The 56309-nt window shown below is 70.6% G+C and carries 52 protein-coding genes, 1 tRNA gene and 1 pseudogene (2 of these 54 cut by a window edge); 26 read left to right on the top strand and 28 right to left on the bottom strand.

Features of this window, described 5'->3' with window-relative positions:
- The 4 genes from IEY95_RS26620 to sp36 all read right to left on the bottom strand — a co-directional run.
- Nucleotides 1-304 carry the start of an MBL fold metallo-hydrolase gene (locus IEY95_RS26620; protein ID WP_189188656.1) on the bottom strand. Its footprint begins 527 nt before the window's first position, so the window shows 304 of its 831 coding nt (coding positions 1-304); its start codon is at nt 302-304; the stop codon falls past the left edge of the window.
- Nucleotides 301-1170 carry an NUDIX hydrolase gene (locus IEY95_RS26625; RefSeq protein WP_189188657.1) on the bottom strand — a complete coding sequence of 290 codons (870 nt, stop codon included), beginning with the start codon at nt 1168-1170 and terminating at the stop codon, nt 301-303. The genes IEY95_RS26620 and IEY95_RS26625 overlap by 4 nt, the downstream gene beginning before the upstream one ends.
- 242 nt (nt 1171-1412) lie before the next feature.
- Nucleotides 1413-1883 (bottom strand): RidA family protein, encoded by a 471-nt coding sequence (locus IEY95_RS26630; RefSeq protein WP_189188658.1) that lies wholly within the window; start codon nt 1881-1883, stop codon nt 1413-1415.
- Nucleotides 1880-2041: a Sp36 family protein gene (gene sp36 / locus IEY95_RS26635; RefSeq protein WP_075033571.1), complete on the bottom strand. Its 162-nt coding sequence runs from the start codon at nt 2039-2041 to the stop codon at nt 1880-1882. Before sp36 ends, IEY95_RS26630 begins: the two co-directional genes overlap by 4 nt.
- Nucleotides 2042-2136: 95 nt before the next feature.
- On the opposite strand from sp36, the gene bagA reads away from it, so the two are divergent.
- Both bagA and bagB read left to right on the top strand, forming a co-directional pair.
- Nucleotides 2137-3114: an ATPase BagA gene (bagA, locus tag IEY95_RS26640; RefSeq protein ID WP_189188659.1), complete on the top strand. Its 978-nt coding sequence runs from the start codon at nt 2137-2139 to the stop codon at nt 3112-3114.
- Nucleotides 3111-4514, top strand: coding sequence for an ATPase BagB (gene bagB / locus IEY95_RS26645; protein ID WP_189188660.1), 1404 nt, complete (start codon nt 3111-3113; stop codon nt 4512-4514). Before bagA ends, bagB begins: the two co-directional genes overlap by 4 nt.
- Nucleotides 4515-4525: 11 nt before the next feature.
- On the opposite strand, the gene wblA is transcribed toward bagB, so the two are convergent.
- Nucleotides 4526-4864 carry a transcriptional regulator WblA gene (wblA, locus tag IEY95_RS26650; RefSeq protein ID WP_028799159.1) on the bottom strand — a complete coding sequence of 113 codons (339 nt, stop codon included), beginning with the start codon at nt 4862-4864 and terminating at the stop codon, nt 4526-4528.
- A 418-nt stretch (nt 4865-5282) separates the two neighbouring features.
- On the opposite strand from wblA, the gene IEY95_RS26655 reads away from it, so the two are divergent.
- The 3 genes from IEY95_RS26655 (at nt 5283) to IEY95_RS26665 (ending at nt 8606) form a co-directional block, all read left to right on the top strand.
- Nucleotides 5283-7553, top strand: coding sequence for a transglycosylase domain-containing protein (locus IEY95_RS26655; RefSeq protein WP_189188661.1), 2271 nt, complete (start codon nt 5283-5285; stop codon nt 7551-7553).
- A 128-nt stretch (nt 7554-7681) separates the two neighbouring features.
- Complete coding sequence (locus IEY95_RS26660) at nt 7682-8182, top strand: hypothetical protein (RefSeq protein ID WP_189188662.1); 501 nt, start codon at nt 7682-7684, stop codon at nt 8180-8182.
- Between the two features lie 181 nt (nt 8183-8363).
- A complete protein-coding gene (locus tag IEY95_RS26665; RefSeq protein ID WP_268240510.1) occupies nt 8364-8606 on the top strand; it encodes a LuxR C-terminal-related transcriptional regulator in 243 nt (80 codons plus the stop codon).
- Nucleotides 8607-8799: 193 nt separating this feature from the next.
- On the opposite strand, the gene IEY95_RS26670 is transcribed toward IEY95_RS26665, so the two are convergent.
- On the bottom strand, nt 8800-9276 hold the full coding sequence (locus IEY95_RS26670; RefSeq protein ID WP_189188663.1) for a DUF2690 domain-containing protein: 477 nt from the start codon (nt 9274-9276) through the stop codon (nt 8800-8802).
- Nucleotides 9277-9679: 403 nt separating this feature from the next.
- Nucleotides 9680-10144 (bottom strand): GatB/YqeY domain-containing protein, encoded by a 465-nt coding sequence (locus tag IEY95_RS26675; RefSeq protein WP_189188664.1) that lies wholly within the window; start codon nt 10142-10144, stop codon nt 9680-9682.
- Between the two features lie 122 nt (nt 10145-10266).
- Between IEY95_RS26675 and IEY95_RS26680 the strand changes: the two genes are divergently transcribed.
- The 3 genes from IEY95_RS26680 to IEY95_RS26690 all read left to right on the top strand — a co-directional run bounded on the left by IEY95_RS26680 (nt 10267) and on the right by IEY95_RS26690 (nt 12341).
- Nucleotides 10267-11193, top strand: a complete 927-nt coding sequence (locus tag IEY95_RS26680) for a metallophosphoesterase (protein WP_189188665.1) — start codon at nt 10267-10269, stop codon at nt 11191-11193.
- A gap of 244 nt (nt 11194-11437) precedes the next feature.
- A complete protein-coding gene (locus IEY95_RS26685; protein ID WP_189188666.1) occupies nt 11438-12238 on the top strand; it encodes a Pr6Pr family membrane protein in 801 nt (266 codons plus the stop codon).
- Nucleotides 12239-12267: 29 nt separating this feature from the next.
- Nucleotides 12268-12341: transfer RNA gene (locus IEY95_RS26690), tRNA-Pro, on the top strand.
- 117 nt (nt 12342-12458) lie between these two features.
- On the opposite strand, the gene IEY95_RS26695 is transcribed toward IEY95_RS26690, so the two are convergent.
- A complete protein-coding gene (locus tag IEY95_RS26695; RefSeq protein WP_189188667.1) occupies nt 12459-13970 on the bottom strand; it encodes a LacI family DNA-binding transcriptional regulator in 1512 nt (503 codons plus the stop codon).
- 438 nt (nt 13971-14408) lie between these two features.
- On the opposite strand from IEY95_RS26695, the gene IEY95_RS26700 reads away from it, so the two are divergent.
- From IEY95_RS26700 to IEY95_RS26710, 3 genes are all read left to right on the top strand, one after another.
- A protein-coding gene (locus tag IEY95_RS26700; protein WP_229703395.1) for an IS3 family transposase occupies nt 14409-15661 on the top strand; the annotation gives its coding sequence in 2 pieces (ribosomal slippage) (nt 14409-14691 and nt 14691-15661; 1254 coding nt in all).
- 116 nt (nt 15662-15777) lie between these two features.
- Nucleotides 15778-16302 (top strand): SMI1/KNR4 family protein, encoded by a 525-nt coding sequence (locus IEY95_RS26705; protein ID WP_189188668.1) that lies wholly within the window; start codon nt 15778-15780, stop codon nt 16300-16302.
- A 319-nt stretch (nt 16303-16621) separates the two neighbouring features.
- On the top strand, nt 16622-17197 hold the full coding sequence (locus tag IEY95_RS26710; RefSeq protein WP_189188669.1) for a hypothetical protein: 576 nt from the start codon (nt 16622-16624) through the stop codon (nt 17195-17197).
- A gap of 420 nt (nt 17198-17617) precedes the next feature.
- Here IEY95_RS26710 and IEY95_RS26715 read toward each other — a convergent pair whose 3' ends face one another.
- Together IEY95_RS26715 and IEY95_RS49240 are read right to left on the bottom strand one after the other, a co-directional pair.
- Entirely contained in the window at nt 17618-19621 is a 2004-nt protein-coding gene (locus IEY95_RS26715; protein WP_308429342.1) for a YncE family protein, read from the bottom strand.
- 139 nt (nt 19622-19760) lie between these two features.
- A pseudogene (locus IEY95_RS49240) lies at nt 19761-19847 on the bottom strand (SAM-dependent methyltransferase); the annotation flags it as partial.
- Nucleotides 19848-20157: 310 nt separating this feature from the next.
- Here IEY95_RS49240 and IEY95_RS26720 point away from each other — a divergent pair.
- The 3 genes from IEY95_RS26720 (at nt 20158) to IEY95_RS26730 (ending at nt 21780) form a co-directional block, all read left to right on the top strand.
- On the top strand, nt 20158-20406 hold the full coding sequence (locus IEY95_RS26720; protein WP_229703396.1) for an Imm32 family immunity protein: 249 nt from the start codon (nt 20158-20160) through the stop codon (nt 20404-20406).
- Between the two features lie 194 nt (nt 20407-20600).
- Nucleotides 20601-20753 (top strand): hypothetical protein, encoded by a 153-nt coding sequence (locus tag IEY95_RS26725; RefSeq protein ID WP_189188672.1) that lies wholly within the window; start codon nt 20601-20603, stop codon nt 20751-20753.
- 421 nt (nt 20754-21174) lie between these two features.
- Entirely contained in the window at nt 21175-21780 is a 606-nt protein-coding gene (locus tag IEY95_RS26730; RefSeq protein WP_189188673.1) for a response regulator transcription factor, read from the top strand.
- On the opposite strand, the gene IEY95_RS26735 is transcribed toward IEY95_RS26730, so the two are convergent.
- The 11 genes from IEY95_RS26735 to IEY95_RS26785 all read right to left on the bottom strand — a co-directional run bounded on the left by IEY95_RS26735 (nt 21758) and on the right by IEY95_RS26785 (nt 35053).
- Nucleotides 21758-22963, bottom strand: a complete 1206-nt coding sequence (locus IEY95_RS26735; protein WP_189188674.1) for a sensor histidine kinase — start codon at nt 22961-22963, stop codon at nt 21758-21760. The two genes, IEY95_RS26730 and IEY95_RS26735, sit on opposite strands and share 23 nt — an antisense overlap.
- A gap of 94 nt (nt 22964-23057) precedes the next feature.
- Nucleotides 23058-24533, bottom strand: coding sequence for a SagB family peptide dehydrogenase (locus tag IEY95_RS26740; RefSeq protein ID WP_189188675.1), 1476 nt, complete (start codon nt 24531-24533; stop codon nt 23058-23060).
- A gap of 52 nt (nt 24534-24585) precedes the next feature.
- The gene (locus IEY95_RS26745) at nt 24586-26862 is read right to left on the bottom strand and encodes a TOMM precursor leader peptide-binding protein (RefSeq protein WP_189188676.1); all 2277 of its coding nucleotides are present in this window, start codon (nt 26860-26862) and stop codon (nt 24586-24588) included.
- Nucleotides 26863-26918: 56 nt separating this feature from the next.
- A complete protein-coding gene (locus tag IEY95_RS26750; RefSeq protein ID WP_189188677.1) occupies nt 26919-27068 on the bottom strand; it encodes a hypothetical protein in 150 nt (49 codons plus the stop codon).
- Between the two features lie 172 nt (nt 27069-27240).
- On the bottom strand, nt 27241-28566 hold the full coding sequence (locus IEY95_RS26755) for a sulfate adenylyltransferase subunit 1 (protein WP_189188678.1): 1326 nt from the start codon (nt 28564-28566) through the stop codon (nt 27241-27243).
- A gap of 2 nt (nt 28567-28568) precedes the next feature.
- Nucleotides 28569-29510, bottom strand: coding sequence for a sulfate adenylyltransferase subunit CysD (cysD, locus tag IEY95_RS26760; protein WP_189188679.1), 942 nt, complete (start codon nt 29508-29510; stop codon nt 28569-28571).
- Complete coding sequence (cysC, locus tag IEY95_RS26765; protein ID WP_189188680.1) at nt 29507-30127, bottom strand: adenylyl-sulfate kinase; 621 nt, start codon at nt 30125-30127, stop codon at nt 29507-29509. Before cysC ends, cysD begins: the two co-directional genes overlap by 4 nt.
- Nucleotides 30112-31983 carry a M20/M25/M40 family metallo-hydrolase gene (locus IEY95_RS26770; RefSeq protein WP_189188681.1) on the bottom strand — a complete coding sequence of 624 codons (1872 nt, stop codon included), beginning with the start codon at nt 31981-31983 and terminating at the stop codon, nt 30112-30114. Before IEY95_RS26770 ends, cysC begins: the two co-directional genes overlap by 16 nt.
- A gap of 300 nt (nt 31984-32283) precedes the next feature.
- Nucleotides 32284-33054, bottom strand: coding sequence for an SDR family NAD(P)-dependent oxidoreductase (locus tag IEY95_RS26775; RefSeq protein WP_189188682.1), 771 nt, complete (start codon nt 33052-33054; stop codon nt 32284-32286).
- The gene (locus tag IEY95_RS26780; protein WP_189188683.1) at nt 33051-34124 is read right to left on the bottom strand and encodes a sulfotransferase; all 1074 of its coding nucleotides are present in this window, start codon (nt 34122-34124) and stop codon (nt 33051-33053) included. The genes IEY95_RS26775 and IEY95_RS26780 overlap by 4 nt, the downstream gene beginning before the upstream one ends.
- A gap of 38 nt (nt 34125-34162) precedes the next feature.
- Complete coding sequence (locus IEY95_RS26785) at nt 34163-35053, bottom strand: family 3 encapsulin nanocompartment shell protein (protein WP_189188684.1); 891 nt, start codon at nt 35051-35053, stop codon at nt 34163-34165.
- A gap of 282 nt (nt 35054-35335) precedes the next feature.
- Here IEY95_RS26785 and IEY95_RS26790 point away from each other — a divergent pair, with 282 nt between their 5' ends.
- The 8 genes from IEY95_RS26790 to IEY95_RS26825 all read left to right on the top strand — a co-directional run bounded on the left by IEY95_RS26790 (nt 35336) and on the right by IEY95_RS26825 (nt 43358).
- A complete protein-coding gene (locus IEY95_RS26790; RefSeq protein ID WP_189188685.1) occupies nt 35336-36259 on the top strand; it encodes a LysR substrate-binding domain-containing protein in 924 nt (307 codons plus the stop codon).
- A gap of 120 nt (nt 36260-36379) precedes the next feature.
- Nucleotides 36380-36562, top strand: a complete 183-nt coding sequence (locus tag IEY95_RS26795; RefSeq protein ID WP_229703398.1) for a lysine biosynthesis protein LysW — start codon at nt 36380-36382, stop codon at nt 36560-36562.
- A 63-nt stretch (nt 36563-36625) separates the two neighbouring features.
- Nucleotides 36626-37489, top strand: coding sequence for a RimK family alpha-L-glutamate ligase (locus tag IEY95_RS26800; RefSeq protein WP_189188686.1), 864 nt, complete (start codon nt 36626-36628; stop codon nt 37487-37489).
- Entirely contained in the window at nt 37486-38511 is a 1026-nt protein-coding gene (gene argC, locus IEY95_RS26805) for an N-acetyl-gamma-glutamyl-phosphate reductase (protein WP_189188687.1), read from the top strand. The genes IEY95_RS26800 and argC overlap by 4 nt, the downstream gene beginning before the upstream one ends.
- Nucleotides 38512-38592: 81 nt before the next feature.
- Nucleotides 38593-39507 carry a transketolase gene (locus IEY95_RS26810; RefSeq protein ID WP_189188688.1) on the top strand — a complete coding sequence of 305 codons (915 nt, stop codon included), beginning with the start codon at nt 38593-38595 and terminating at the stop codon, nt 39505-39507.
- On the top strand, nt 39504-40490 hold the full coding sequence (locus IEY95_RS26815; protein ID WP_189188689.1) for a transketolase family protein: 987 nt from the start codon (nt 39504-39506) through the stop codon (nt 40488-40490). The genes IEY95_RS26810 and IEY95_RS26815 overlap by 4 nt, the downstream gene beginning before the upstream one ends.
- Nucleotides 40487-42184: an AMP-binding protein gene (locus IEY95_RS26820; protein ID WP_189188690.1), complete on the top strand. Its 1698-nt coding sequence runs from the start codon at nt 40487-40489 to the stop codon at nt 42182-42184. The genes IEY95_RS26815 and IEY95_RS26820 overlap by 4 nt, the downstream gene beginning before the upstream one ends.
- 28 nt (nt 42185-42212) lie before the next feature.
- Complete coding sequence (locus IEY95_RS26825; RefSeq protein WP_189188691.1) at nt 42213-43358, top strand: acyl-CoA dehydrogenase family protein; 1146 nt, start codon at nt 42213-42215, stop codon at nt 43356-43358.
- A gap of 17 nt (nt 43359-43375) precedes the next feature.
- Here IEY95_RS26825 and IEY95_RS26830 read toward each other — a convergent pair whose 3' ends face one another.
- Nucleotides 43376-44005 (bottom strand): CGNR zinc finger domain-containing protein, encoded by a 630-nt coding sequence (locus IEY95_RS26830; RefSeq protein ID WP_229703399.1) that lies wholly within the window; start codon nt 44003-44005, stop codon nt 43376-43378.
- 89 nt (nt 44006-44094) lie between these two features.
- On the opposite strand from IEY95_RS26830, the gene IEY95_RS26835 reads away from it, so the two are divergent.
- The 4 genes from IEY95_RS26835 to IEY95_RS26850 all read left to right on the top strand — a co-directional run bounded on the left by IEY95_RS26835 (nt 44095) and on the right by IEY95_RS26850 (nt 48307).
- Nucleotides 44095-45555, top strand: a complete 1461-nt coding sequence (locus IEY95_RS26835) for an MFS transporter (protein WP_229703400.1) — start codon at nt 44095-44097, stop codon at nt 45553-45555.
- 111 nt (nt 45556-45666) lie between these two features.
- Nucleotides 45667-46845: a 3-hydroxybenzoate 6-monooxygenase gene (locus IEY95_RS26840; RefSeq protein WP_189188692.1), complete on the top strand. Its 1179-nt coding sequence runs from the start codon at nt 45667-45669 to the stop codon at nt 46843-46845.
- Nucleotides 46846-46869: 24 nt separating this feature from the next.
- The gene (locus IEY95_RS26845; RefSeq protein ID WP_189188693.1) at nt 46870-47445 is read left to right on the top strand and encodes a YdeI/OmpD-associated family protein; all 576 of its coding nucleotides are present in this window, start codon (nt 46870-46872) and stop codon (nt 47443-47445) included.
- Nucleotides 47446-47575: 130 nt separating this feature from the next.
- Nucleotides 47576-48307, top strand: coding sequence for an alpha/beta fold hydrolase (locus IEY95_RS26850; protein ID WP_189188694.1), 732 nt, complete (start codon nt 47576-47578; stop codon nt 48305-48307).
- 80 nt (nt 48308-48387) lie between these two features.
- Here the strand turns inward: IEY95_RS26850 and IEY95_RS26855 are convergent, their stop codons facing one another.
- From IEY95_RS26855 to IEY95_RS26880, 6 genes are all read right to left on the bottom strand, one after another.
- Nucleotides 48388-50739 carry a non-ribosomal peptide synthetase gene (locus IEY95_RS26855; protein ID WP_189188695.1) on the bottom strand — a complete coding sequence of 784 codons (2352 nt, stop codon included), beginning with the start codon at nt 50737-50739 and terminating at the stop codon, nt 48388-48390.
- 50 nt (nt 50740-50789) lie between these two features.
- A complete protein-coding gene (locus IEY95_RS26860; RefSeq protein WP_189188696.1) occupies nt 50790-51881 on the bottom strand; it encodes a 3-deoxy-7-phosphoheptulonate synthase in 1092 nt (363 codons plus the stop codon).
- Nucleotides 51882-51980: 99 nt separating this feature from the next.
- Nucleotides 51981-53003, bottom strand: coding sequence for a ketoacyl-ACP synthase III family protein (locus tag IEY95_RS26865; protein ID WP_189188697.1), 1023 nt, complete (start codon nt 53001-53003; stop codon nt 51981-51983).
- A gap of 141 nt (nt 53004-53144) precedes the next feature.
- On the bottom strand, nt 53145-55103 hold the full coding sequence (locus IEY95_RS26870) for an anthranilate synthase family protein (protein WP_189188698.1): 1959 nt from the start codon (nt 55101-55103) through the stop codon (nt 53145-53147).
- The gene (locus IEY95_RS26875) at nt 55100-55795 is read right to left on the bottom strand and encodes an isochorismatase family protein (RefSeq protein ID WP_189188699.1); all 696 of its coding nucleotides are present in this window, start codon (nt 55793-55795) and stop codon (nt 55100-55102) included. Before IEY95_RS26875 ends, IEY95_RS26870 begins: the two co-directional genes overlap by 4 nt.
- Nucleotides 55796-55857: 62 nt before the next feature.
- Nucleotides 55858-56309 carry the 3' portion of a 2,3-dihydro-2,3-dihydroxybenzoate dehydrogenase gene (locus IEY95_RS26880; RefSeq protein WP_189188700.1) on the bottom strand. 346 nt of this gene lie beyond the right edge of the window, so 452 of the gene's 798 nt are visible here — the last part of the coding sequence; its start codon lies beyond the right edge, outside the window; the stop codon is at nt 55858-55860.

Below are 56309 nucleotides of genomic sequence, written 5' to 3' on the forward strand. Positions count from 1 at the left end.
GCCCGGCGAACCGAGCTGCCCCCTCGGCGTGATCGGGGTGCCCGTGCGTGAGCAGCGTCAGGGCGACCCGCTTCCCCGCCTTCTCCGCCGTATCCACGACATTCCGCAGATGTACGTCGTCCAGGGGCCCCGGGTCGATCACCACCGCGAGCTCGGAGTCCGGCTCGGAGACGATCCAGGTGTTGGTGCCGTCCAGGGTCATCGCGGACGCGTTGGGGGCGAGCACGTTGACCGCGCGCGAAGTGGCGGGGCCGGAGAGGACTCCGCCGCGTGGCTGGCCCGGGAGGGCGGTGGCGTCGGTCATGCCGGGGCTCCACCGGTCGGGATGTGCTTGGTGAACTCGTCGTGGCCGGGCCAGGCGAGGACCACTTCGCCGTTCTCCAGGCGGGCCCTGGCCAGGACGGGGGTGAGGTCGCGGGCGGGCGCGGCTGCGAGGACGTCGGCGGCGCTGTCGTACTGGATGAGCTGGCGCAGGGTGGCGATGGTGGGCGGCATCATCAGGAGCTCGCCCTTGTCGTATCCGTCGGCCGCGTCCGCGGGGCGGATCCACACGGTGCGGTCGGCCTCCGTGGAGGCGTTGCGGGTGCGCTGGCCCTCCGGGAGGGTGGCCACGAAGAACCAGGTGTCGTAACGGCGGGTTTCGAACTCCGGGGTGATCCAGCGGGTCCAGACACCCAGCAGGTCGGACCTGAGCACGAGCCCTCTGCGGTCGAGGAACTCGGCGAAGGAGAGATCGCGGGCGACCAGGGCCGCGCGGTCCGCCTCCCAGTCCTCGCCCGTGGTGTCACCGACCACGGTGTCCGGGGTGGGCCCGGCGAGCAGGACGCCCGCCTCCTCGTACGTCTCCCGAACCGCCGCGCAAACGATGGCCTGGGCGGAGGTCTCGTCCACGCCGAGCCTGTTCGCCCACCACGCGCGCGTGGGGCCCGCCCAGCGGATCTGGTGCTCGTCGTCGCGGGGGTCCACCCCACCGCCCGGATACGCGTACGCGCCTCCGGCGAAGGCCATGGAGGCACGTCTGCGCAGCATGTGCACCACGGGGGTGACGTCGGTGTCCTTGAGCAGCATGACGGTGGCCGCCCGCTTGGGGGCCACCGGTGTCAGGGTGCCCTCCGCGAGCGCGCGGATCCTCTCGGGCCACTCCGGTGGGTACCACTGCCCATTCGCCATGGGCGGAGCCTATGCCGTACCGGGCGGATGTTCGAGAGGCGGTCGACGATCACGGCGGCCGGTGCCGGGGGTGCGGGTGGGGTTTTGTTCGCCCCCCGCCCCTGCCCGTCCCGTACCAGCCTTGCGGCTGCGGGCCGGTGGGGGTTGTTCGCGCAGTTCCCCGCGCCGCTTCCAGGGGCGCGGGGAACTGCGCGATCCTTCAAGCGGGGCTCTGGTCGGAGCCCCCGCCCGCGGCGCACGCCCTACGCCTCCGTCAGCTCCACCTGGATCTCGACCTCCACGGGGGCGTCCAGCGGGAGAACCGCCACGCCGACCGCGCTGCGGGCGTGGACGCCCTTGTCACCGAGGACCGCGCCCAGGAGCTCGCTCGCGCCGTTCAGGACGCCGGGCTGACCCGTGAAGTCCGAGGCGGAAGCGACGAAGCCGACGACCTTCACGACACGCGCGACGCGGTCGAGGTCGCCCGCGACGGACTTGACCGCGGCCAGGGCGTTCAGCGCGCAGATGCGGGCCAGGTCCTTGGCCTCCTCGGCAGTGACCTCGGCGCCCACCTTGCCGGTGAGCGGAAGCTTGCCGTCCACCATCGGCAGCTGGCCCGCGGTGTAGACGTACACACCGGACTGCACGGCGGGCTGGTACGCGGCCAGCGGCGGCACGACGTCCGGCAGGCTCAGCCCGAGTTCCGCCAGCTTCGACTCGACGGCGCCCCTCATGCCGACTTCTCCCGCTTCAGGTAGGCCACCAGCTGCTCGGGGTTGTTCGGCCCGGGTACGACCTGGACGAGCTCCCAGCCGTCCTCGCCCCAGGTGTCCAGAATCTGCTTCGTGGCATGGACGAGCAGCGGCACGGTTGCGTATTCCCACTTGGTCATGCGGCCGACTTTAGCCGTTGCCGTCCGGGGCCTCGCGCACACGTTGTCCACAGCCTCCTGCGTAGTACGGCGGCGGACTGGTTAGGCTCGAATACGTGAGCAGGCTCCAGGTCGTCAGCGGCAAGGGCGGTACCGGCAAGACCACGGTGGCCGCGGCCCTCGCGCTTGCCCTCGCGACCGAGGGCAAGCGCACCCTCCTCGTCGAGGTCGAGGGCAGACAGGGCATCGCGCAGCTCTTCGAGACAGAAGCGCTGCCCTATGAAGAGCGGAAGATCGCCGTCGCTCCCGGGGGCGGGGAGGTGTACGCGCTCGCCATCGACCCCGAACTTGCCCTTCTGGACTACCTCCAGATGTTCTACAAGCTGGGCGGCGCCGGACGTGCCCTGAAGAAGCTGGGCGCCATCGACTTCGCGACCACCGTCGCGCCCGGTCTACGAGATGTGCTCCTGACCGGCAAGGCCTGTGAGGCCGTGCGCCGCAAGGACAAGAGTGGGCGATTCGCGTACGACTACGTGGTGATGGACGCGCCGCCCACCGGACGCATCACGCGTTTCCTGAACGTCAACGACGAGGTCGCCGGACTCGCGAAGATCGGGCCGATACACAATCAGGCACAGGCCGTCATGCGCGTCCTCAAGTCCCCGGAGACCGCGGTGCACTTGGTGACGCTTCTCGAGGAGATGCCCGTCCAGGAGACCGCGGACGGCATCGCCGAGCTGCGGGCGGCGAAGCTGCCGGTCGGGCGGATCATCGTGAACATGGTGCGGCCCGCGCTCCTGGACGACACCGACCTGGAGCTCACGACCGCCGTTCCCCGTACGGCCATCGCCAAGTCGCTCTCCGCGGCCGGACTCGGCGGTGCCCGCCGCGGCGGACTCGCCGAGCGGCTCGTGGACCCGCTGCTCCAGCAGGCGGAGGAGTACGCCGAGCGCCACACCCTGGAGCGCGAGCAGCGGGCCGTCCTCACCGAGCAGGACCTGCCCCTGCACGAACTCCCCCTGCTCGCCGACGGAATGGACCTGGCGGGCCTGTACGAGCTCGCCGCCGAACTGCGCACGCAAGGGATCTCATGAGTCTGAACCGGGCCCGCGTACTCGACGTCGACCCGCTGCTCGACGACCCGAAGACGCGCATCGTGGTGTGCTGCGGCTCCGGCGGCGTCGGCAAGACGACCACGGCGGCGGCCCTGGGGCTGCGCGCCGCCGAGCGCGGCCGCAAGGTGGTCGTGCTCACCATCGACCCGGCGCGCAGGCTCGCCCAGTCCATGGGCATCGACTCGCTGGACAACACCCCGAGGCGCGTGAAGGGCATCGAGGGGGACGGCGAGCTGCACGCCATGATGCTCGACATGAAGCGCACCTTCGACGAGATCGTCGAGGCGCACGCGGACCCCGAGCGGGCCGCCACGATTCTCAACAACCCCTTCTACCAGTCGCTTTCGGCGGGCTTCGCGGGCACGCAGGAGTACATGGCGATGGAGAAGCTGGGGCAGCTGCGGGCGCGGGACGAATGGGACCTCATCGTCGTCGACACACCGCCCTCCCGCTCGGCGCTGGACTTCCTGGACGCCCCCAAGCGGCTGGGCTCGTTCCTGGACGGGAGGCTGATCCGGCTGCTCACGGCGCCGGCGAAGCTGGGCGGCCGGGCGGGGATGAAGTTCCTGAATGTGGGGATGTCGATGATGACCGGCACCCTGGGCAAGCTCCTGGGTGGCCAACTTCTCAAGGACGTCCAGACGTTCGTGGCCGCGATGGACACGACGTTCGGGGGATTTCGTACGCGCGCGGACGCCACGTACAAGCTGCTCCAGGCGCCCGGCACGTCGTTCCTGGTGGTGGCGGCCCCGGAGCGGGACGCGCTGCGCGAGGCCGCGTACTTCGTGGAGCGGCTGGCCGCGGAGGACATGCCCTTCGCCGGCCTCGTACTCAACCGGGTGCACGGCAGCGGCGCCGCTCAGCTGTCCGCCGAGCGGGCACTCGCCGCCGCGGAAGATCTTGATTCCGCGGCTGCAGAAAATCTTGACGAGGCCCGCATTGTGGATCAGGGGGACGGGAAAGCTGGACTTCGTAACTCTCCCGACACGTACGACAGTTCAGAATCTCCCGCTTCCGAAACACCAGCTCCTGACGGTTCCGACGAAGGCTCCCCCGCCGCCACGGACAGGATCGCCGTCACGGACGAGCATCAGACCGCCACCACGGACGAGGACCGGACCGCCGCCACGGACACCGACCGGACCGTTGAGCAGCTCACCTCAGGCCTGCTGAGGCTGCATGCCGAGCGCATGCAGCTGCTCTCCCGCGAGCAGCGCACGCGTGACCGCTTCGCCGCGCTCCACCCGGAGGTGGCGGTGGCCGAAGTGGCCGCCCTGCCGGGCGACGTGCACGATCTCGCAGGGCTGCGGGACATCGGGGACCGGCTCGCGGCCAATCGGCCGGAGCTGCCCGAGACAACCCTCGAACCGGGGGCCTGAGAGGAACGCCCTCAGCCCACCGCCGCGTAGCGCTCGTACACCTCTTCCTCGTCGAGGGGCAGCAGGCCCGCGCCGCGCTCGTACTCCGTACGCGCGGTCTCCAGCAGGCGACGCCACGAGGTGACAGTCGGCCGGCGGCGCAGCAGTGCGCGGCGCTCCCGCTCCGTCATGCCACCCCACACGCCGAATTCGACGCGGTTGTCGAGCGCATCGGCCAGGCACTCCGTGCGTACCGGACATCCGGTGCACACTGCCTTCGCCCTGTTCTGCGCTGCTCCTTGAACGAACAGTTCATCCGGATCGGTAGTGCGGCAGGCCGCCTGCGCACTCCAGTCGGTTACCCAGCCCATACCGGCGCCGTCCTCTCCCGAATCGAGGCTCCCCCACGGCGGCAGCGGCATATTCACCGCCGCCAGTTGAGGACGTTACGGAAGGTGGGCACAGCGCAACACCCCCTTCGGGCCCAATCTTGAATGGCCCGAACGGACTATGCGTAAGCGGCAGATCACCCGGGGGAGTGACCTGAGGACATGCGTGAGTATTCCGGCAAACCGGGACAGTTCAGTTGAGTCACAACGGACGCCTGGTGACGCATGAGGCTGATTCGGACACGCCCTCAACGAACCCCCGACAAAAAGTTGGGGATCCTCCGGAACGATTCGGGGTCGCCGGACGTATTGATACGTGGCCGCACTGCTGTGACAGTTGAGACCAGCTTAGGCCAAGGCATATACGCGTGTCCGGCGAATGAGAACGTAGGCTGCCCTCATGCCAAAGAAGCGCTCGGGTGGTGGTCTGTCGGCCACGCAGCAGGCCGCCAAGTTCCTCGGTGTCAGCGTGCTCGCAGGCGCCGTCATGGCCGGAATCGCGCTGCCCGCCGCGGGCGCGCTCGGCCTGGCGGCCAAGGGATCCGTGCAGGGATTCGACGACATTCCCGACAACCTGAAGAGTCCGTCACTGAGTCAGCGGACCACCATCCTGGACAACCAGGGCGGTCAGATCGCGACGGTCTACTCGCGCGACCGCACGGTGGTCGACCTCAAGGACATCTCGCCGTACATGCAGAAGGCGATCGTCGCGATCGAGGACTCGCGCTTCTACCAGCACGGCGCGGTCGACCTGAAGGGCGTCCTGCGCGCCCTGAACCAGAACGCGCAGAACGGCGGAGTGGCCCAGGGCGCCTCCACGCTCACCCAGCAGCTGGTGAAGAACTACTTCGTCGAAGAGGCCGGCGACGACCCGACGAAGGTCGCCCAGGCCACCCAGCAGACCCTCGGCCGCAAGATCCGCGAGCTCAAGTACGCGATCCAGCTCGAGGAGAAGCTCGGCAAGAAGAAGATCCTCGAGAACTACCTGAACATCACGTTCTTCGGCGAGCAGGCCTACGGCATCGAGGCCGCCGCCCAGCGCTACTTCTCCAAGCCCGCCAAGGACCTGAACCTCCAGGAGTCGGCGCTGCTCGCGGGCATCGTCCAGTCGCCCAGCCGGTACGACCCGGCCAACGACGAGGCGGAGGCCACCAAGCGCCGCAACACCGTGCTGCAGCGCATGGCCGAGGTGCACGACATCTCCCAGCAGGAAGCGGACGCGGCCAAGGAGAAGAAGCTCGGCCTGCACGTGAGCCGGCCCAAGAACGGCTGCATCACGGCCGTCAAGGGCGCCAGCTTCTTCTGCAAGTACGTGGAGCACGTCTTCCTGAGCGACCCGGTCTTCGGCAAGACCAAGGAGGCACGGGCGAAGGTCTGGAACCAGGGCGGCCTGACGATCCGTACAACGCTCGACCCGCAGTCCCAGGAGTCGGTGCAGACGTCGATAAAGGATCACGTCTACAAGTCGGACAAGGTCGCCGCGGCGGCCACCCTGGTCGAGCCCGGCACCGGCAAGATCCTCGGCATGGGGCAGTCGAAGCCCTACGGCTACGGGAAGAACGAGACCGAGTACAACTTCTCGGTCAACTACGACATGGGCGGCTCGAACTACGGCTTCCCGACCGGCTCCACCTTCAAGCCGTTCGTGGCAGCGGCGGCGCTGGAGCAGGGCGTGCCGGCGACGAAGGAATACTCGTCGCCGAACAAGATGCCCTACCCCAGCCCCGTGCAGACGTGCGGCAGCAAGCCCTGGACCAACCAGGCCAACGAGCAAGTGCCGAACGAGAGCCTGTCCGAGGTCGGTCCGTACCGGCTGAAGGAGGCGATGGCCAAGTCGGTCAACACCTACTTCGTGCAGATGATCTCGGACATCGGCCTCTGCCCGGTGATGAACCAGATCGAGAAGCTCGGCGTGGTCCAGGGCAACGGCGACAAGCTCCCCCAGGTGCCCTCCATCGCCCTCGGCGCCAAGGGCATCTCCCCGCTGACGATGGCCACCGCGTACGCCACCTTCGCCTCCCGCGGCATGTACTGCACCCCGATCGCCATCGAGTCGATCACGCAGAAGATCGACGGCAAGCAGAAGTCCCTCGCGGTGCCGAAGTCGACGTGCGCGCGGGCGATGTCCGAGAAGACGGCGGACACCATCAACACCCTGCTGAGCGGCGTGATCGACTCCGGTACGGGCCAGCAGGCCGGCCTCACCGACCGCGCCAACGCCGGTAAGACCGGCACGACGGACGAGCGCAGGAACGCCTGGTTCGTCGGCTACACGCCGAACCTGTCCGGCGCGGTCTGGGTCGGCAGCGCCACCCAGAAGGTCAAGATGGTGAGGATCAACATCGGCGGCGTCTACCGCGACAAGGTCTACGGCGGTCAGGTCCCCGGGCCCATCTGGCGGGACTTGATGACCGGCGCCCTCACCGGCAAGGACTCCCCGTCCTTCAACCTGGTCGACATTCCCGACGGCGACAAGGGCAAGGACGACGAGGACAACGACGGCCACAACGGCAATGGGAACGGAAACGGCAACGGCAACACCACCGACGGGAACACCATCGTCGGTCAGACCGACGGCGGAACGTTCCCGACGCCTTCCTTCTCCATTCCCGAAGGATGGATTCAGGGCAACAGCAACACCGGCAACGGAAACGGCGCGCCGCGCGGCTGAACCGTACGCCTTGACGTAATTGCGTCAGCTCCACAGTAAGGGCACCTTCTCGGTGGAGGCCGTGGCATATTCGCCTCCGGCCCCGCCTTGAGGGTGCCCTTGCTATTGCCATCTCACGTGGAGGGGACATGAAACTCAGATCCCGGCTCGGTGTCACGCTCAGTGCTTTGCTCGGTTCCCTGACTCTGGCCGTGGCCGTACCCACTTCGGCGCAGGCGGCCTCCTGCGACAACTTCGGCTGCGACGGCCACGATCCGAACGTCCAGACCTGGCAGACCGGCCCTGTCAGCCCCTACGGCCCGTACGATCTCGGCGGCTCGTTCGAGTACGAGCTGCGCTGGGGCAAGACGGACGGGGACCAGTACAGCTGGGGCCGCCTGTGGTACATCAGCGGCTCGGACGAGCAGAAGTGGACGGTCTACGTCCAGCGCTGCACAAAGAGCCACTCGACCTGTTACTGGCGCCTCGGCGAGAAGAAGGGCGGGGCCTCGGGCTGGACCTCGAAGATACCCGGGGGAACGAACTACTACTTCACCCGCACCCCGATGTACTACAACCCGTCGGGTTACGAAATGCGGGCCTGCGTGGAGGACCCCTCGGGTGACGAGTCGTGCACCCCTTGGTACTGAGCACGATCGGGCACCGACTGCCTATGGCCGGAAAGCGAGCGGGGATGGCGCAATTGCGTCACCCCGCTCGCCCCGTTAACAGTCTTTGGTGAGATTTATTCAACTGTCCGAATCCACAAGCGCTTCCTAGACTGGCCCCCTGAGAGGTAGCGATCGACTGCTGCTACTTGGGGGAGGCGACTTGACCGTTACGCCAGAAATAAACGCCGGTAATCCGAGAATCGACGCCAACGACCAGAAGATCCTGAATCTGTTGTACGAGGGACTGAACGACGCGTCAATTGCACGGCACTTAGGGGTGGGTCACCGCACAATACAGCGCAGAGTGCAACGGCTGATGGAACAGCTCCAGGCCAACGGGAGGGTGGCCCTGGGAGCGCGCGCCCAGGAACTCGGACTGCTGGGTGGTCCCACGGATCACTAGCGGCCTCACGGACGGACGCGGACACCCGAGTGACCTCGGGGTCCTTGCGTGCGGGCGTGAGGGTGACCCGACGGCAGGCCGACGCCCGCATGTGGGCGTCGGCCTGCGTGTTACAGATCCCCAGGGCTGCGCCGAAGCCCGTCTCCTTCTTCCCCCGGCCGCGACCGGAGAGAGCGGGGAAAGAAATCGACGACTACGAGTCGGTGCCTGCGAAAGGCGTGCAGCTCAGCTTCCCCGAGGTCTTCTCCTTGCCGCAGGCGCGGACCATATAGCCCTTGCCGCCGACCATGTTGGTCCAGTCGTGCCGCCCGTCCTTGACATCCACGGTTCGACGGCTGATGAGTGTGGTCCTGTCCGGGTTCCACTTCTCGACGGATATGGTCGCCGCGTAGACCGAATCGCCGGTGCGCGCCCAGCCGGCCCAACAGGAGTTGCTCCACCGCAGTTCGAAATCGGTTCTGCCGCCGGCGGTCGAATAGACCTCACCCACCAGAACGGTGTGCGCATCCCTGTCGCACCCCATGGAGACCGGCCCCTTGTTCTCGCAGCCAGTGCCGTTGCACCCGGCCGCGTACGCGGTCCCCCCGAGAGGCACCAGAGAGACCACCGCCGCCGCCAGGGGAACCAGCGCCACCTTGGCAAGCGATTTCATCCTGCGCGACTTTTCCATTTCCATCCTCCCCTAGGTGATTTGCATGAGGATGATGCCCACACCGGCCCACGGCTGACAAGATCAAGAATCCGGAACAATGTGACGAAATGGCGCCATTCGGCTGTCGTATTTACGCCAACCTCTCTCACTCAATTCCATGCGATACCTCAAGAAGATTTGCGCCTGGATCCGGGGAGCCGCATTTCGATGAACACGGCTCCGTGATTTTCGGAGAGAATTCCTCGAAATTTCCGCTGTAGGGCACAGAATCACCAGTCACCCACACCCGTCACCGATCGGTGGACGCAAATGAGGGTGCCCCCTGCGAACAGGGGGCACCCTCATCTCGCGCACGGGCGTCTCACGTACGGCATCTCCCGTACGGGCGTCGCACGCACGGCATCTCCCTAACGGGAAAACCTCAGTCAGCGAGCAGCTTCTTCACCACGGCGGCGACGCGGCCGCCCTCGGCCTGGCCGGCCACCTTCGGGTTCACGATCTTCATGACCTGCCCCATGGCACGCGGCCCCTCGGCGCCCGCCGCCTTCGCCTCCTCGACGGCCTGGGCGACGATCTGCTGGAGCTCCTCGTCGGACAGCTGCTTGGGCAGGTACGCGGCGAGAACCTCGCCCTCCGCCTTCTCCCGCTCGGCCGACTCGGCGCGCCCGCCCTGCGCGAAGGCATCGGCCGCCTCGCGGCGCTTCTTCGCCTCGCGGGTGATCACCTTCTGCACCTCGTCGTCGGAGAGTTCGCGCTTGGTCTTGCCCGCGACCTCCTCCTTGGTGATGGCGGCGAGGGTGAGCCGGAGCGTCGAGGAGCGGAGCTCGTCGCGCCCCTTGATCGCGGCGTTGAGGTCTTCCTGCAGCTTCGACTTGAGCGTGGTCATGCCGTCGATTGTCGCAGGTGTGGTGCGCCGGTCGCCTGCTGATTTCGGCACGAGCCGTGCATGCGCCCGCGGTTGTCCACAGGCGGGGACGCGGGGCTGCCGGGGTCTGACACGATGGACACATGCGCGCGCGATACGGAGTACCCCTGGGAATCACGGCGGTGGGCGCCGCCGGTCTGTTGTATGCGGCGGGTTTCGAGACCCGTTCCTTCCGTCTCCGGCGGGTGACGGTCCCGGTCCTGCCACCGGGGATGCGACCGCTCCGAGTCCTCCAGGTCTCCGACATCCACATGGTGAGCGGCCAGCGCAAGAAGCAGCGCTGGCTGCGTTCCCTGGCCGGACTGCGCCCCGACTTCGTCATCAACACCGGAGACAACCTCTCCGACCCGGAAGGCGTGCCGGAGGTACTGGACGCGCTCGGCCCCCTGATGGAGTTCCCCGGGGCGTACGTCTTCGGTTCGAACGACTACTACGGCCCCACACTCCGCAACCCCGCCCGCTACTTGTTCGAGAAGACGAAGGGTCGACACGGTCTGAACGGCAACCCACCGGTCGTGGGCGCCATCCACAACCCGTGGGAGGACCTCCGCGACGGCTTCGACACGGCGGGCTGGCTGAACCTGACGAACACGCGGGGGACGCTGAAGGTCGAGGGCGCGGAGATCGAGCTGACCGGCCTCGATGACCCGCACATCAAGCGAGACCGCTACGCGCGCGTGGCCGGCGGCCCGTCGGAGTCCGCCGACTTCTCGATGGGCGTGGTCCACGCCCCGTACCTGCGCACCCTGGACGCCTTCACAGCCGACGGCTACCCCCTGATCCTGGCCGGCCACACCCATGGCGGCCAGCTCTGCCTGCCCTTCTACGGCGCCTTCGTCACCAACTGCGACCTCGACACGGACCGAGTGAAGGGCCTGTCCACGCATACGGCGGAGGGCCGGACGTCGTACATGCACGTCTCGGCGGGCTGCGGGACGAGCCGCTACACGCCGGTACGGTTCGCCTGCCCGCCGGAGGCGTCGCTGCTGACCTTGGTGGAGCGCAGGTAGGGGCGGCGGGGCAGGGGCCCGACGGGTTGGACCACCGCCGACGATCGAGCCTTGACCGCGAACGCCCGGGCGATGGTCCGGGCGAAGGCAGGGACGATGGTCCGGGCGAAGGCAGGGACGATGGTCCGGGCGAAGGCAGGGGCGCCGGTGGGGCCACCGGTGGGTAGGCGCACTGGTGAGGGCGATGTAACCCACCCAGACGCCCCATATCGCCCGATTCGCCCGATCCGCTTAGCGTAGGGCCATGATCGCCCCGATGCCCAAGGACATACCCGACCTCCCCGCGATACCGGGTATCCCCCCGCCGTCCCCCTCCTTCGTCCCCGCGACAGCGGTGGTGGCCCCCACGCGCCGCCCGGTGACGGCGGCCTTCCGCCTCCTCGTGGCCCTCGCGGCGGCAATGGGCGTGACCATCGACCTGATCCTGGGCAACGCGGTCCACGTCCTCAGTTACTTCACGATCCAGAGCAACGCTCTCGTGGCCCTCGTCTTCACCGCCTCGGCCCGGCGCGCGTGGACGGCCCGCCGCCCCCTACCCGGCGTTGTGACGGGCGGCACACTGCTTTACATTTCGATCACGGGCCTGGTCTACCACCTGATCCTGACGAACCAGCCCGGCGGCTTCTCGATGACGGATGACGTCGCCCCGCTCACCGGCTGGCATGCGGTCGCCAACCAGCTCCTCCACACGGTGACGCCGATCGCGGTACTGGCCGACTGGCTCCTACTGACCCGCCCGACCCCGCTGGCCGTCCGAAACGCGGCCACCTGGCTCGTCTACCCCCTCGCCTACCTGGGCTTTTCCCTGGCCCGAGGCGCGATGATGTCCCCCGGCACCCCCATGCGCTACCTCTACCCCTTCGTGGACGTCGACGAGCACGGCTACGGCGGCATCCTCGGCAACGCAGCGATCCTCGGCCTCGCCTTCTACGCCCTCGCCCTCCTCGCTGTCGCCGTCGACCACCTGCGCCCCGACCCGGTCCGCCTTCACGTCCGACGCCCTGAAAACCGGATTTCGTCTCCGGCCACCAGTGGGCTAAAGTAAACGACGTCGCAGCGACAAGCAGCGACAATCGGGGTGTAGCGCAGCTTGGCAGCGCGCTTCGTTCGGGACGAAGAGGTCGTGGGTTCAAATCCCGCCACCCCGACAGCTGAAACACCAGGTCAGGGCCGGTTTCCCCTCACGGGAAACCGGCCCTGACTCGTTCCACAGGGTCTCTGGGGAGCAGATGGGGAGTGGATCAAGGAAATCGACTCCCCGAACGTCACCCCCGACGCGCTCTCAGCAGCGCATCGAGCGCACGCACCGGTGACCGCGGGTGCAGGGCAGACCGTGCCGCCAACGCCCCCTCCCACTGCTCGGTCAGTTCATCCATGAGCCGGTTCCTCATCCGCGCCGTGATGTGCGAGTAGCGGGCTTGCACCGAGCCATCCTCGTGTCCCATCCGTTCATCCATGAGTTTGGGCGGGGTCCCGAACTCCTCCATGACTGTCTTATGGGAGTGCCTGAGCCCGTGCGGAGTGAGACCCCGTGCGATCGGCAGCCAGCACGCGTCGGCACGGCCCGAGGCATTCCAGCCCCGCGCCGGCACCCCTGGCCAGGGGTGCGCCATCACGGGTACGGGGCGCGCCTCCTGCGGGGCCTTCTTCGGGCACCACCCCGCCGTGGCCGGATGGAACAGCCAGGTCGCGAAACCGGTACGGCGCCAGTGCGCGGCCGTCTCTCCCGTCTGACCCGCACGGACGTAGCCGAGTTCCGCGATAGCTGTCTCCACCCAGATCCGCGTTCGCTCCGCGACCATGTCCGGACGGTTCAGCACGTTCGAGACCGTTGCCGCAGAGACCTCGGCGCGGCGGGCGACTTCGACCAGCTTTGCGCCGACGTGCCGGGCAGCGCCGTTGGCGGGACCGTGGCCACGGAACACGTAGGTGTGCTCATGGCACGGGCAGGGTGCCGACTCGGTCTGGGCGATATGGCCTGCGACCAAGGCAGACAGCCACTTCGGCGTGTCGATGGTCCGGTAGGAGTCGTCCTTGGGTGGGCAGCGCTCGAACTCCCCCGAGTCGAGTTCGTACAGCTGCCACTCCACCCGCACCGATGCGGGGCGGACGAACTTGCGCTCCAGACCGACGATTTCGCCCCATCGCATGCCGGTGTACCCCTTCAGGACCACGGCTACGAATTCGTCGTCACGGCCAGACAACAGCGAAGCGCGCTCGGCTGTCAGCAGGATTCCGAGAGCGTCGGTCACCACCTTCTCGGGGCCGCGGTTCCGAGAGCGTCCGGCGCGCTTGCCTCGGCCGCGCCGCTTGGCTGCCGGGTTGGAATCGCGAAGTCCTTCATCCACGGCGTCGGCGAGGATGAGGTGCAGCGTGCCGTGCCAGGTCTTCACGCTAGACGCGGCGTAGAGCTTCCGCTCCTTCTTCTCCCAGGCGCCGACGTCCGTGGGCTGGATATCGGCGATGGCCTTGTCCTCGAAGGCAGGGAGGAGGTGCTCCTCGATGTGCCGCTTGTAGTTCTGCATAGTCGATGCGGCCAACTCCTGTGCCGCATACCAGCGGTTCACGTACTCGCCGAAGGTCTCCTTCCCTGCATTCGGGTCGCGATAGCCGACCTCTCGGACCTTGGCCTCCGCATCGTTCGCTGCCTTCGCAGCCTCGCGCTTGGTGGCGAATCTGATCGTGGCACCGTTGGCGTCCACCACAGTTCGGAGCACACCTGGTGCAATCCAGTACCGGCCTCGGTAGTAATCGGCGCGCTTCTCGCCGTAGCCCATGGTTACCTCTCACGACAAGCGAGGGGTGGAGACCATGGCTGGCCTCCACCCCTCGTGATCAGCTCTTCTATCAAGCGGCGTTCCGAGCGCGACGCGGACGGCGCGCACGGAGACTCGCTACTGGTCGTACCGGCTGCGCCAAAGTGCGGCGCCGGGGTACGGCTTCGCCCTCGATGGCGTTTGCCGGGCTGGGCCGCTCTTCAAGAATGTGGAAGATCTCTCGAACGTGATCGCTGGTAAAGCGGTACCCGCCACCGCTCCTCAGGAAGGGGATGCGCCGTCGGCGGACTTGTTCCTTCACCCACCACTCCGAGCACCCCAGTGACGTCGCTACCTCCGCCGCCGAATAGCTCAGGGGAAGTCCACTCTCCTTCGGCACCTTCGTGACTGAACCGTTCCGGGTTCGGTAGGGACTCGATCGTTTGAGAGGATCGAGTTATGGCACGTCCTTCCCAGTACCCGCTTGAGCTGCGCCGTCGTGCGGTGCGGATGGTCGCCGAGGTGCGACCGGAGTACGACACCGAGTGGGCCGCGATGAAAGCAGTCGCCCAGAAACTGGGCATCGGCACGACCGAGACCTTGCGCAAGTGGGTCCGGCAGGACCAGATCGACGCCGGCGCCCGTGCGGGTACGACGAGCGAGGAGTCGGCCGAGCTGAAGCGGCTGAAGAAGGAGAACGCCGAGCTGAAGCGGGCGAACGACATCCTGAAGGCTGCGGCGTCTTTCTTCGCGGCCGAGCTCGACCGGCCACACACACGCTCGTAGCGTTCATCGACGAGCACAAGGACCGCTTCGGCGGCGTCGAGCCGATCTGCCGGGTCCTCACCGACCACGACTGCAAGATCGCACCGTCCACCTACTACGCCCACCACAAACGCCAGGCCGCACCCGCAGCCCGCACCGTCCGCGACGCCGAGCTGAAGACCCTCATCACAGAGGCGTACGAGGCCAACTACCGTGTCTACGGCGCGCGGAAGATCTGGCGACACCTGAACAGGCACGACCACACCGTGGCCCGCTGCACCGTCGAACGCCTCATGCGCGAGCTCGGAATCACCGGCGCGGTCCGCGGCAAGCGGGTGATCACCACGATCCCCGACGCGAGCGCGGAACGGGCCCCGGATCTCGTGGACCGCGACTTCGTCGCCCCGGCGCCGAACCGCTGCTGGGTCGCCGACTTCACCCACGTCGCCACCTTCGCCGGCGTCGTCTACGTCGCCTTCGTCGTGGACACCTTCTCCCGCCGTATCGTCGGCTGGTCAGCGGCCACTTCGAAGGAGACAAGGCTCGTCCTGGACGCCCTGGAGATGGCCCTGTGGCAGCGCGACCGGGACCAACACCCCTACCAGCCAGGCGAGTTGATACATCATTCCGATGCCGGTTCGCAGTACACCTCGTTCGCGCTCGCCGAGCACCTCGACCGGGCAGGAATCGCCGCGTCGATCGGATCGGTCGGTGACGCGTACGACAACGCCCTGATGGAGTCCACGATCGGCCTGTTCAAGACCGAGCTGATCAAACCCCGCCACCCCTGGAAGACACTCTCCGAGGTCGAGCTGGCCACCGCAGAGTGGGTCGACTGGTACTGCCACCGCCGACTACACGGTGAGATCGGGCACATCCCACCCGTCGAATACGAGACCAATCACTACCACGCAACCACGAAACCCCAGGTCACAGTCACGACCTAGAGTCTCGATCAAACCCGGAACGGTTCATCGTTGCGGTAACGGTGTGATGCATCCTCCGCGACGTCGATGCTGTTCAGTGTGCGGATAGACAACAAGAACGCAAATGGAGGTGGCTGTTGAGTATCGAATCCCTGGAGGCCGCGCTGCCGGGGCTGGTGGCGCAGCGGCTCGAGGTTCCACGGCGCATCGACTGGCAGGTGCTCTTCGACGGGTTGCGGACTGGGCTGCCAGACGACTACATCGCTTTGGCGGAGTCCTACCCTCGGTTGGGGATCGGGCAGTTCCTCTCTGTGACGTCGCCGGCCCCAGGAGGCGAAGCGGAATTCGTCGAGGGGACGAGAGAGGATCTCGCCGGTGCCGAGGATATGGCACAGAAGGAAATGCTCGGTGGCTACCCTGCGTTCCCGGAATCGGGAGGGTTGCTGCCGTGGGGCGGCTCGATAGACGGGGACGAGTTCTACTGGCGTACAGAAGGGCAGCCCAACGAATGGACAGTCGTTGTGGCTGGGCGGAATGACGACTGGTTCCACTACGAGGGCAGCCTCTCGAGCTATCTCGCCTGGTTGTGCTCTGGGACGGCCGAACCGCATGGGCTCCCTCCGAACTTTCCGGGGCCCGAACCGGTGGTTTCCGTCGGATAAGAGTGCTCGAAATGCTCAGGGACCCTTGAGCGCAAGGGTCGACCCCTAGTGGGTGATGGCGTCGGCTCCTTACGCACAGTTGGACGGCGTGCGCCTGTCTCCAGACCCGGGCGCACCAGCTGCGCACCAGAACGCACGGTCAGCCACGGTCAACGGCGGTTCAGCGGGGGGCGGCAGCCATGGCAATCAAGGGGCCATCCTTGCAGGTCAGCCACCAAATCACCGTGCAAGTGCCGGTGATTCCCAAGCTCAGGTCCTCAGATCTCCGCTCAGGCCTTCAACTGCTGACTGTCGGTGGCGCCTCGTACTCTCCCTCCTCATGGGAAACTACTTCCAAACCATCGTCGACCTCCACGCCACGCCGGCCGACGCAACAGCACTGGCAGCCCGCGGCCTTGACTGGCTCGTCGCGGAAGGGATAGTCCGCGCCGAGCGCACCGACTGCGTTCTCGGCGCCCCGCTCGGACACCCACCGGGTCCGCTCTGGGCCAAGGCGGTCGAGCAAGTCGACTGGGAGCCGAGCGACGGACTCAAGGTCGAGACAGGTCGAACCGTCTTCCACGGCGGGCAGGGCGATGCCATGTACGCCGCCTGCCCTCACTGCGCCGCCCGCGTGGACCTGTATACCGATGAGTGGGACGCGATCGAGGACGCCTGGGATCCCTTCAACAAGGCCATCGGCACCTGGCGCGACTCGGGCCAAGCTGCCGTCACCTGTCCACGCTGTAGTCGAGCTGGTGACCTGACCGCGTGGACCTGGGACAACGACTACTACGCGTTCGGCTATCTGGGATTCGAGTTCTGGGACTGGCCCGAGTTCAGCCCCGGCTTCCTCGAACGCTTCGCACGCGTGCTGGGTGACCATCGCACGGTCCTGGTGGGAGGCAAGTTCTGAGGATCGGTGCTTCACGCGACCGCTCCAGGCCGCCAGTCGGCCGACCAGACCTCTTCCGTGCCCGTTGGGTACCTCGGGCCTCGGGCCCAGCCCGTCTCATTCAGCCCCGTTCACGATGGTTCGGACGCAACCCAGAGCCGAGACCACATTTGGTGGCGAGCCGCCCATGAACGCAGGTGAACGCCCCCGCACGCAGCCAACCGCCTCGCCAACACAGTTGGAAAGCGTGTTGGCACCGCTGCCCATCGGGGCTGAGGAGACGAGCCGACCTTGAACCGAGGATTCAGCGCGGCCCGCTCCGAGGAGTGGCCGACGCGCGCCATCGTGTCCTTGCGCGTGACACTCGGCTCTATCGCCTCCCCTGAGGAAGATGTATCCCAAGGCCCGGCGCGTCATCGGATGCGCCGGGCTTTGGGGGCCTCAGCTGGTGAAGGTGAAGTACTTCCAGGAGCCGTGCGTGGTCGAGTTCACGCTGTCGTTCGAGGAGTTGTTGATGTAGGACGACCGCACGCGCATCGTGTAGCCGGTCTGGTGCGTGCCGCCCAGCTGCACCACCGACTTGCCCGTGGAGTCGAGGTTGAAGTAGTTGTATCCCGCCGACCGCCAGGCTCCGCCGGAGTAGATCTGGAACTCCAGCTTCTGCGCGCGGCTGGGGTAGGCCGTCATCGTGGTCGTGAGAAGCGGATTGGTCGTCTTCCGGAAGTAGTACTTGGTGTACCCGTTGACCGTGGCCGTCTTGTAGTAGCGGCTCAGGCTCAGCGACACCTTGACCTTCGCGCCCACCCAGCTCGTGGCCGTCTTCGGGGCGGTCCGGGCGTCGCCGGAGAAGGACGCGCTCACCGTGGTGTCGCGCTTCAGGGTCAAGGTGACCGACAGGTTGCCCTCGCTGTTGACCGTGCTGGTCTTGACCAGGTACTTGCCCTTGCCGTCGCCCGCAGTGTCCGCGTAGAGCGAGAGCGTCCGGTTCTTGTACGTCGTGCCGAGGTGGGCGGTGAACGTCACGTTACTGGCGTAGTCGTAGACGGTGCCGTTCTTGTTCACTGTCAGGGTCGTCGAGTTCCGGGAGACCTCGACCGTGTCGGAGGCGGAGGCAGCCGTGCGATCGGCGCCGCCGGCATAGGAGACCTTGTACGTGACCTTGCCGCCCGCGGGCGGGGTGTCGGTGAAGGAGTAGGTCCCGTCCGCCTTCACCGTCGCGGCCGGGAGCGCCTTGCCGTTCGGAGACTCCAGGTCCGTCCGGGCAACCGCGACGGTGGTCCCCGCGGGCAGCCCGAGCGTGTTCGTGACCTTGCCGGAGACGGTCAGCGACTTGGCACGGTCGGCGGTCGCCGGGGCGTTCACCGTGACGGTGGTGACGGCCTTGCCGGGGTCGGTGACGACGCGCAGGCTGTACTTGCTGTTGAGGCTGTGTGTGACCGCGAAGAGCCGGCTGCTGTCGGGTGCGAAGGCGAGGTCGCCGTGGTCGAGCAGGGCCTCCTGGGCGACTCCGCCCTGTTCGTCGGTGAAGTTGGCGGTCCGCCTCGGGGTCGTGCTACCCGGCTTGTAGATGGACACATGGGGGAGGAAGGAGGCGTAGGTGTCGGTGCCCACCGCGACGAGGCCGTCCGGCGCGACATCCACCGACCGTTGTTCCCAGTAGCTGCTCGGATACCTGATGGTCTCCGACAGGTCCGAGGTCCGGAAGACCTGCTGGAAGTCGCCTGCCGTGGTGGCCACCACGAGCTCTGTGCCGTCCGGGGTGAGCGCCAGGTCCTCCGCGGTGTTGCCGATGGCGGCTTCCTGCCCGCCGAGGAACGCGGTCCGGCCGGCCGTGCCGGACGACACGTCATAGATGCCGAGGGTGAAGTAGTACTGGCGCGAGCCGGCCGCCAGGGTGTCGGGAGCGCCGGGTGCCGAGTCCAGCAGGGGAGCGTCCTTCCACGTCCCCTCGGCCTCCTGGGCGAGCGAAACCTGCGGCTGCCCGCCGGACAGGTCGAGAGAGCCGATGTTGCCGTGACCGACGCTGCCATAGCCGAACCAGAGTTTGCCGCCCGCGAGCGCCAGGTGCTGCGGATCTGTGCCGTCACCCGTCGCGTACCGCCCGGCCTCGGTGAGCGTCGCCGTGTCGATGGCCACGATCTCGTCAGTTCCCGGCACGGCGACGTAGACCGTTGCCGAGTCGGCGGAAAGCTCCAGGCCGTCAGCCTGCGGCAGCGAGGTGATCGTCCCGATGACGGTGCCGTTGTAGTCGGTGGCGACGACCTTGCCTCCCGACGGGTCACTGATGAGGACCCGCCGGTGAACGCCGTCCACGATGATGTCGCCGCTGGACGTGATGGGCAGCGCGGCGCTGCTGTCGGCGACGGCAGCGCCCGCCGCCGACCCGATCAGGGCGACAGAACCGAGAGTGACCGCGAGCGCTGTTACGGCCGAAATGCTGCGCACACGCACAGTGATGCAACCCCCACTAGGAAGACAGGATGCCCACAAGACCTCTGGAGCCCCTTCAGGGTTGTACGGCACACCCGCGCAAGTTTCCGCAGGTCCCACGGGATGCCGCCCAGGAGCCGGGCACCTTTTATGGCAGGTGTGCACTCGGATCGCTGCGATCGGGGTCGAGCGGGTCGTGGATCGCGGCCAGCCGTGGGTGTCCGAAGCACTCGTCAGACATGCGGCCGACGATGTCCAGGGACGGCACTCAACGGCTGCTGAATTACAGCAGCGCCCAGCAGTATGGCAGGAGAGTGCCTCGGGCCCCGACCGCAGTACAGCAGGGCTGTACAGCAACCACCACGACCGCAGCCGACCGTCAATGTTTCCAAACACCCACGTGATCTGCCGAGCAGACCTCAACGACCGTCCCGCCCATAGTTCGGGACGAAGAGGTCATCACTCATGTCTCGGCGTCGCGGCTGGCCCGGGGTACGCGATGCTTGGGGTATGGCCCCTGAAGCTAGCGCTGCCCGTCGATGAACACTCGCGTGAGTGCGGCGACCGATGGAATAACCAGAGTTTTCACGTGGGAGGAAGGCGCACGCATCGAGGTCCGCGACCTGGGTGGCGAGATCGTCATTGAGGCAAACGCTGCCGGGTTGAAGACTCTGGCCGGCCACCTCCTCACTCTCGCTCAGGACGGCACGCCGGACGGCGCTCACCTCCACCTGGAGGAGAACAACGGGCTCGAACAAGGCTCCGTAGGGCTGGTCTTGGAGAGGTGCGACGACGAATGACGCGTGCCAGACGCGTGCCAGATCGTGCGGGGAACCACGGGGAACAGCGGGGAACCAATCGACCGTCTACCGCGTGCTCGCGTCCCTCCGCCGCAGGTCAGGCCGGGAGCAAGCCCTAGATGCCCTTAGCTTCCCAAGCTGAGCTCCCGAGCTCTCGTGCCAGCCCACGCGTACCTGGCCTGTCCAATCAGCTGATGATCAAGCCGATGGCGCCGAAGATCAAGGTGAGCACGAAACAGAATCTGGCTGTTCAGTTTGCTGAACCGTCAGAGACCGGGGCATCAGCGTTTGATGCGGCCGCGCACGGCGAGGACGGGCCTGATCCGCAGCGCGGGTCGGGTCCCTGAGTGGTTCCGAGGGCCGTTTGGGAGCCGACTTCGGCTCCCAAACGGCTCCCATCAGCCCGCCACCAAGGCCGCTCGAGCACCCATCCGAGCGACACGCAGCCCGCCGCAGCGCCGAGGACTGCCTGGGCGACATCCTCCCCGAGCTGCTCGCGACCGCTCACTTCGTCGAGTCCGACCTCCGTGTGGCGGCCCGCTTCACTCGGTTCGCGACGTACAGACGCACGGTTTTCGGCCGCCGCCGGCACCGAATCGGTGCATCGGCCAATGAGTCGCGCCGTATCGACGGTTCGGCCCTCAACGGCCATGGCCTGCAGGTGATGGCTTCAACAGTCGTGCACGGAATGCGAGTTCGCGCGTACAGTTCACGCCAAGCACACAGGTCCAACACGACAGATCACCGCACTGACACCGGGGGGAATCAGTGATCCGAGTCCTGCTTGCGGAGGACATGCTCATGCTCCGCCGGGCCCTGGCCTCTCTGCTGGAGCTGGAGTCCGACATCGAGGTGGTGGCCGAGACCGGGAACGGCGACCAGGTCCTGCCGCTGGCACTGGAGCACCGGCCCGACGTGGCGGTGCTCGACATCGATATGCCGGGCATCGACGGCATCGAGGCCGCAGGGCTGCTCCACCAGAAACTCCCCTCCTGCCGGACCGCGATCCTGACCACGCTCGGCCGGCCGGGCAATCTGCGCCGCGCCCTGGAGGCCCACGCTTGTGGGTTCCTGCTGAAGGACACCGAGCCCGCCCGGCTCGCGGCGGCGATCCGGGAGGTGGCCGCCGGGGGCCGGGTGGTCGATCCGGAGCTGGCGCTCAGCGCCCTGCAAGCCGGGGAGAGTCCGCTCTCCGCCCGGGAGACCGAGGTGCTGCGGCTGGCCGCGCAGGGCGAAGAGGTGCCGGAGATCGCCCGTGCGCTGTTCCTGTCCGCGGGCACCGTGCGCAACTACCTGACCGCCGCGGTGACCCGGCTGGACGCCCGCAACCGGATGGACGCCGTGCGGATCGCTAGGGATTCCGGCTGGCTGTGACCGCGCCCTCGCCATCCTTCCCGGCGGCCTGCGCGGGCAGGACGACGGACAGCTCGAACCAGCCGTCGGGACGCTCACCGGAGTCGAGCCGGCCGCCGAGGGCCGTGGCCCGCGCCGCCAGACTGCTCAGCCCGTTCCCGCCGGACGCAGCGACGCCCGGCACCTCGGCGAAGTGCGCGCTTCTCGCGTCCGTGATGCCGTCCCTCAGCCCATCGTTGACGATCACCAGGCGCACGGAGCCGTCGGCGGCGGCGGCCTCGATCACACAGTTCTGGGCCTTGCTGTGGCGCAGCATGTTGGTGACGCCCTCGCGCAGCACCGTCGCCAGCACCGCGTCCACCGCCGGCGACACCTCACCCGCCGCCACCCGCACCGCGGCATGGATGCCGACGGCGCGCAACAGCGAGGCGGCAGCCGGGAGTTCATGGTCGAGGCTCATCCGCAAATAGCTGCTTGCCACCGAGCGCACCTCGGAGGATGCCTGCCGGGCCGCCTGCACGATCTCGGTGATCTCGCTCTCGGCGCGCTCCGGGTCGACCCGCACCAGACGGTGGGCGAGTTCGCACTTGAGGGTGATGGTGGAAAGACTGAAGCCGAGCAGGTCGTGCAGGTCGCGGGCGAAGCGCACCCGCTCCTGCGCGAGGGTCACCCGCACCAGTTCGTCACGGGCGGCCTGCACTTCGGCGATGAGCCCGGTCAGCCGGCTCAGCCCGTACACCACGACGCCGGTGAGGACGGTCGCCACCGCGTTGTACGGCAGCTGGTCCGCGCCGTAGCCCACCAGGAACTGCGCGGCGCCCGTCGCCACGACGACCAGCGCGAAGGCGGCCCAGGCGAGCGCCGGGCGCAGCACCAACAGACAGGAGGAGCAGAGGAATCCGGGCATGCCCAGCCAGGCCGCGCCGAAGAACGTGAACGGGGCGAAGGTGAGTGCTGCCTGGACAGCCAGAGTCACCCGCCGATGCCGCGCCCACCTCGGCGCCCGTGCCGGGAACGAGTGACAGAACTGCAGGCCGAGCAGCATCAGCATCAGAACGCCGAACGCCGTCAGCTTCAGCGCGCCGAAGCCGCCCTTCACCGCGTAGGTGAGCGCCACGCCGAAGAAGCAGAGAATGACGACGGTGGTGATGGCGGACGCCATCCTGGGGGCCAGTTCGACGTTGCTGACCGGTCTGTGCCGCATCGGGCCGGCCGAGACCAACGGACGGAACCATCGCACTGAAACCCCCCACTCGAATGCGATTTCGGGCGGGGTACAGCATAGGTCCGTCAGGCCGTCATCGTCCCAGTTCCGGGGCCGGTAAGGCCGACACCACGAACTCCCCCACCCCTGGCTCGGCCCGCCAGTCGAGGCCGAAGGCGCGGGCCGTCGTCTCGGTGTCGCCGAACGCCAGCGCGCAGGGCCCGAGTCCCATCGCCGTCGCCACCAGGTACAACGTCTGCTGGAGCGCTCCCACTTCCTTGAGAAGGGCCGAGTAGGCCGTGCCGCGGTAGAAACCGGCCGTACGGTGGTAGCGGGCCGTCATGCTGATCAGTACCGACGGCTCCTGGCTCATCCCCGCGTTCGCGGCGGCCTCGCCGAGCAGGCCGTCCACCAGCTCCGGCGCCGTGTCCAGCGGGGCGAGCAGATGGCCGTGCGGGTCGTAGTGGTACACCCCGCGCTTGAGGCCGCCGCCGGCGACGGTGAGGTACAGCTCCAGCGGATAGCGCGCGCCGAGGCTCGGATACGGTCGCCCGCCCGCCGGACGCTCGGCGGCGGACCGGTGCAGCAGCTCCCCCAACTGGTCGAGGGTCAGCGGCATTCCGTTGTCCACCCGCTCGGAGCGCCGGGCGGCCAGGACCTCGCTCAGGCCGGGTTCGCGCGCGCCCGCGCGGGCGCGGTCGGGCACCGGCAGGGCAATGACCGTGTCGCCGTCGACGGGGTCGCCGTACCCGCCGTCGCCGTCGGTGTCGTCGTCCAACTCGCTGGCCTTGCCCACTGGTTCGTCGTGCGCGCCCGGTCTGCTGCGCTGGTGCACGAGCAGCTCCCGCGGCGACCAGGGCTCCAGGGCGATGTCGTGATCCTCGGCGAAGGCGAAGGCGAAGGAGACGGAGGAGGATCCGTCCGCGCCACCGGAGGCCGCCTGCGGGACTCTCGGTACCAGCATCCCGGCGGCCTCCAGGTAGCCGACCACCAGAGCCGTCTCCTCCACCGGCAGCCCGAGCATGCGAGCCGCCTCGCGTACCGTCGTGGGCCAGGCGTAGCAGCCGACCAGCCAGCCGGCCTGCGGGGTGTGCAGGAGCACCCGGTGGGCGGCGAGCGGCGACTCCGCCACCCATCCCTCGGCTCCGGCCCGCAGGGTGACGAACTTCGACAGTCGGTGCACGGCGTCCACGTCGGGGCGGCCGGGGGTGAACCGGGCTCGCCGGGCGATGGGCACCACGGTCAGATGGTGGGTGCCCTCCGCCAGTGCGAGGGTGCGCACCACGACGTGCTGGAGTCGTCCGAGGGCGGCGTCCAGGGCGCCGTACTGGGGGCGTTCCTCAGCCGGTCCGGTGCCCTCGGTGAAGCCGGGCAGCACGTTGTCGAGCGAGACCGGACCGTACGTCATACGCTCCAGCGCCCGGCCGACCGCGGGGGTGCCCGCGTCGAGGCGGATCTCCCCCCAGGGGGTGCTGACGACGCCGGCGCCCGGATCGTCCGGTACGAGCCGGAATCCGCAGTCCTCACGCAGCGACCACAGCGGCTTCAGGGACGGGGCGGCGGAATTCATGGCGAGACCTCGGGGGCGGCGGTGTCGGGGGGTACGACGATGTCGGGCGGTGTCACAGGAAGAGCGGGACCGGGTTGAGGTCCTCGTAGCGGATCGGGGTGGACCGGCGGCCCAGGCGCACCGGGACGTCGTACAAGCGGCCGGGGGCGAAGCGGGCCCAGAAGGGGCGCAGCCCGGGCACCACCACCTTGACCACCGGCAGGCCGATGTCCAGCCGGGTCTGGTCGAGGACCAGCAGGTCGCTGCCGATTCCGCGGGCGAGGTCGGCGGCCGCCGCCACGTCGTCGGCCAGGTCGGCGCGCGGAACGTACCCGAAGTCCTCGGGGCTGCGGGCCGGTTCGGCCGGCCCGGGCAGCAGGTACGGCTGGTTGGCGGTGGTGGCGGTCCGCCACCAGGTCAGGACGGCGGGGTCGTCGCAGCTGTACCCGGTGCCGTCGGGTCGGGCCTGGGCGACCGGCGGGAGCATCTGGTTGAGCTCCGCCACCGCCCGGCGCAGCGCGATCCGGGGGTCGAAGTGGGCGCCGAAGCCGAGGGTGATGTCCTCGGCCGGTTTGTCGGTGCGGGCGGACAGGGCGGCGAAGACCGGGATGTCGAGGTCGCTGGTGAGGTCGAGGACCCACAGCCGCCGGGCGAGGCCCCGGTGTTCGTCGCGCACCCGCCGGACCCAGGGGTCGTCGAAGGCGTCGAGGTCCACGCCGGGCTGGCGGGTGCGGTTGTACCACCACAGGGCGACGGCGTCGCGTTCGACGAGTTCCAGGAAGCCCTGGACGACGGCGTCCTCGCGGCAGCTGCCTGCCGCCGAGCCGTTGGAGGTCGCTGCGAACGGGACCCTGTTGCCGGGCGCGTTGTAGTAGAGCATCGCGGTGGGCACCAGGCGGTGCCGGTTTCCGGTCAGGGACCACATCGGCGTCCAGTCGACCGGCGCGTCCTCGTCGAAGGGGTCGCAGACGCGGTGCGCCGGGCCGTGCTCGGCGTTCCAGCGGTCGCGGTCGGCGTACTGGCGGGGGTGGAAGAGCTGGACCGTGTCCGGGTGCACGGCTCGGTCGGCGATGTCCCGGTAGGCGGCCCGCACGGTCGGCTCGTCGCCCTGGAAGTAGCCGCTGTGCCGCTCGACGGCCTCGCACAGGGCGCTCACTCTCGCCTGGGTCTCGGTGGTGCCCTTGCCCGAGCTGTGGCTGCGCAGTCCGCTGCGCACCTGGGCGAGTCCGGTGGGCGCTGCGGCCGGGTTGTGCCCGGAGTGGAAGCAGTTGAGGAAGCCGGGGCCGCGCCGGTCGCGGCGGATCTCCTTGACCACTCCGGTCAGGTCGTCGACGAGATGCCCGTACCGCCGGAGCATCTCCTCCGCCGGCAGCGACCGCTCGCCGGTGCCGGTGCCGGTCTTGGGGCGGCGGGTGATGGAGAACGGCGCCCGGACCTGGCTCGCCATCAGCTCGGGGTCGCCGCAGCAGGAGCACTGCGGGCGGCGCCGTACCGGATGGTGACTGCTCGTCAGGTCGAGGGGGTTCAGCTCCCACAGCGCGGACTGGCCGGGGTGGCGCTGCCCGGCCAGCCACTTGACGGCCTCCAGGCAGGCCAGGTGCAGACCGGCCGCGCGGCCGGCGGCGAGTGCCGAGGGCGGGGTGCGGACCGGGCGGCCGAGGGCCCGGCCGAGGAACGCCTCGGCGGGGCGGTTGCGGCGCAGCGGCTCGGCCAGGCAGTGCCAGCAGGGGCCGTCGTCCGGGCGGAACACCGGGCCGATCCAGGGCCGCCCGCCCATCAGCCGGACGAGCAGCCAGGGCGTGCCGGCGGACCGGTACGCGGCGTCCATGTCCGCGAGTTCGGCGTCGAGGTAGCTGTCGCAGAGGACGACGGCGAGGCTCGGGGGTTCGGTGTCCTCGCCGGGGCGGTGCGGGCGCAGGCCGTTGTCGGTGAGCGCGGCGGTCATCTCGGCGACGGCCTGCCGGGCGTGGGTGCCGGTGGAGGCGACGGCGACCGTGGCGACCGCGGTGCTGCGGGCGGCGGCGGGCCCGTCCATGCCCGCCAGTTCCCAGAACGCCTCGTCGGGGGAGGCAGCGGCGTTCGGCGGCCGGTGGGTGAGCAGCCCCGAGTCGAGGAGCCTGCCGACGACCTGCCGCACCTGCGCCGGGAACAGCCCGGCGGGCGCCTCGTCGGCCAGCTGGTCCAGTGTCCGGCTGCCGTCGAGGAGCGGGGCGAGCTCGGTGACTCCGGCGCCGCGCAGCACGGTCACGCCGCGGTCGGACACCAGGAACACCCCTTCCCCCGGCACCACTTCGGCCGTCAGGTGGTGCTTGAAGGCCAGTCCCGGTTCCGCGCTCTGCCGCTTCGTCACTGCCGTTCCCCCGTTCCCCCTGCGATCGGCTGCGGTCCGTTCGACTGCTGAACGCGTCACTCGGCGAGCGCGCTCTCCGACCAGCAGATGCAGGTGCCCGGCTGGAACGGCTCGGCGGCCGACGCGGCGAGGTCCTCGATGACCAGGCCGTCCATGGCCGGGGCGTCGGTGGCGGGGCAGGCGGTGGTGGCGACGGTGAGATTCATGTCGGGCCTTCCTCGAAGGTGGTGTCGAGTGGTGCTGGTGGTTCGGGTGGTGCCCGGTGGCGCTGGGTGGTGCCGCGTTCGATGAGGAAGAGTCTTCCGGGACGCGGGCGGGGCCGACAGTGCCAGCGTCACCGGCTCGACATGACGCTCTCATGATCATCCAGGGCAGCTCTCACACTCCTTCCGCGCGGCCCGGGGCAGCCGGGTCCTCCGGGGCGTCGGCCATGCCTGCCGTGAGGGTGCTGCCGTCGTCCGGGTCGATGAGCAGGAACGAACCGGTGCGGCGCAGCTCGGCATAGCCGTCGAGGGCGACCGGCTCGGCGGTGCGCACCACGATCCGCCCGATGTCGTTGGCGTCGAGCGTCCACGGCCCCGGACGCTCGGTGAGGTCCCGCAGGTCGAGCCGGGAGCCGATCTCCTCGACCCGCGCCCGCACGGTGCGCGTGGTGTGCTTCAGCAGCACCCGCTGGCCGGCACGCAGCGGGCGTTCGGCCAGATGACAGACGGTGGCGTGGATCAGCCGGGTGGTGCGGGGCGGGGCGGCGGCGGGGGCCACCAGATCGCCGCGGGCGATGTCGATGTCGTCGGCCAGGCGCACCGTCACCGACTGCGGCGCCCAGGCCGCCGGGACCGTGCCCGCCGGGGTGTCGATGGCCTCGACGACGCTGCTGCGGCCGGACGGCAGGACGGTCACCGGGTCGCCGACCCGCAGCAGCCCGGAGACGAGCTGACCGGCGTAGCCGCGGTAGTCGCGGTGTCCGGCGGTCTGCGGCCGGATCACGTACTGCACGGGCAGGCGGACCGGTTCGGTGCGTGGGTCAACGCCGATGGGCACCGTCTCCAGGTGCTCCAGGACGGTCGGGCCGCCGTACCAGTCCATCCGGTCCGAGGGCCGTACGACGTTGTCGCCGTCCAGCGCCGAGACCGGGACAGCGGTCACGCGGACGACGCCGAGGGTGCTGGCACAGCCGGCGAACTCGGCGACGATGTCCGCGAAGACCTGCTCCGAACAGCCCACCATGTCCATCTTGTTGACGACCAGCGTCACCCGGGGGATGCGCAGCAGCGCGGACACGGCGAGATGGCGGCGGGTCTGCTCCACGACGCCGTGCCGGGCGTCCACCAGGACCAGGGCAAGGTCGGCGGTGGAGGCGCCGGTGACCATGTTGCGGGTGTACTGCACATGGCCCGGGGTGTCGGCGAGGATGAACCGGCGTCGGGGCGTGGCGAAGTAGCGGTACGCCACGTCGATGGTGATGCCCTGCTCGCGTTCGGCGCGTAGGCCGTCGGTGAGGAGGGCGAGGTCGGGGGTGTCCTGGCCGCGTGAGCGGGAGGCGTGCTCGACGGCCTCCATCTGGTCGGCGAGGACCGACTTGGAGTCGTGCAGCAGACGGCCGACGAGCGTGGACTTGCCGTCGTCGACGGAGCCGGCGGTGGCGAACCGCAGGGTGTCGATGGCCGGGGCTCGGTGGATGGCCGGGGCTGAGTCGATGGTCATGGCTAGAAGTACCCCTCGCGCTTGCGGTCTTCCATGGCGGCCTCGGAGAGCTTGTCGTCGGCGCGGGTGGCGCCCCGCTCGGTGAGGCGGGCGGCGGCGATCTCGGCGATGACCTGGTCCAGGGTCACCGCGTCGGAGTCCACGGCGCCGGTGCAGGACATGTCGCCGACGGTGCGGTAGCGGACGAGGCGCTTCTCGACGGTCTCGCCGTCCTTCGGCCCGCCCCACTCACCCGCGGTCAGCCACATGCCGCCCCGCCAGAACACCTCACGCTCGTGCGCGAAGTAGATGTCCGGCAACTCGATGCCCTCACGGGCGATGTACTGCCAGACGTCCAGCTCGGTCCAGTTGGACAGCGGGAACACGCGGACGTGCTCGCCGGGCGCGTGCCGCCCGTTGTAGAGGTTCCAGAGCTCGGGGCGCTGCCTGCGCGGGTCCCACTGGGAGAACTCGTCGCGCAGCGAGAACACCCGTTCCTTCGCGCGGGCCTTCTCCTCGTCCCGGCGGCCACCGCCGAACACGGCGTCGAAGCGCTCGGCCTGGATCTTCTCCGTGAGGGGCACGGTCTGAAGGGGGTTGCGGGTGCCGTCGGGCCGCTCGCGCAGCACGCCTCGGTCGATGTAGTCCTGCACGGACGCGATGTGCAGACGCAGGTTGTGCCGGGCGACCGTACGGTCCCGGTGGTCGATGACCTCGGGGAAGTTGTGCCCGGTGTCGACGTGCAACAGGGAGAACGGGACGGTCGCCGGCGCGAACGCCTTCAGCGCCAGGTGCAGCATGACGATGGAGTCCTTGCCGCCGGAGAAGAGGATCAGCGGGTTCTCGAACTCGCCCGCCACCTCCCGGAAGATGTGGATGGCCTCCGACTCGACGGCGTCGAGATGGGACAGGGTGTACGGGTTCGCGGTGGGCGCGGGTGCCGGTGCGGTGGTCAGGGCGGTCATGCCAGCCCCCGCTCGGTGAGCAGGGCGAGCAGCACCGCCACGGACCGGTCCACGGACTCGGTGTGCGAGTCGATCCGCAGATCGGGGGCTGACGGCTCCTCGTACGGGTCGTCCACGCCGGTCAGCCCGTTGATCTCGCCCGCGGCGCGGCGCGCGTACAGGCCCTTGACGTCGCGTACGGAGCACACCTCGACCGGGGCGGCGACATGGATCTCCAGGAACGCGGTACGGCTCTCCCGGTGCAGGTCGCGCACCAGTGCGCGGGAGTCGGCGTACGGGGCGATGACCGGGACCAGGGTGAGGACGCCGTTGCGGGCGAGGACCTGGGCGACGCGGCCGACGCGCTCGACGTTGCGATGCCGGTCCTCGCGGGAGTAGCCGAGGTCGCCGGTGAGTGTACGGCGCAGTTCGTCGCCGTCGAGCACCTCCACGCGGCGGCCGTCACGTCGTAGGACCTCGGCGGCGGTGCGGGCGACGGTGGTCTTGCCGGAGCTCGGCAGCCCGGTCAGCCACACGGTCGCGCCGGGGTAGCAGGTGCAGTAAGGAGCAGGTGTGGAAAGGGAGGTGAGGTCGGGGCCCGGTCGGGTGGTCTGCAGGGTGGTCACAGCGTGCTCCATTCTCGGACGGCGGCGGTCAGCAGGCGCCGGGCCTGCCGGAACTCGGCCGCGGGCAAGTGCTCGGCGGGGGTGTGGTCCAGGCTCGCGTCACCGGGGCCGTAGGCGACCATGGGGACGCCGTGCCAGGTGGTGGCAAGCGTGTTCATGTCGCTGCTGCCCTTCTTCATCAGGTAGCGGGGCCTCAACTCCTCGGTGTGGAAGGCCCGTTGGAACGCCTTGACGAGCGGGCTGGTGCGCGGTGTGGCCACGCCCGGGGTGGCACGCAGCACCTCGATGCGAACGGGCTCCGCCACGGCGGCGCGCAGCGCGTCGACGATCGTCTCCACGGCGTGGCCCGGAGGCAGCCGTATGTCGACGACGGCTTCGCCGTCCTGGACGTCGCCCTCGTTGAGGGCGCGGACGCCCAGGGTGGCGGTGAGGGCGTTGGGGGCAACCTCAGCGACCGCCGTGCGCACGGCGGTGAGGGACTCGACGAGGCGGTCACCGGCCGTGCGGACGCCCTCGCCGGCGGTGTGGCCGACGCTCTCGCGGGTGTGCAGGCGGACCTTGATCAGGCCGTAGTAGCCGAGGGTGAGGGCGGACGCGCCGCTGGGCTCGCCGACGATCACCGCGTCGGCGGGGTAGGTGTCGCGGACGTGGAAGGCGCCGGCCCCGGTGATCTCCTCCTCGACGGCGCCGATCACCCGTAGCTCGACGCCCTCGGGAGGGTCGTAGTCGGCGAGGGTCTGCAGGAAGGTCACCAGGCTGCCCTTGGCGTCGACCGAACCGCGGCCGGAGAGCACCTCACCGTCCCAGCGGACGGGCCATCGGTAGGGCACGGTGTCCAAGTGGCCGAGCATCATCAGGCGCCGGTCTCCCGCGCCCTTGGTGGCGACCAGGTTGCCGACGGCGTCGATCTCCGACTTCAGGCCGTGGTCGGCGCACCACTCGGCGAGGAAGACGGCGAGTTCGCGTTCGTCGCGGGAGACGGAGGACAGTTGCACTGCCCGGGAGAGCAAGGTGAGGTCGGCGGCCGGCGCGGTGGTACCCCAGAAGCGGGTGGCGCCCATCGCGGACAGCGTGTGCGGGCCGGTGATCGCCGTGTCGGAGGCACCGCCGATGGCGATCTCGGCGGCGCGCACCTTCTGCCGCATACGGCCCTTCGCGTACCTGCCGCCCTCGCCCTCGGTGAGGTGGCGCAGGGTGCTGGTCGGGTCGGCGGGGTCGGAGAGCAGGCCGGCGGTGCCCGTCACCAGGCGCAGATGGTCGGCGTTCAGGGCGCGGGCCAGGGTGGCGGCGAGGACGTCGGCATCCACGTTGAGCGGTATACCGCCGTCGGTGTCGGCGACCGGCGGGGAGAGGCAGACCACGTCGAAGGCGTCGAGCAGAGCGGTGATGCGGGGCGCGTCGACGGAGGTGACGGTTCCGGCGCGGTGGTCGCGGACGACGCGGATACGGCCGTTGTCCCGCACCCGCATCGGTCCGTTGGCCTTTGCCGTCACCAGGGAGCCGCCGCGGGCCACCGACGCGAAGACCGACAGGCCACGCCGGGTCAGCTCCTCCTCCACCAGGGGGAGGGTCACCTCCTCGTACGCGGCGACGATGTGCCGCATCTCCTCGGGTGGGCAGTAGCGGATCTCGTCGCCGCCGCGGGAGACGAGGGTGCGGATCTCACGTCCGGTGCGGCGGTAGTGCTCGGCGATACCGGCGGCTCCCCCGGCGACGACGAGCAGGCGCGCGCCGCGCCCACGCAGGGCGAGCAGTTCGTCGAAGACACGGCTGTGGGCCAGGGTGGCGCTGCCCAGCTTGACCACATAGAGCGCCGGCCGCCGCGCGCTGGCGACTTCGCCCAGGGGTGGGGTTGTTCCCGGGAGCATGTGCGTACTCCTTCGACTGTGGGGCGGGTTTGGTGGGCGACGGGTCGTCGGCAGTGGGCCGGGGCGGGCCGGGATGCGTGCGCCCGTCGGGTGACGAGGCGTCGGCCCAGGGCGGGCGACACTCCCATCGGGTGATCGGACGCCGGCCGGGTGGCAGGACGTCGGCCGAGGGCCAGGGACACGCCCGTCGGGTGAGGGGAGCGGCGGCCGAGGGCCGGCGGCGCACCGCCCGGAGGCGGGGCGCCGGTCCGAAGACCGGGCGCGAGCCGGAAGGCCGGACGTCAGCTCGGGTGGCCGGGTTCACACGATGGCGCGGGTGTTGCCGCCGTCTGCCAGCAGGACCGTGCCCGTGACGAAGGCGGCCTGTTCGCTGGCGAGGAAGGCGACCAGGGCGCCGAGGTCCTCCGCGCGGCCGATGCGGCCGACGGGCAGGGAGGCGGCGACCTCGGCGAGGCGTTCCTCGACCTCGTCGCCGTACTGAACGTCGAGGATCGGGGTGCGGTGGAAACCGGGCGCCAGCACGTTGACCGTGACCCCGGATGCGCCGAACGCGTCGACGAGGCCCTTGGCGAAGCCGAGGACGCCGAGCCGGGCCACCGAGGACAGTCCGCTGCCCGGGTGGGGCCGGCGCACCGACTCGGAAGTGATCATCACGATCCGCCCCCAGCCGGCCTGCCGCAGATGAGGTGCGGCGGCCAGCGACAGCGAGACGTGCGGCAGCAGGTTGTCGTTGACGGCCTCGCGGTACTCGGCGACCTCGAAGTTCTCGACGGGGCCGAAGGGAACGCCTCCGGAGTTCGTCACTACGACATGCAGCGCGCCGAACGCCTCGGCGGCCTCCCTCACCCATCCGGCGGCGGTCTGCTCGTCACGCAGGTCCACCGACCGGCTCAGCACCCGGCCGGGACCGCACGCGTCCACCTCCTTGTGGGCCGCGGCGAGCCGCTCGGGATCGCGGCCGCAAATCGACACGTCGGCGCCCTCCGCCGCGAGCACCTTGGCGACCGCGAGCCCGATACCGCTGCTGGAGGCCGCCACGAGCGCGGCTTTGCCGGCGAGTCCGAGGTTCACCAGAACTCACCCGGCCAGAGGGGGGCGACGAAGCCTTGCCGGGCCGCCGTCTGTGAACTCGCCTTCGGGGACGGGGTGTCGGCCGTACCGGGGTGTGCGGTGCCGTTGGCCGGAGTGGGCGGTGTGCCGGACCGGCGGGACGGTGCCACCGGGTAGCCGTACCGGCCGAGCAGCGGCAGCGCCGGGACCGTGGCCGCCGTGATGTCGGCCGGGGACAGGGCGGTGCGCCAGCGCTCGTCGGGGCGGATCTGCGTAACTCCGCGCCGCAGCCGGTCCGGATTGCCGGTGACCGTGTGGTTGACGCCGAGCGGGACCCGGCCGGACTCGTCGACCGGGGCCTCGTCGTCCAGGCCGGCGAAGCGCAGCACCTCGGCCACCGTCTGCCGGGGCCGGGCGCACAGGTCCTCGTGCCGGACGCGCAGGTAGCGGTCGCCCGCCGCCGTGCCGACGAGCTCGGAGGCGAGGTTGAACGCCGTCCAGTAACCGCTGGAGCGGGCCGGGGACATCGGGTCGATGTACTCCTTCGCGCTGCGGTACGACAGTGCGGTGGCCCTCGGGTCCCGCACGATGTGCAGCACCCGTACGTCGAGGTCGGACCGGCCCAGCAGGGCAGCGGCCTCCGCCGGGCACTTGGAGCCGTCCACCACCAGCCGGTCGGCGCCGCGGGCGGCGATCCGACGGTAGACGGCGGCCGACTGGTCGAGCAGCTCGGCGACCCCGGGAGCGGCGGGCCGCGTGCCGCGCGCCTCGGCGAGCCGGTCCCGGGTGTGCCGGGTGCGCATCAGCGCGCTCTGGAGGCCCAGCATGCGGTGCGCGGTGGCCTCGGTGCCCCCGATGGGCAGGGCGGCCAGCGCCTCCGACCACAGCGGGCACTCGGTCAGCGGCCGGCCGCAGCCGCAGCTGGAGTTGGTCCCGGTGCCGAGGACGCCGTTCTTCCACAGGAAGTGCAGCTCACCGATGTGCCGGACGCCGGGCAGCTCGTTGAGGACGTTGCCGAGCAGGGTGCTGCCGCTGCGCATCCACCCGGTGATGTAGAGGACACGGACAGGGGGGCGAGGAGGGCCGGACATGGGGTTCCCTTCGTCGGCTGACGCAGGTCGGGGGCGGGTCAGTCGCGGGTCAGCAGCAGGAAGTGCTGGGGCAGGTGGACGGCGAGACCGACGCGGCTGGTCGCCTCGACGACGTCGGAGCTGTCCGGGCCCTGGCCGCGCAGCAGCGCCAGCGAGGCGACGCCGGGCACCAGCAGGGTCACGGCGGCCCGGAAGTCGCCGAGCAGGACCTGGCCGCGCGGGATCATGCGGGTGCGGGAGACAGTGATGCCCGCCGCCCCCAGCCGGCCGAGGACGCCGGCGCGGACCAGCTCCCAGTAGGTGAAGGGGTGGACGACGATGCCGTCGCAGGAGCCGCCGGTCTCCTCCACCTCGGCGGCCGCCTCCGTGATCGACGCGTACACGTCGTCGCCGAGGGCGCCGTGGCGCATGCCGGGCAGGTCGAGCAGACCAGTGATGGCCTTGTCGTCGCTGCCGTGCAGCAGGGTCTGGTTCTCCACCACGGACAGCCGGACCAGGACGCGGTAGTCGATGAAGGACGCGAGCAGCGCCGGCTCGTCGAGGAGCCCGGCGGGCAGCGGCACCCGCACCTTCAGGTCGGTGAGCTCGGCGTGCTGCAGACGGGAGGTGAAGGAACCCTCCGGGGTCGTGCGGTACGACGTGCCGGAGGCGCCCAGGTGCGTGGCCGGCTCGTGCACGAACGGCACCGGGGCGTCGGCGACCGACGCCGTCTTCAGCAGGTGCCGTACGGCATAGCGGGGCCGGGTCGCGAACAGCGGGAACACGGCCGGGAGATGGGCGCGAAACGGTATGACGCGATCCTCGTCGGCCGCGGCCCCGCGCACCGACCAGGCGAATTCCTCGCCCGGGCTGCGCTCGTCGAGGGACGGGTCGGCGAGGTTTATCCGGACGCCCTGCTGTACTGCCGAGGAGGCGGGTGCTGCCAGCATTTTTTTCTCCCTGAGTAGCTACCTGAGTGGCCCTGGACGTGCCGCTTGAACGGCTCTTGAGTGGGATCGATGCTAGGCCGCCGCCTGACATTTTGGCGGAGTAATTCCACGCCCGCTTTTTATGGTCTGAATAAGGCGCTGTGATTCCCGTTCGGGACGACTGAACACACCGGACATGAAGATCTCACACACATCCGGTGAGCTGTGCCGTGGCCGCCGCGAACCTGCTCCTCCTAGGCTGCTGCCAGCTCCAGGAATTCCAACCGACGACGGGGTGAGAGAATGCGTCACGACCTTCAGATAAATCGCCTGAGGGCATTGGTGGCCGTGGTCGAGCACGGCGGATTCCGGCGGGCCGCGGAGGCCCTGCACATCACCCAGCCCGCGGTCAGCCAGCAGATCCGCCAGCTCAGCGGCCTCATCAAGAGCCCGGTCTTCGCCGCCACGGGGCGGGAGATGCAGCTCAGCCCGCAGGGCGAGGAGCTGCTGGAGTACGCCCGCCGAATGGTGGCGCTGAACGACGAGGCGGTCGCCCGGTTCGTGCCCGAGGCCGGCCAGGTGCTGCTGTCGGTCGGCGTGACCAGCCAGCTCGCCGAGGTCCTGCCGGAGTTCCTGCGCCGGGTCAACCGAGGGCTGCCCCAGGTGCAGCTGCGGGTCCGGACGGGGGTGAGCGAGGTGCTGGCGCAGCAGCTCGGCTCCGGTCAGCTCGACGCGGCGCTGCTGTTGCAGGCCGCCCCGCCGGACCCGGGCACGGACGCCCTGGAGCTGGGCAGGATGCGCATGGGCTGGTTCGGCCGGCCCGCCACCCGCGAGCGGGACCCGCTTCCGCTGGCGCTGTTCCCCGCCCCCTGCACCCTGCGCGGACTGGTCGGCGAGGTCCTGGACGACGCAGGCGTCCCCTGGCGCGTCGCCTACGAGGGGCCCGAGCTGATCGGCCTGCGTTCGGCCGCCAAGGCCGGCCTCGGCATGACCTGCCTGATCGCCAACGGCGACGAGCTGTGGGGCCTGGCCCGCACCGCGCATGCGGGGCTTCCGCAGCCGCCGGCCCCGCTGCCGGTGACCCTGGCGCTGGCCCCCGGCGCCGCCCCGGAGGGCTTCGTCCGGATCGCGGAGAAGGCGTTCCGGCAGGCGCTCCAGGGATATCCGCTTGAGTCCGCGGGCCCCGCGGACACCCTCATTCCCACGGGCATGAGCAGCCACGCATAAGCAGCCGCGTTCACTCCCATTCGAGCCGGTCATGAAACCCGGCCGAACGGCGGAAAACCCAGGGATACAGTCCTTTTGGTTCCTTGCTCCACCAGATTCCATCACGTGAGGGGAATTCCCATGTCCCAGACCCTGACGATCACCGAATGCCTCGAGTGCGACGCGGCGGTGCCCTGGGAGAACGACGCCCGGGTCGGCGAAATCCTCGAGTGCCCGGAGTGCCGTACGGAATTGGAGGTCGAATCCGTCGAGCCGCCGCGCCTCATCCTCGCGCCCGAGGTCGAGGAGGACTGGGGCGAGTAAGCAGCCCCGGATCCGACACAGAGGCCAGAGGCCACAGGGACACAGGGGAAGGAGAAGAAGGCCATGAGTTCAGCGGCACCGCGGCTCGGCGTGCTCGCCTCACGAGTCCGCTTCGAGGAGAAAAGCATCCTGGCAGCCCTGGAGAGGCGTGGCGCCGCGTGCCTGCAGATCGACCCCCGCGCGCTGTCGGTCCGGGCGGGCTCGCCCTGGGCCGGCCCGCGCACCGTCCTCAACCGGGAGGTCGGCCACTACCGGGCGCTGTACGCGGCGAGCGCCCTGGAGTCGACGGGCACGAAGGTGCTCAACACCACCGCCGCGACGGCGGTGTGCGGTGACAAGTGGCAGACGTCGACGGCGCTGGTCGCCCGCGGTCTGCCAACTCCCGAGACCACCCTCGCGCTGACCCCGGAGGCGGCGCTCGAAGCCCTGGAGCAGCTCGGCTACCCGGCCGTGATCAAACCCCTGGTCGGCTCCTGGGGGCGCCTGGTGACCCGGGTGACCGACCCCGCGATGGCCGCGGCCGTCCTGGAGCACCTGGCGGCGCTGCCCTCCCCGCAGTCGCACATCGTCTACGTACAGCGCGAGGTCGCCAAGGCGGACCGGGACATCCGGGTCCTCGTGGTCGGCGGACGGGCGGTCGGGGCGACGTACCGGCGCAGCGATCAGTGGCGTACGAACGTCGCCCGCGGCGCGGTCAGCGAGCGCTGTCCGCTCGACCCGGACCTCACCGCACTCGCGGTGGCCGCCGCGGACACCGTCGGCGCGCACATCGCCGGCGTGGACCTGCTCCAGGACCCCGACGGTCGGCTCACCGTGCTCGAGGTCAACGACCGGGTGGAGTTCCGGGGCCTGCAACAGAGCCATGGGACGGACATCGACGCAGCGGACGCCATCGCCGCCCTGCTCATCAAGGAGGCACAGGCATGATCCGGGCAGCCGTCGTGGGCGCGGCCGGCTACATCGGCGGGGAACTGCTCCGCCTGCTGGTCAACCACCCCCAGGTGGAGGTCGTCGGCGCCGTCTCGCGCACCCTGCGCGGGCGGCCGGTCGACAGCGTCCACCCCAACCTGCGCGGCCGCACCCGGCTGACGTTCTCGTCGTACGACCAACTCGGCCACCCCGACGTGCTGTTCCTGGCCACCCCGCACCGGGAGACCATGCAGCGGATGCCCGAGTACCTCGACTCGGCGCGGGTCGTCATCGATCTGTCCGGGGACTTCCGGCTGCGCGACACCGATGTCTACGAGGACTACTACGGCACCCCGCACGAGGCGCCCGCTCTGATCGACACGTTCACCCCGGGCATCCCCGAGTTCCACCGCGAGCGGCTGCGCAGCGCCGACCGGATCTCCGTGCCCGGCTGCATGGCCACCGCCGGACTGCTCTCCCTGGTCCCGCTGGCCCGCGCCGGGCTGGTGCGGGGTGACATCACGGTGGACGCCCGTACCGGGTCCAGCGGCTCCGGCGCCAAGGCCGGCTCGGAGAACCTGCACGCCGAACGCAGCGGCGCACTGCGGGTGTTCGCGCCCACCCGGCACCGGCACGAGGCCGAGATCGCGCAGGCGACCGGGCACACCATCCACATGACGGCCACCGGCGTCGAGGCGGTGCGCGGGGTGCAGCTGCTGTGCCGGGCGGCGCTTGCCGACGGGGTCGACGAGCGCGCCATCCGCGCCACCTACCGCTCCTGGTACGGCGACGCGCCGTTCGTGCGGATCGTCGCCGCCCGGCGCGGCATGCACCGCTTCCCCGACGCCAAGATCCTGTCCGGCTCGAACTTCTGCGACGTCGGCTTCGCGCTGGACCGCGGGGCCTCCACCGTCACCGTGATCGCGGCCTTGGACAACCTCGTCAAGGGCGGCGCGGGCAACGCCGTGCAGTGCATGAACGTGCGCTTCGGCGAACCGGAGGACCGCGGCCTGGAGTTCACCGGGCTGCATCCCAACTGACCCCGACCGCACCGTCGTACGCCCGCACCCCCGTACGCCTCCGGCGTCCACTCGCCACCGCACCCGCCGAAAGGACCAGGCATGAGCAGCCCGCCCCTGCTGCGCGGCACCCCGCCGCCGGCCGCACCGACCGCCGACCGCCCCGTCGGCCCGTCCGGGGCCGAGGCACCCCGCGGCGGAGCCGAACTGCCCGAGGTCATCACCCGGATCAGGGAGCACATCGTGACGATGTGCGCGTCCGCCGAGGGCGGTCACCTGGGCGGCTCGATGTCCCTGGTGGAGATCCTGGCCGTGCTCTACTTCCGGGTGCTGCGCCACGACCCCCGATTCCCGGGGCAGCCCGACCGCGACATCCTGCTGCTCAGCAAGGGGCACGGGGGCATCGGCCTGTTCGCGGCGCTGTGCGAGGCCGGCTACTTCCCGGCCGAGGAGCTGCAGGCCTACGCCAGGCCGGGCAGCCACTTCACGGCTCACCCGCACCCCGGGATCCCCGGTGTGGAGATGCCCTCCGGCTCCCTCGGCCACGGACTGGCCGTCGGCGTCGGGCACGCGCTGGGGCACAGGCTGGAGGGCTCCGAGCGCCGCTGCTTCGTCGTCATGGGCGACGGGGAGCTGCAGGAGGGCTCGGTGTGGGAGGCCGCCTCGGTCGCCTCCGCGCAGCGGCTCGGCCATCTCACCGCGATCGTGGACCGCAACGGCTTGCAGATCAGCGGCCCCACCGAGTCCGTCGGCGCGCTCGAACCGCTGTCCGACCGCTGGCGCGCCTTCGGCTGGCGGGTGCTGGAGGCCGACGGCCACGACACCGAGGCGCTGACCGACGCGCTGTCCTTGCCACCGGACCCGGAGCGCCCCACCGTCCTGATCGCGCACACCGTCAAGGGCAAGGGCGTCCCCCAGATCGAGGGTCAGGCCCGCAGCCACTACGCCCGCCTCGGCCGCCGCCAGCAGCTCCAGCTCCTGAAGGCCCTGCGCGCGGACGCGGAGGCCCGCCGATGACCACCGCCACGGCTTCCACCGAGCGCCGAGCCGCCCCCGCCGAGCGTTCCGCTCGTGAGGTCTACCGCGACACCGTCGCCGAACTCCTCCCCCGTGAGGAGCGGTTGGTGGTCCTGGACAGTGACACCGGGCTGTTCGGCGGGGTCGACTTCGGGGACGGCACGGACCGGTATCTGAATCTCGGGATCGCCGAGCACACCCTGATGGGTGCCGCGGCCGGGCTCGCCCGTGAGGGGCGGATCGCGGTGGTCAACACGATGGCCGCGTTCGCCGCGTCCCGGGCCCTGGAGGCGGTGAAGCTCGACATCGCGCTGGGCGAGCTGCCGGTGGTGATCGCGGCCACCCACTCCGGGGTGTCGGCCGGTCACCTCGGCCCCACGCACCACGCCCTGGAGGACCTGGCGTCGATGCGGGTGCTGCCCCACATGACCGTGGTGGTGCCCGGCGACCCCGCCCAGACCACCGAACTTCTCTGCCAGGCCCTCGCGTTGGGCGGCCCGGTCTACCTCCGCCTCGGCCGGGGGGCCACCCCCGCCCTGCCGGCCGACGCCGAGCCGCCGCGCCTCGGCAAGGCCCAGATCCTGCGCCGAGGCGGCGACATCACGCTCGCCGCCTGCGGCCCCTACCCGGTCCTGGCGGCCCTGGAGGCGGCCGAACTCCTCGCCGCGGACGGCATCTCGGCGAACGTCCTGCACCTGCACACCGTCAAGCCGCTCGACACCCCGGCGCTGCTCGGCGCGCTGGGCGACCAGCGGCATCTGATCACGGTGGAGGAGCACTGGGCGGCCGGCGGGTTCGGCTCCGCGGTCGCCGAGGAACTGGGCGCGCTGCCGGTCCGGGTCCACCGGGTCGCGATGCCGGACGCCTTCGTGCCGGTCGCCGGCAGCCAGCGCCAGCTTCTCGAACAGGGCGGTGTCAGCGCCCAGTCCATCGCCGCCCGCGCCCGCCGGGCGCTCGGCAACTCCGGGGGAGGCACCCGATGACCACGACAGCACAGCGACCGTCGAACGCCCCGGCAGAGCTCGGCGACGAGTGGCGCGCGGCCGGCTTCTGGCGCGACGAGACGATCCTGCACGACCTGCGCCGCTGGGCCGCCGAGCGCCCCGACAAGCCCGCCCTGGTCTGCTACTCCGGCACCGACGCGCAGACCGTGACGTACGCCGAACTCGCCCGCCGGGTCGACCGGCTCGCGGTCGGGCTGCTCCGGCTCGGCGTGCGGCGCGGCGACGTGGTGACGCTGCAACTGCCCAACTCCTGGGAACTGGTGGCGCTGTGCCTGGCCGCCGCACGGGTCGGCGCGGTCGCCGGTCCCGTCGTACCGACGATGCGCCGCCGCGAGGTGGAGTTCATGACCCGGCTCACCGCCAGCCCGGTCTACATCGCCGCCGCCGAGTTCCGGGGCTTCTCCTACGGCGAGATGAGCGCCGAGGTCGCGGAGGCCGTGCCCACCCTGCGCCACCGGGTGCTGCTCGGCGGCGACGGCCGGGAGGGCGGCCACCTCACCGACGGCGCACTGGACTTCACCCGCGACCTGTACGCCCCCACGCCCGACCCGGACCTGCTCGCGTCCCTCGACTGCCTGGAGGCAGGGCCGGACGACGCCGGGCAGATCATGTTCACCTCCGGCACGACCGGGGAGCCCAAGGGCGTCGTGCACAGCCACAACACCTTGTACGCGATGAACAAGGCGCAGGCCGACGTCCTCGGCCTCGCCGCCGACGAGATCACCGCGATGGGCTCGCCGACCACCCATCAGGCCGGTTTCACCTGGAACTTCGTGATGCCGATGCTGCTCGGCGCGACCGCGGTGCAGGTGGACCGGTGGGACGCGGACCGGATGCTGCGCATCCTCCAGGAGCAGCGGGTGACGTTCTTCATGGGGGCGCCCACCTTCCTGTCCGACCTGATCGACGCCCAGCGCCGCACCCCCCACGACCTGTCCGCGCTGCGCAGCTTCGCCACCGGCAGCGCGCCGATCGCGCCGCTGCTGGTGGAGGACGCCGACGCGCTGCTCGGCTGCCGGGTGTACGCGCTGTGGGGCATGACGGAGAACGGCTGCGTGACCGTCACCCGGCCCGAACAGCCGCCGCTGCGGGCCGCCGAGAGCGACGGCACCGCGGTCCCCGGCATGGAGATCCGCGTCACCGCCAAGGACGGCACCCCCGTACGCCCCGGGGAGAACGGCCGTCTCCAGGTGCGCGGCGCCGCCCAATGCCTGGGCTACTTCCGGCGGCAGGAGGTCTACGACGCCTCGGTGACCTCCGACGGCTGGTTCGACACCGGCGACCTGGCCCGGGACGACGGCAACGGTGGCATCCGCATCGTGGGCCGGGTCAAGGACATGATCATGCGCGGCGCCGAGAACATCCCGGTCGTCGAGGTCGAGGGCGCGCTGCTGCGGCACCCCGCGATCAAGGACGTCGCGGTGGTCGGCTACCCGGACGAGCGGCTCGGGGAGCGCGCGTGCGCCTTCCTGGTCACCAGCGGCCCGGTCCTCGGCCTGCCCGACCTCCAGGAGCACCTGGCCGGGCTGGGCATGGCCAAGACGTACTGGCCGGAGCGGGTGGAACTGCTGCCGGAGCTGCCTCGCACCCCCTCCGGAAAGATCCAGAAATTCGCCCTGCGCGACCTGCTGCGCGCGCCGGGTCACTCCGTCCCTTCCGGCCCCGCCGCCTGACGCCCGCCGCGAGAAGGAAGCACACTCCATGGACTTCACGTTCACCCCAGCGCAGAACGAACTGGCCAAGCGGGTCGCCGAGTTCGCCGCCGAGAAGATCGCCCCGCACCGCCAGGAGCAGGACCGCACCGGCACCTACCGCCCGGACCTGATCGCGGACATGGCCGCCGCGGACCTGTTCGCCCTGCGCATCCCGGAACAGTACGGCGGCCTCGGCCTCGACGCGGTCAGCGCGGGCATCGCCCTTGAGCAGCTGGCCGCGGCCGATCTCGCGGTCTGCTTCCCGGTGCTCAACGCCGCGCTCATCGGCGGTGTCCTCGCCGACAACGGCACCCCGGAGCAACGGGCGGCCTGGCTGCCGCCGATCGCCCGCGGCGAGGCCGTCGTCGCCCTCGCGCTGACCGAGCCCGGCCACGGCACGGACGCGGCGGGCATCCGGATGAGTGCCGAGGCGGACGGTGACGGCTGGGTGCTGACCGGCGAGAAGACCTCGATCATGATCGCCGCGCACGCCACCCACGCGCTGGTCTTCGCCCGCACCGGCGGGGACGGCCCGCGCGGCATCAGCGCCTTCTACATCCCGCTGGACGACGCGCGGATACACCGGGAGCGGCTGACCGATCTGGGCTGCAGGGCCGGCGGCAGGGGCCGTATCGTCCTCGACGGGGTGCGGGTCGGCCGCGGTGAGCTGGTCGGCGAGCCGGGCGGCGGCTTCGCAGCCGTGATGCGCGGCTTCGGGGTCTCGCGGGCGTACATCGCGCTGATGGCGATCGCGGTGGGCAACGCCGCCCTGGACGAGGCGTACGCCCACGCCACCCGGCGGACCGCCTTCGGGCAGCCCCTCGGCCGGTTCCAGTCGGTGGCGTTCCCGCTCGTGGAGCACACCACCCTGCTGCACGCGGCGCGCCTGGTCGCCTACGAGGCTCTGTGCACGGCGGACCGGGGCGAGGATCCCCGCATCCCGTCGAACATGGCCAAGTGGTGGGCGCCCAAGGCCGCCGTGGAGGCCACCCACCAGGCGCTGCTGACCATGGGGCACCTGGGCTGGAGCGAGGACGGGCCGGTCGCCCAGCGGCTGCGGGACGTCATCGGCCTCCAGCTCGCCGACGGCACGGCGGCGGCGACCAAGCTGACGGTGGCGCGCCTCGTCCTGGGCAGGGAGTACGCGCCGTGACGGGGATCCTGCCGCGCTCAGCCGTTCGCCGTGTCGGCCTTCAGGCCCTGCCGGTACACCTGCATCTTGGAACGGGTGCCGCACACCGCCATGGAGCACCAGCGGCCGGTGCGGTTGCGGGCACGGTCGTAGAAGGCCCACTCGCAGCGGTGGTCATGGCAGGACTTCAGCCGCTGCCAGGTGCCTTCCTTGGCCGCCTCGACGACGATCCCGAGGATCTGCCCGAACAGGCCCTGGGCGCCCGTGCGGGCGGGCCGCAGGCCGGGCAGGCCCACGTCGTCGAAGCCGAGGACCAGCGGGGAGTGCGCGGCGACGCGCTCGACGACGGCGCGGGCCGCCGGGTCGGGGGCACCGCCGTTGTTCTCCCGCAGCAACGCCCGCAGGGCCTCGCGGAGTTCGACCGCCCGCCTGCGGTCGGCCTCGGTGACACCGTCGGCGGCGCCGGGCGGACCGTACTCCTCAAGCCAGCGCGTGATCCCCCCGACGGTGGCGAACTCGTCGGGTCCGAACTCCACGTTGAGGCTGTTGACGAAGGACTGCACCAGGGCGAGCCGACCGGGCGCGACCTCGCGGTTCCCCGGTTGCCGCACCCGCGGTCGTCCTGTCGGCTCACTCGACGCCGTGGCCTGTGCCGACATTCCGCTCATGCCGCAGACCTTACCGGTCACTCGCGTTGACCGGTATCCATCTCCACCGCTCCATCTCCACCTCCGTATCCCCCCACGAAAGGAATCCCATGGCCGGGAACACCGGCGGGCGACCGCCGCTCCTTCTGCTGTGCACCGCACAGTTCATGCTCGCCCTCGACTTCGCCATCGTGAACGTCGCCCTTGGCGGCATGCAGCGCGACCTCGGCTTCACCGACAGCGGACTGCAGTGGGTCGTGGGCGCCTACGCGCTCTTCTACGGCGGGTTCCTGCTGCTCGGCGGCCGGGCCGGGGACGTCATCGGCCGCAAGCGGCTGTTCGTCACCGGGCTCACCGTCTTCACCCTCGCCTCGCTCGTCGGCGGCCTCGCCACCGCCCCGTTCGTCCTGGTCGCCGCCCGCGCGCTGCAGGGTCTGGCGGCAGCGGCGGTCTCCCCGGCCGTCCTCGCGCTGATCGCCGCCGGGTTCCCGGAAGGCAAGGAGCGTGTGAAGGCGATGGGTGTCTTCGGCGCGGTCTCCTCCGCCGGCTTCTCCGGCGGTGTCGCGGCCGGCGGTCTGCTCACCGAGTACATCAGCTGGCGTGCGGTGATGCTGGTCAACCTGCCGGTCGGCATCGTCCTGGTCGCGCTCGCCGCGCGGAAGCTCGTCGCCGACCACATCCAGACCCGGGCCACGCGTCTCGACGTGCCCGGCGCGGTCCTCGTCACCTCCGCGATGTGCGCGTTCAGCTACGGCCTGACCGTCGCCTCGGACAAGGGCTGGGGCGCGACCCCGGTCATCGTCTCCCTGACGGCCGGCGCCGTGCTGCTGATCGCCTTCCTGGTGGTGCAGACCCGGGTCTCCACGCCGCTCGTGCCGCTGTCGATCTTCCGCAACCGCAGCCTGTCCTCCGGCAACGCGATCGCGTTCCTGTCGGGCGGTGTGATGTCGGTGTCCACCTTCTTCATCACCCTGTACCTGCAGCAGGTGCTCCACTACTCCTCCGTCAAGACCGGACTCGCCTTCTTCCCGCAGGCGTTCGTTGTGTTCCTCGCCAGCGTCCCGGTGATCCGCCTGACCGAGAAGCTGGGCGCGCGCAACACGCTGACCCTCGGCGGTGTGTTCCTCGCCGCGGGCGGGGCGCTGCTCGCGCAGGTCACGGCGGACAGCTCGTACCTGCTGGTGGTGCTGCCCGGCGGTGTCCTGCTCGGCCTGGGTGTGACGGTCATGATGATCACCACGGCCGTCGCCGCGACCAGCGGGGTCAGCGGACCGCAGATGGGTCTCGCCTCCGGCCTGTACAACTCCAGCCGCCAGCTGGGCGTGGGCCTGTGCCTCGCCCTGGGCGTGGCGCTCGCCGGCATCGCGCACGGCGCGGTCCGGGCCATCCCGATCGACGGCTTCCGCGCGGCGTTCTGGTTCACCGCCGCGCTCTCCGTCGGCATCGTCGCGGTCTCGGCCCTCGGCCTGCGCGGCACGGCGGTCGCCACGGCAGCCCGCCCGCAGGCCGACGCGGCCCCGGGCAAGGAGGCCCTGGGCACCCCGGCCGAGGCGCCGGTGGCGGCCCAGTAGTCCACCGGCGGTTCGCCGCCGTCCCCCGCGCGCGGCCGGCCCTCGCTCCCCCGGAGGGCCGGCCGCCGCGCCCATCCGGTACACGCATGCGGAGAGGATCAGGAACGAGCCATGACTCACATACTCGTCGCGGGCGGCGGCATCGGCGGACTGGCCGTCGCGCTGGGCCAGGCCCGCAGCGGACACCGGGTGACGGTCCTGGAGAGCCGCCCCGAGTTCAGCGAGATCGGCGCCGGAATCCAGCTGGCACCCAACGCCTTCCACGCGCTGGACGCCCTCGGTGTCCGCGACGCCGTGGCCGACCGCGCCGACTTCATCGACGAACTCCGCTTCATGGACGGTACGACCGGACACCGGGTCGCCGCGATGCTGCTGACCGGCGGCTACCGCACCCGCTTCGGCAACCCCTACGCCGTCGTACACCGCGCAGACCTGCACCGTGCCCTGCTCGACGGCTGCCGGGAGTCGGGTGTGGAGCTGATCGCCGGTCAGCGCGTGACCCGCTACGAGCACTCCGACGGCCACGTGACCGCGACGACCGCCACCGGCGACCGCTTCCGCGGCCAGGCGCTCATAGGCGCCGACGGCCTGCGCTCCGCCGTACGCGAGCAGCTCGTCGGCGACGGCGCGCCGCGCGTCTCCGGCCACACCATCTACCGCTCCGTCATCCCGATGTCCGAGGTCCCCGAGCGACTGCGGACCCGGGCCGTGACCCTGTGGGCGGGCCCGAAGTGGCACTTCGTGCACTATCCCATCGGCACCGGCGCCTACCTCAACCTCGCCGCCACCCGCGACGACGGCGCCGTCCACGAGATCACCGGAACCCCCGCCCCCCGCGAGCGGGTCCTCGCCGAGTTCGACGAACTGTCCGACGCCGCACGCCAGGTGCTTCAGCTCGGCCGGGACTGGCGGATCTGGGTGTTGTGCGACCGCGACCCGGTCGAGACCTGGGTGGACGGCCGGGTGGCACTGGCCGGCGACGCCGCCCACCCGATGCTCCAGTACGCCGCCCAGGGTGCCTGCATGGCCCTGGAGGACGCGGTGGTGCTCGCCGCGCTGCTGCGCTGCGACCCGGCCGACGTCTCCCAGCGCCTGGAGAAGTACAACGGCGTACGGCGCGAGCGCACCGCCCGCACCACGCTCACCGCCCGCTGGATGGGCAGCGAGCTGTACCACGCGGCCGGTGCCCGCGCCGCCGAGCGCGACGCGCTGCTCGCCTCGCACTCCGCCGAGGACCTGTACGACGTGGTGTCCTGGCTGCACGGCGCCACCGACTTCACCACCGTTTGACGCGCACGGAAGGCAGATGCCCGTATGGCCGCCCAGCACGACGACGCCAAAATGCTGCACTTTCCCGCCGAGGAGGACCTGGAGAACTGGCTCGAAGAACATCACGCACTGTCGAGCGGGGTGTGGCTGAAAATCGCAAAGAAGGGTTCCGGAATTCCCTCGGTCAATTCCACCCAGGCCCTCGACGTGGCCCTGTGCTACGGCTGGATTCCGGGCCAGCGCAAATCGCTGGACGAGCGTTTCTTCCTGCAGAAGCTCACCCCTCGCCGGCCGCGCAGCGTGTGGTCGATGGTCAACATCCGCAAGGTCGAGGCGCTGATCGAAGCCGGGCGGATGCGCGAGCCGGGCCTGGCGGAGATCCGGGCCGCGCAGGCCGACGGCCGCTGGGCCGCCGCCTACGAATCACAGGCCCTCGCCGAAGTGCCGGAGGATCTGGCGGCCGTGCTGAGCGAACGGCCGGGCGCCACCGAGCGGTTCGAACGGCTTGACCGCACCAAGCGCTACGGCCTGATGCTGCCGCTCCTCAAGGCGGTCGGCGAGCAGAACCGGGCCGCCCAGCTGAAGAAGATCATGCAGAAGCTGGAGTCCGCCGAGAGCTGAAGCCCCAAAAGCGGTCACCCAAGTAGCCGTCGCCCGGCTCCACACAGCGGGCGGCGGCTTCTCGCTTCCATAAAGGATCCGTCACCGCACACCCCCGGCTTCCGGCATTCCGGAAACTATTCTTCCCGGCATGACTCTTCACGTACGCCATTGGGGCACGGGCGACCACGTCGCCGTACTCGTCCACGGAATGCTGAGCAATGGGGAATGCTGGTGGGAAATCGGCCCGGCGCTGGCCGAGCGCGGCTATCGGGTGGTGGCCGTGGATCTCCCCGGCCACGGCCTCTCCCCCGCCGACCCCGACGCCGACCTGGACAGCTTCGTCACCGCTCTCCTGAAGTCCGTACCGACCGTTCCGGCGCTCGCCGTCGGCCACTCGATGGGGGCCTTCGTGCTCGCCTCCGCCCTGGACCGGCTGGCCCCCGAGCGGGTGGTGTACGTCGACACGCCCTTCGGCCCCAGCCGGGCCGACTTCGACTCCCCGACGCTCACCGCGGCGTACACCAAGGCGAAGGAGCGCCGTACGCTCGACGCCCTCGACCGGCAGGAACCCGGCTGGCAGCAGCAGGACCGGGTCGTCGAGGCGCGGGCGGCCGAGCAGTTCGACGTGGCCACCTCGGTGAGCCTGCTCGCCTCGGTGGCCGGGATGGACTTCGCCCCGCCGGAGCACGTCCCCTCGCTGATGATCCGCCCCGAGCCCAGCCGCTTCGTCCCGCCGGCCGCGGTCGAGCAGCTGACGGCCCGGGGCGTACAGGTGCGGTCGGTCGAGGGGGGCGGGCACATCACCTGGTACGGCCACCACACGGAGTTCATGACGGCGCTCGACGGCTGGCTTGCGGAGCCGCTGCCGAAGGCCGCCTGAAGCGTCCCCCGTACGCCCGCCCCTGTACGCCCAGAGCCCCACCGGTCGAAACCGGCGGGGCTCTCTGATGTGGTGTCCGGTCAGGCGGCGGCTGCCGGGACCCGGTCCGCGACCAGGGCCGCCATCCTCGCCACGGTCGGCTCGTCGAAGAGGTCGACGATCTCGATGTCCACCACGAACCGCTTGCGCACCAGGTCGGTCAGCCGGGCGGCGCGCAGCGAATCCCCGCCCAGTTCGAAGAAGTTGTCCTGCACGCCCACGCCGTCGAGTTCCAGCACCTCGGTCCACAGCCTGAGCAGCGCCTCCTCCAGCTCCCCGGCGGGGGCCTGGTACGGGGTGTCGATCTCGGGGCGCGAGCGCGGCGGCTCGGGCAGGGCGGCCCGGTCGATCTTGCCGTTGACGCTGAGGGGCAGCCCGCCGATGACGTACACGGCCGGGACCATGAACGACGGCAGCCGCTGGGACAGCCCGCGACGGATGTCGCGCACCGACGGCACGGTCCCCTGGCTGGGCTCGACGTAGGCGGTCAGCTGGACGTCGCCCTGCCCGTCCTGACGGGCGAGTACGGCGGCCTGGTCGACCCCCGGCAGGGTGGTGAGGACGACCTCGATCTCGCCGAGGTGAACCCGGTTGCCGCGCACCTTGACCTGGTTGTCGGTGCGGCCGACGATCTCGATGCTGCCGTCCGGCCAGTACCGGGCCAGGTCTCCGGTGCGGTACATCACGGGGTGGCGGGCGGGGTCGATCGGGTTGCGGATCCACTTCTCGGCGGTGGCCTCCGGACGGCCCAGGTAGCCGGCCGAGAGGCTGACGCCGGCGATGCACAGCTCGCCGACGAGGCCCGGCGGCAGCGGGCGCAGCTCCTCGTCGAGGACGTACGTGGTGACGTTGGTGGTGGGGCGGCCGATCGGCGGCAGCCGGCGATCCCTGCCCTGAGCGCCCAGTTGCTCGCCGAGTTCGGTGATGTCGCAGCTGGCGACGACGGTGGCCTCCGCCGAGCCGTAGAGGTTGATCAGCCGGAACGGCAGGCCGGCCGGGGGCCAGGACTGGATGCGCTCGCCGCACACCCGGATGTTCTCGAGCGGGGTGCCCTCGGGCCACTCCAGGCGCCACAGCCGCTCGGCCATCGGCTTCATCAGCAGGGTGGTGGTGATGCCCTCGCGCAGGAACCACTCCTGGAGGCGGTGCTCGGAGGAGACCACCGACACGTCGGGAATGTGCACGGTCCCGCCGCGGGCGAGGACGGGGAAGCATTCGACCTCGATCATCCCGTAGCCGGGGGCGGCGAGCCAGGTGCCCTGGGAGGCGGCGGTCATACCGCACAGTTCGGCCATGCTGTGGATCAGGTTGCGGGCGGCGCCGAAGCGGACCATGACGGCCTTCGGGGCACCGGTGGAGCCGGAGGTGTAGCAGATGTGGATCAGGTCGTCCGCGTCGACCGGCTCGCTCACCTCGGTGTCCGGCTCGGTGCGCCAGTCGTCGGTGTCCAGGGCGATCACCGGGGCGAGGCCGCTGACCTTGTCCGCATGGGCGGCGAGGGTCAGTACGACGGCGGCGGAGGCGTCCTTGATCATGTAGCGGACGCGGTCGGCGGGGAAGTCGCTGTCGAGCAGGATCGCCGCGCAGGCCAGCTTGAAGCAGGCCAGCTGGGCGACCAGGCTCTCCGCGCTGCGCGGGAAGCAGACGCCGACCCGGTCGCCGGGACGCACGCCCCGGGCGGCGAGCCGATGCGCCAACTGGTTGGCCCGGCCGTCGAGTTCGCGGTACGTGAGCCTAGTGCCGGGAAGGATCACCGCGAGCGCGTCGGGGGAGCGGCGCGCGTGCTCGGCGACCAGCTCGTGGAAGTACTCCGGGCCCACCGGCCCCTCGGTGTCGTTCCACTCCACCAAGGTGCGGTGCAGCTCCTCGTCGGTCAGCAGGGCGATGTCCCGGACGGTGCCGTCCGCGTCGGCCGCCAGGGCGGCGAGGATCCGCTCCAGGTGGCGGGCGTACTGGTCGGCGGCCTCGGCGTCGAACTCGTCACTGTCCAGGGCGAGTTCCAGGCCCTCGCCGGTCGCGGAGAGGGTCAGCGCGGCGAGCGCCGCCGACGCGGGCCCGGTGGCGTCGACGGCAGCGTGCGCCGGCCGTCCGGTGCCGCCCTCTTCGGCGACGGGGGCCTCGGGTACGGCGCGCAGGAGATCCCCGGCAGTGGTCGGTCCGTCGACGCGGAGCGCGACCGTCTCGGTGGCGCCCGGCTGCCGGCGGCGGCCTATCAGCAGGTCGGTCTCTCCCGAGTACTTGTGCACGAGCGCCGCCAGGGCGGCCGTCGCGTACACCTCGGACCGCTCGGCGACGACCGCGGGGGCGTCGATGGCACGCCGGTGCAGCGCGCCGCTCCGCGCGCCGTCCAGGACGCGCGCCAGGGGCAGGGACGAACTCGTGGTGACAGCCACGGCATTGGTTCCTCTCGGGTGTTGTTCCGGGTGGACTACAGGGGGTGTGCTCAGGCGGCGGAGGCCCGGCGGGTGTCGATCGCCGCGGCCAGGTCGTCGACCATGTGGGCCGTGGTCGACCAGTCCACGCACGCGTCGGTGACGCTCTGGCCGTACACGAGGCGGTCGGTGCGGCCGAGTTGGAGGTCCTGGCGGCCCGCGGTGAGGAAGCTCTCGATCATGACGCCGGCGATCCCCTGCTCACCCGCGGCGATCCGGCGGGCGATGTCGGCGATGACGAGCGGCTGCCGCTCGTGGTCCTTGTTGCTGTTGCCGTGGCTGGCGTCGACGATCAGCCGCTGCGGCAGACCGGCGGCGGCCAGTTCCTCCAGCGCGGCGGCGACCTGCGCGGGACCGTAGTTGGGACCGTCGGCACCACCGCGCAGCACCACATGGCCGTCGGGGTTGCCCTGGGTCGCGACGACGGCCGCCCGGCCGTCACCGTCGATGCCCGGGTAGACATGGGCGCGGGAGGCGGCGACGACGGCGTCCACCGCGTCCCGGACCCCGCCGTCGGTCGTGTTCTTGAACCCGATCGGCATACCGAGGCCGCTGCAGAACTGGCGGTGCACCTGGCTCTGCACCGTACGCGCCCCGATGGCCCCCCAGGCGACCGCGTCGGCCAGGTACGGCGGGACCAGCGGGTCCAGGAACTCGCAGGCCACGGGCAGTCCCATGCCGGCGATCTGGGCCATCAGGCCGCGGGCGAGCCCCAGCCCGCCGGGCAGGTCGTGCGAACCGTCCAGGCCGGGGTCGCTGAGCAGCCCCTTCCAGCCGACCCGGGTACGCGGCTTCTCCACGTACACCCGCATGACGACGATCAGCTGATCCCGGCTCTCCGCGGCGAGCGCGGACAGCCGCTCGGCGTATCCGAGGGCGGCGTCCGGGTCGTGCACGGAACACGGGCCGGTGATGACGACCATGCGGTCGTCGTGGCCCGCGAGCACCCGGCCGATGTCGCGGCGGGCCAGCGCGGTGGTCTTCTTCGCGAGGGCGGACAGGGGGATCTGCGCACGCAGCGCGACCGGGCTGGGCAGCACCTGCGGGGGCGCCGGGGCGGCGGGGGCGTTCGGGGCGATGCTCGCGGTACGAAAGGGAGTCATGGACGTGATCCGTTTCCTTGGGCGAAGGGTGCGGACGGGGCGGTGAAGGCCGTGTGGGGCGGCGGCGCCGGTCTGGTGCTGCGGGGGGCGCCGGGTCGCTCAGACGCCGTCGGCCGTGAGGACCGCGGCGGAGAAGGTGAAGCCCATGCCGGTGCCGATCACGAGGATGCGGTCGCCGGGGGTCAGCAGGTCGTTCCTGAGCAGGTGATCGAGGCCGTACATCTGGTCGCAGGGGCCGAGGTGCCCGATGGTCAGGCCGAGTTCGTGCACGGTGTCGCGCGGGGTGATGCCGAGCGGCCGTATGAAGCTCTCGCGGTACAGGGTCCGGCCGACGAACGGGGTCAGGAACCAGTCGATCTCGTCGGCGGTGATGCCGGCCTCGTCCAGGGCGCGTCCGACCACCTGCCGGGTGCAGTCGGCGACGCGGGTGTGCACGTCCCTGAGCGTGACCTCGCCGGACGCCAGGAACTCACGCGTCCTGCGCCGCATGTCGGGCTGCCCCTCGGGCACCGTACGGAACGGCTCGGCGCCCCGGGACAGTCCCTCCAGGACGGTGTCGGTCCGGCTCACCAGTGAGCGCAGCCGCAGCCGCCCGGTGTCACGGGTGACGACCCCGGCGGCGGCGCCGTCGCCGAAGACCATGCCGGGGGAGGTGTAGAAGCGGTCGGTGGGCGGCGCGAACCGGTCGGCCAGGGTGATCAGCACCGACGGCACGTCCGGGCGGGCGATCAGCGTGGAGGCGGCGACGTCGAGCGCGGCCAGGGAGCCGTTCGACCAGGCGTTGACCGTCGTCGGAGTGGAGTCGACGTGCTCGCCCAGCAGCTCCCGGGCGATCCAGCAGGCGGCGGGCCACAGGTCGATGCCCTGGAAGTGGCCGTGGCTGTGCAGCAGCAGGGTGTCGGTGTCGACACGCGCTCCCTTCTCCGCCGCTTCCTTGACGGCCTGCCGGCCCGCGGTCACTGCCATCTCGGGCGGCGCCTGTGTGGCCCGCGCGTAACTGACCATGCCGGTGCTCTCGGCGGCCTCGGCCGAGTACCGGCCGTCGGCGACCGCCGCGGCCACCGGCTCGAACGCGCCGAGGGTTCCTCCGGTGCCGGCGATCCAGATGTTGTCGAAGCGCATCGGACGGTTCCTTCCAGGGTGGGGCGGCGGGATAAGGAGTGCTGCGGCGGTGGGACAAGGGGTGCCGGGGCTGCGGGGGAAGAGGGTCGAGCGGTACGAAGGCCCGGCGCGCATCGCCAGGCCGCGCTACCATCAAAAACGTTATGCCGGTATCGAGGCCGGGACAACGGCCCCTCGATAAGGGCCCGTTACCTCACCGAGCAGCTCCGCGATCAGCTCCCCGAGCAGTTCGGGACCGTGCCGCGTCAGCACCGACGCGGGGTGGAACTGGACGGAGGCGAAACCGGGCCCGCGCAGCGCGTGCACCTCGCCGTCCGCCTCGCGGAACACCCGCACCAGACCGTCCCGTTCGGGGCACTCGACGAGGTCCTGGGCGCTGTGCGCGGCGAAGGTGCTGTAGAAGCCCACGGGCTCACGGCGCCCGAAGCAGTCGATCGTGCGCTGCACCCCCTGGCTGGGCACGCTGCGGCGCACCAGCGGAAGCCCGAGCAACGTGCTGAGCACCTGGTGCCCGAGGCAGACGGAGAAGAACGGGATGCCGTCCCGCAGCAGCCGCGAGGTCACCCCGCGCAGCCGGGCGATCTTCGGGTCGGCCGTCTCCCGGGGGTCACCCGGACCGGGCCCGACGATCACCAAGTCATAGTCGACGAGCGGGAGTTCGTCGTCGTGGCGGCGTACGTCGACGTACGGCCCGTGCGCCTGGAGCAGATGGCGAGCCATGTGCGTGAAGGTGTCCTCGGCGTCGATCACCAGGATCCGGCGCCCGGACAGCGCGGCCGACGGCCGGGCCCGCTCGCGCGGGTCCTCGAACCAGAAGCCGGCCAGCGGCCGGTTGCGCTCGGCCAGCGCGGCCCGCACCGCCGGATGCGCGGCCAGCGGCTCCGGCCGTCCGGCGGCGGACCCCGGCCGCGCACCGACCGGTGTCCGCAGCGCCTCGATCAGCCCGGCCGCCTTGGCCCGGGTCTCCGCGGCCTCCGCCACCGGGTCGGAGTCGCGGACCAGGGTGGCGCCCACCGGGATCCGAACCCGCCCCGTCGCGTCGATCTCCGCCGTACGTATGAGGATGGCCGAGTCCATCCGCCGGGCCCCCGAGCCGTCCCGGCCGATCAGGGCCGCGACCCCCGCGTAGTGCCCGCGCCCCTCCGGCTCGTGACGGCTGATCACCTCGCAGGCGCTCTCGAGCGGGCCGCCGGTGACGGTCGGCGCGAGCAGCGTCTCGCGCAGGATCTCCCGTACGTCCAGGGAGCTGTGGCCCTCGATGAGGTACTCGGTGTGGGCGAGCCGGTCCATCTCCTTCAGGAACGGCCCGGTGACCCGTCCGCCCAGGTCGCAGACCCGGCCCGTCATCTTCAGTTCCTCGTCGAGGACCATGTACAGCTCGCCCGCCTCCTTGGGGTCGGCGAGGAAGGCCAGCACCTCCTCCGGAACGGGCCCGCCCGGCGGATAGCGGTACGTGCCGCTGATCGGGTTCATGACGACCCGGCCGGCGTCCAGGCTGACATGGCGCTCCGGTGAGGCGCCGACGAAGGTGCGCTCCCCCGTGTGCACGACGAACGACCAGTGGCTGCCCGGGGCGCGGCCGGCCAGCCGGCGGAAGAACGACAGCGCGGTCCGCGCCGACCAGCCCTCGATCCGCGCCGTGAAGGACCGCCGGAGCACGAAGTTGGCCCCCGCGCCCCGCCCGATCTCCTCGGCGAGCACCCGGCGCACCCGGGCGGCGTACTCCTCGTCGTCGGCGTCGAAGCGGCCCTCGTCCATGGCGATCGGCACGTCCGGCAGCTGTTCGAGGACGTCCCCCAGCGGCAGCACCGCCTGGTCGTCCACGGCCAGGGCGATCAGCGGCGCCCCGTCGTCGGCACAGGCGAAGCCGCGCTCGCGGATCTGCCGGTACGGCAACAGCGCGAGCACCTCGTGCCGCTCTCCGGCCGGCTCGTCCGCAGTGGGGTCCGCGAGGGGGATGTCCGAGATCAGCTCGTGTACGGCGACCCGCCCGGTCAGTACGTCGATCCGGTCGGGCCCCGTCGCGCCGGGCCGGTACAGCAGCGCGAACGGGGGCGGCTCGGCGCCGAGGACGCGCTCGAGGATCGGGTGCGCGGTCATGACCGTCCCCCCGCCATCGCGGCCCCCGCCGTCTCGGCCATCGTGCCCATCGCGTCCAGCACTGCCCGCGTCGGCAAGGTGACCGAGCAGCGGCCCGCGACGTACTCCAGCGTCTCCCGATGCCGCCGGGCGGAGAAGTCGGCGATCGCGTCGCTCACCACGAAGGTCTGGATGTCCTGCGAGAAGCCCTCGTGCGCGGTCATGAGGATGCCGACATGGGCGTACACCCCGCAGATCACCAGCTGGTCGCGGCCGGTGCGGCGCAGCATGCCCAGCAGATCGGTACGGCAGAACGCGCTCGGCCGCCACTTGGTGAACACCTCGTCACCGGGGCCCGGGGCGATCCGCTCCGGGATGGCGCGGTGCTCCTCGTCCGCGCTCATCCCGGCGCCCCAGAAGTCCTTGAGCAGCCCGCGCTGCTCGTCGTTCATACCGCCCGGCTGGGCGGTATACACCACGGGCGCGCCGGCCGCCGCGAACGCCCCGCGCAGGGCCTCGGTGTGGTCGAGCAGATCGGTCAGCGGCTGCCGGCCGGTGTCCGGACCGCCGTACCCGAAGGGGCTGAGGAAGTAGTTCTGCAGATCGTGGACGAGCAGCACCGCACGGGCGGGATCGACCGTCCACGAGGCGGTGTTGCGCGGGAGTTCGTCCTCCGTCGGCATCGGATAGGGGTCGATGAGAGGGATCGCCATGGTGGCTCCAGGGTCTGAGCGGGTCGGGGGAAGCAGGGGCCGGCCGGACCGGCCCGGTGTGGTCAGGCTCCGAGCGCGGCGCCGCCGTCCACCACGAGGGAGTGCAGGGTGATGTGCGCGGCCTGCTCGCAGAGGAGGAAGAGCACCGCGTGCGCGATGTCCTCGGGCCGGGCGAGCCGGCCCAGCGGGATGCCCACCCGGTAGGTGTCCGGTGAGCCCTCGACGGACGGCCGGGCGAAGTCGCCGTCGGCGTACATCGAGGTGAGCATCGGGGTCTCGGTGGAGCCGGGCGCGACGACGTTGCAGCGGATGCCGTACCGCGCGACTTCCAGGCCGAGGGTCCGGGTGAAGCTGGTCGCCGCCGCCTTCGACGCCGCGTAGGCCGCCATGTTCCAGCGCGGTACGCCCGCCGAGTTGGAGGCGACGGTCACCACCGCGCCCGAGCGGCGCGGCACCATCCGTCCGACGACCGCCCGGCTGACGTGGAAGACGCCGGTGGCGTTGACCGCGAAGG

The sequence above is a fragment of the Streptomyces albiflavescens genome, from assembly GCF_014645835.1.
GTDB lineage: Bacteria > Actinomycetota > Actinomycetes > Streptomycetales > Streptomycetaceae > Streptomyces > Streptomyces albiflavescens.

Excerpts from the sequence above, each read along its gene's own strand:
- IEY95_RS26625 (WP_189188657.1), bottom strand. The coding sequence starts at position 1,170 with ATGGCGAATGGGCAGTGGTACCCACCGGAGTGGCCCGAGAGGATCCGC.
- IEY95_RS26630 (WP_189188658.1), bottom strand. The coding sequence starts at position 1,883 with ATGAGGGGCGCCGTCGAGTCGAAGCTGGCGGAACTCGGGCTGAGCCTG.
- sp36 (WP_075033571.1), bottom strand. The coding sequence starts at position 2,041 with ATGACCAAGTGGGAATACGCAACCGTGCCGCTGCTCGTCCATGCCACG.
- bagB (WP_189188660.1), top strand. The coding sequence starts at position 3,111 with ATGAGTCTGAACCGGGCCCGCGTACTCGACGTCGACCCGCTGCTCGAC.
- wblA (WP_028799159.1), bottom strand. The coding sequence starts at position 4,864 with ATGGGCTGGGTAACCGACTGGAGTGCGCAGGCGGCCTGCCGCACTACC.
- IEY95_RS26655 (WP_189188661.1), top strand. The coding sequence starts at position 5,283 with ATGCCAAAGAAGCGCTCGGGTGGTGGTCTGTCGGCCACGCAGCAGGCC.
- IEY95_RS26660 (WP_189188662.1), top strand. The coding sequence starts at position 7,682 with ATGAAACTCAGATCCCGGCTCGGTGTCACGCTCAGTGCTTTGCTCGGT.
- IEY95_RS26670 (WP_189188663.1), bottom strand. The coding sequence starts at position 9,276 with ATGGAAAAGTCGCGCAGGATGAAATCGCTTGCCAAGGTGGCGCTGGTT.
- IEY95_RS26675 (WP_189188664.1), bottom strand. The coding sequence starts at position 10,144 with ATGACCACGCTCAAGTCGAAGCTGCAGGAAGACCTCAACGCCGCGATC.
- IEY95_RS26680 (WP_189188665.1), top strand. The coding sequence starts at position 10,267 with ATGCGCGCGCGATACGGAGTACCCCTGGGAATCACGGCGGTGGGCGCC.
- IEY95_RS26685 (WP_189188666.1), top strand. The coding sequence starts at position 11,438 with ATGATCGCCCCGATGCCCAAGGACATACCCGACCTCCCCGCGATACCG.
- IEY95_RS26695 (WP_189188667.1), bottom strand. The coding sequence starts at position 13,970 with ATGGGCTACGGCGAGAAGCGCGCCGATTACTACCGAGGCCGGTACTGG.
- IEY95_RS26710 (WP_189188669.1), top strand. The coding sequence starts at position 16,622 with ATGGGAAACTACTTCCAAACCATCGTCGACCTCCACGCCACGCCGGCC.
- IEY95_RS26725 (WP_189188672.1), top strand. The coding sequence starts at position 20,601 with ATGATCAAGCCGATGGCGCCGAAGATCAAGGTGAGCACGAAACAGAAT.
- IEY95_RS26735 (WP_189188674.1), bottom strand. The coding sequence starts at position 22,963 with ATGCGGCACAGACCGGTCAGCAACGTCGAACTGGCCCCCAGGATGGCG.
- IEY95_RS26740 (WP_189188675.1), bottom strand. The coding sequence starts at position 24,533 with ATGAATTCCGCCGCCCCGTCCCTGAAGCCGCTGTGGTCGCTGCGTGAG.
- IEY95_RS26750 (WP_189188677.1), bottom strand. The coding sequence starts at position 27,068 with ATGAATCTCACCGTCGCCACCACCGCCTGCCCCGCCACCGACGCCCCG.
- IEY95_RS26755 (WP_189188678.1), bottom strand. The coding sequence starts at position 28,566 with ATGACCATCGACTCAGCCCCGGCCATCCACCGAGCCCCGGCCATCGAC.
- cysD (WP_189188679.1), bottom strand. The coding sequence starts at position 29,510 with ATGACCGCCCTGACCACCGCACCGGCACCCGCGCCCACCGCGAACCCG.
- cysC (WP_189188680.1), bottom strand. The coding sequence starts at position 30,127 with ATGGAGCACGCTGTGACCACCCTGCAGACCACCCGACCGGGCCCCGAC.
- IEY95_RS26770 (WP_189188681.1), bottom strand. The coding sequence starts at position 31,983 with ATGCTCCCGGGAACAACCCCACCCCTGGGCGAAGTCGCCAGCGCGCGG.
- IEY95_RS26780 (WP_189188683.1), bottom strand. The coding sequence starts at position 34,124 with ATGTCCGGCCCTCCTCGCCCCCCTGTCCGTGTCCTCTACATCACCGGG.
- IEY95_RS26785 (WP_189188684.1), bottom strand. The coding sequence starts at position 35,053 with ATGCTGGCAGCACCCGCCTCCTCGGCAGTACAGCAGGGCGTCCGGATA.
- IEY95_RS26790 (WP_189188685.1), top strand. The coding sequence starts at position 35,336 with ATGCGTCACGACCTTCAGATAAATCGCCTGAGGGCATTGGTGGCCGTG.
- IEY95_RS26795 (WP_229703398.1), top strand. The coding sequence starts at position 36,380 with ATGTCCCAGACCCTGACGATCACCGAATGCCTCGAGTGCGACGCGGCG.
- IEY95_RS26800 (WP_189188686.1), top strand. The coding sequence starts at position 36,626 with ATGAGTTCAGCGGCACCGCGGCTCGGCGTGCTCGCCTCACGAGTCCGC.
- argC (WP_189188687.1), top strand. The coding sequence starts at position 37,486 with ATGATCCGGGCAGCCGTCGTGGGCGCGGCCGGCTACATCGGCGGGGAA.
- IEY95_RS26810 (WP_189188688.1), top strand. The coding sequence starts at position 38,593 with ATGAGCAGCCCGCCCCTGCTGCGCGGCACCCCGCCGCCGGCCGCACCG.
- IEY95_RS26815 (WP_189188689.1), top strand. The coding sequence starts at position 39,504 with ATGACCACCGCCACGGCTTCCACCGAGCGCCGAGCCGCCCCCGCCGAG.
- IEY95_RS26820 (WP_189188690.1), top strand. The coding sequence starts at position 40,487 with ATGACCACGACAGCACAGCGACCGTCGAACGCCCCGGCAGAGCTCGGC.
- IEY95_RS26825 (WP_189188691.1), top strand. The coding sequence starts at position 42,213 with ATGGACTTCACGTTCACCCCAGCGCAGAACGAACTGGCCAAGCGGGTC.
- IEY95_RS26830 (WP_229703399.1), bottom strand. The coding sequence starts at position 44,005 with ATGAGCGGAATGTCGGCACAGGCCACGGCGTCGAGTGAGCCGACAGGA.
- IEY95_RS26835 (WP_229703400.1), top strand. The coding sequence starts at position 44,095 with ATGGCCGGGAACACCGGCGGGCGACCGCCGCTCCTTCTGCTGTGCACC.
- IEY95_RS26840 (WP_189188692.1), top strand. The coding sequence starts at position 45,667 with ATGACTCACATACTCGTCGCGGGCGGCGGCATCGGCGGACTGGCCGTC.
- IEY95_RS26845 (WP_189188693.1), top strand. The coding sequence starts at position 46,870 with ATGGCCGCCCAGCACGACGACGCCAAAATGCTGCACTTTCCCGCCGAG.
- IEY95_RS26850 (WP_189188694.1), top strand. The coding sequence starts at position 47,576 with ATGACTCTTCACGTACGCCATTGGGGCACGGGCGACCACGTCGCCGTA.
- IEY95_RS26860 (WP_189188696.1), bottom strand. The coding sequence starts at position 51,881 with ATGACTCCCTTTCGTACCGCGAGCATCGCCCCGAACGCCCCCGCCGCC.
- IEY95_RS26865 (WP_189188697.1), bottom strand. The coding sequence starts at position 53,003 with ATGCGCTTCGACAACATCTGGATCGCCGGCACCGGAGGAACCCTCGGC.
- IEY95_RS26870 (WP_189188698.1), bottom strand. The coding sequence starts at position 55,103 with ATGACCGCGCACCCGATCCTCGAGCGCGTCCTCGGCGCCGAGCCGCCC.
- IEY95_RS26875 (WP_189188699.1), bottom strand. The coding sequence starts at position 55,795 with ATGGCGATCCCTCTCATCGACCCCTATCCGATGCCGACGGAGGACGAA.